The organism is Bacillus luti (assembly GCF_001884105.1).
Classification (GTDB): domain Bacteria; phylum Bacillota; class Bacilli; order Bacillales; family Bacillaceae_G; genus Bacillus_A; species Bacillus_A luti.
The window spans coordinates 1-42,161 of sequence record NZ_MACI01000070.1 but is presented as its reverse complement, the minus strand read 5'-3'; the positions used below and the strand labels follow the sequence as shown (position 1 = coordinate 42,161).

Genomic DNA, 42,161 nt, shown 5'->3' with positions numbered 1-42,161 from the left:
GTGGGAAAACAATCGTTCGTTGCCAGTACCAACCAAAAACATACTTGGGGTGTTACCATAAGGTGGCATGAACGCTAGAGCGTCAACTGTCTAGTGATAGACGAAAAGACCTAGCATTCAAACTCAAGCCCCCACTGAAACGTTTTATCTCAGTGGGGGTAGTTGACTTCAATACAATTGGCAAGTAAGAGACGATTGGTTTAAGTGGTGTGAGCAACTTTCAGAGGAAGAATTACTCCGTAAGCGTGTTGGTGGTGTTGGAAGTATTTTAGAAACATTATTTCATATTGTAGATGTTGAGTATAGCTGGATTTGTGATTTGAAAGGAAAGGAAGTAGATGAGCCGAAATTTAAGGATTATCAATCCATTCAAAAAGTAAAGGCGTTATCTGATTTGTATAACAAAGATTTAGAAGAATTTGTACAATCGTGGACAGAATCCTTAGAAAATCAAATATTAAACGTTTCATGGACGGATAAAGAGTATAGGTATGGTGAAGTGTTACGACACGTTATTGTACATGAAATTCATCATATAGGTCAGCTATCCATATGGGCAAGAGAGTTAAACCTTCAGCCCATTTCAGCGAATTTAATTGGAAGAGGATTATAGACTTAAAAACCGACTTGCACTGTAAACGCAAGTCGGTTTTTAAATACAAAAAGATTTTTCAGTTGAAATCCTCGGATTTTTTTTGACGTATATGTAAAAACATTAATATCGTAATGATGAAAAAAATCATCATCGTTTGTATGATTAAATTTTTAAACTGTAGCAATATTGACCAAGATGTAAGGGTATCTTTAAAAGCTTGGAGTGCAGAGTAGGAGGAAGGGTCAAAACCGTACTGCAGTAATTTTTTTGTTTCGATAAAAGTACTGTTTTCTTCATCGGCTTCTAATATTACTGAAATAAGCCTTGTATTACCTAGCTTAGCTGTACTGACAAAACTATAAATACCGTTAGTTGAAAAACTAGTCTGCAAGCCATCGACACCTTGGAGTTTAATGTCTTTATTAAGGGAATAAATCATCTTGTTCGTGTTAAAAACTTGGAAATCTTTGAAGGTAAACTGGTAAGAGGTTAATTTCGTAATATTCAGTACATCTGGAAAATCTTTTACTAATTGTGTTGCTAGTTTAGCTACGTCTATCGCTGTTGTGCTAGGTTGTTTATTTGTATCGTTATTAACACCAGTAGAGTTTAGAAATGGAGATGATTGTGATAACTGTAGTTGTTTTGCTTTTTCATTCATTAACGTTGTAAAGCTATCTTCATTTCCACCAATGTGTTCCGCTAGCGCAAGTGCGGAACGATTATTTCCTGTTAAAAGCAATGCATGAAGTAAATCACGAACCGTCGTTTTATCCTTGGATGTTACTTGAATAGGGCTTCTTTCCGCTTGGAACACTTCGTTGCTTATTTTTACGGATTCATCCAACTGTATTTTGCCGTCATTTAGTTGTTCTAACACGATATACTCTGTCATTAATTTAGATAAAGTAGCTGATTGTATTAGAGTTTCTTCATTTTTTTTATAAATAACTTCCCCTGAATTAGCATCTATTAAAATAGCTGATTTAGCTTGAATAACTGGACCATTTACATAAAGATAAAAATATAAAACGATAAGTGCAGTAATGAGAAAAGATAATAATAAAACTGTTATTTTTTTTAAGAATTGCATAAGCGATCCTCCTACTATGACATCAATATTATTATTGTAAGAAGGAATGCTTAATTAGGAAGAAAGAAAAGGTAAAGAATTTCTAAAGATTTATAAAGGATTATTAAATTTTGGGTATTAATGGAAAAAGGTTCAATTTCTTATCGTAGAAGAAATTGAACCTAAATTTATGTGAAATTAACCTTTATAAGGTAATAGTTTTACAGTGAAAGTTGTTTTGGTGTCATCACTATATACTTCAATTGTTCCTTTATGCAGTTCGACAATACTTTTGGCAATTGCTAATCCGAGGCCAGATCCACCAGTGTTTGTTGAGCGTGATTTCTCAACGCGATAAAATCGTTCAAAAATATGAGGTAAATCCGTACTAGGAATAGGTTGCCCGTAATTAGTAATATCAATTGTAATCATATTATTACTTTCATAAGCTGTAAGGTCAATATAGTGACCTTCGTTTCCATAAGCGATAGCGTTTATAATAAGATTTTCAAACACGCGTACTAATTTGTCACCATCAGCTAATACCATGAGTTTTTGAGATGGGAAGGAAGGTCTGCATTCTATGTTAGCTTCTTGAACCTGTATTCGGAATTGAACAGTTAATTGTCCAAGTAGTTCTACAATATCAATGGGAGCAGAATATAAACTTAACTCTTTATTTTGAACACGTGTATATTCAAACAAATCATTCATTAATGCATTAAGGCGTGTTACCTTATCATAAATGACTTGTATATAATGACGTAATTCCACTTCATCTCTATAATTATCATGATGGATTAAATTTACATAGCCCACTATTGATGTAAGAGGGGTTCGTAAGTCGTGTGATACATTTGTAATCAGTTCGCTTTTGGCTTGTTCCGCTTGCCTTTCTTCATCAATTGAGACTTTTAATTGTTCAACAATTTGATTGACCCCAGTTGCTAATTCTTCTAAATAATTATGATTTACAATGGAAATTTTATGATTGAAATTTCCACTTGCGATATAACGAATTTCTTCGATCATTTTTTTTATACGAGTTTCATAGTACATTTTTCTTTCGCGACGATAAAAAATGTATAAATATGATGAGAAAATAGAGAATAGAAACAAATAAGATACAATTATCATCCAAAGGGATTCCTTTAGCCCTTTATATTTTTCATAGCCGAAAATTCTAATGAATTCTTTACCGAGTTCACTTAAAGTAAGCGAACTCTCAATTACACTCGTTATGAGACGATATATAATTAATTCGGTAATCGGAGTTAGTGTAACAGCTAATAAGAGCCAAAAAATAATTTTCCATTTTGGAATATCTTTTAATATATCAAATGCTTCATTTCTCAATTTTATAGCCCACTCCCCAAACAGTATGAATAAATTTTTCTCCATTCATTACGGTTTCAAGTTTATCACGTAAATTACTAATATGGACCATAACAGTTTTGTTAGAACCATAACCATCTTCATTCCATACGCGTTCAAATATTTCTTCTGAACTAAATACTCTTCCTGTATTGCTTGCAAGTAAGTATAAAATATCAAATTCAATAGATGTAAGCTTAATATACTCATTATTTACTTTCACGGTATGATGATGCTTATGGATTTCAGCAGCTCGAATACGAATGATACCATCTTCTTTTTTTTGAGTAGCATTGTTTTGGAAAGACGATCTTCTTAACAAAGCTTTCACTCTAGCCACTAATTCCAGTGGATTGAATGGTTTAATCATATAATCATCTGCCCCTGTCATAAGTCCTAATATTTTATCCATATCTTCAGCTTTGGCACTAAGCATAAGAATAGGTACAGTATTATTTTCACGAACCTCTTGGCAAACTTCTAATCCGTTTCGTTTTGGCATCATAATATCCAGAATCATAAGATCTACTTCATATGTACATAACATTTGCAAAGCTTCATCACCATCATATGCTTTAAAAATGTTATAGCCTTCATTTCGCAAATAAACAGCGAGTAATTCTACAATATCTTTATCGTCATCAATAATTAATATGTTTTTATTCATTATTTAGTTAGTTCCTTTCCAAAATTATTAACATTACTATAATATCAAACATTTATGTACTTTGTAGCAATGATTCTACATAAAATTTCATGTAACGTATTAAAAAGGTATTAAAATATTCATAGCGAATACAAAATAAGAGGGATATTTACATTCTACATTATAATGAAAGTTAGTTATAAGGAGGATTTGCTATGTTATATAATGATATATATTCATTTGCTGCAACTGGAGAAATTGAAAATGATATAAAAGAATTTCTATTAAAATACAATAAAGAAATTACATATAAACATTCCATTCACGTAGCGAATGAGGCTAGGGAAATTGCAGGAATGTTTTATGAAGATAAAGAAAAAGCAGCAATTGCAGGATATTTACATGATAGTAGTGCAATCTTTCCAAATGATGTACGGATTGCAGTGGCTGAAAAACATGGAGTAGAAATAGTAGAGGAAGAGCGAGAATTCCCAATGATCATTCATCAAAAATTATCGAGAGTAATTGCAAATGAGATATTTAAAGTACATGATGAAGAGATTTTAAACGCAATCGGTTGCCACACTACGTTGCGTAAACAGGCTACAAAGATGGATTTAATATTATTTGTTGCTGACAAAATAGCATGGGATCAACAAGGCACACCACCGTATTTAGTAGAAGTAAAAAAAGGAATAGAAAAATCTTTAGAACATGCTGCATTTGCATATATTTCATATTTATGGGAAAGAAAAAATACACTGAAAGTTATACATCCGTGGCTAGAAGAAGCATATTGGCATTTAAAAGAAATTGTAGAGTAGAAAGGATATAAAAATGCAATTAAAAGAATATATGAATCAAACATTTCGAGGTGTTACATTAGTACCGTACATATGCTCTCAGTGGAAAAATCATTTGCATTTCGATTTTGGGAAAGGTAAATACCAATTCAAAGAGGGAACAGATGAATATAATATGGATTATTTTTATCAACTATATAAGTGCAATAAAGAAGTATTCCATGATATATTTTCGAAAAAAGATACAGTTTTTTTAGTAACAAATGTTTATCGATTTAAAAAGGAAAATATAAAAACTCCACAGAAAATAAATGTATACGATAGATATATTAAGAAAAAAGATTTAAAGTTTCGTATAAGACAAGAAGCGTTACCTTTTCTATTTGAAGATGAAAAAGCAGATTTATTTTGTACATTTCAATTCTCTTTAAAATGTCTTGCGGAAGATATTAAACATGAACCGCTTATTCAAGCTGCTAATCATGAAAACTTTCCAGATCTTTATCCTCGTTTTGGACGTAAGAAAGAAATTTCTTATCCAGATGTATTTCTCATAAATGCAACGAAAGGTATTATCATGTTTATTTACGATGATAGAGGATGTGAAGTAATTGCGAAGAATAAAGAAATAATACGAGATTTATATGAGAAATACAAAGAGTGGATTCCAGACTATGAACGAGAAAGTATAGATAACTTATTTAAATGACAGTAGGGGAAGTGAATCGTGTAATGAAACGTATTGCAATCGTATCCGCATGGGAACCAGAACTTACGTATTTGCATCAATATTATCCTAGTGAACGCGTTGAAAAAAGAGCAGCTTGGGAATTTCATTTTCATACTATTAATGAGCTGGAAATTATATCAGTTGTAACTGGTGTTGGTAAAGTAAGCTGCGCTAGTTGTGTACAGTTATTAATTAGCGAGTTTCAGCCAGATGAGTTATTTATGACAGGGATATGCGGAAGTCTATCAAATAAGGTGAAAAATGGTCATATTGTAGTGGCCCTTAATGCAATACAACACGACGTTACTGCTGCTGGTTCGGGAGAAGATGTTTTTAATTTATATAATGGTAGAACAGCACCTATTGAAACAACAAAATCACTTGTAAGAAGAATAAAAAAAATGCGGTCTTATGATCCGATTCATTTCGGCACATTCTTATCTGGGGATCAACGTATTCGCAGTTCAGAAATGAGATATTTACTCCATACTGTATACGGAGCTTTGGCAGTTGATCAAGAAGTGGCAGCTTTCGCTTATGTTTGTCATATAAATAAAAAACCATTTTTATGTTTAAAAGCTGCTTCGGATCAAGCAAATGATAAGACGAAAGAAGAACAAAAAATCTTTAAAATGTTAGCATGCGAAAGAGCATGTGAACATTTAATTGCTTTTTTACGTGTTTATGAGATTACGGTAGTAAATAATAGATAGCAGAACTTATGTAACAAACTATCCATGTATTTTAAGTTAAGGGGTGGAATAATATTGCATACGTATTATGGTGAACTTTGTACAAAAATATATGAAAGTGATAAATCAATAGCGGCCGGAAAAGAATTGGAATTTTATCTTTCTTTTATAAAAGACAAAAATATGAAAGTGTTAGAACCGATGTGCGGGAATGGTAGAATGTTAATTCCGTTTATGCAAAATGGTATTGATATAGAAGGGTTCGACCTTTCAGTAGAAATGCTTAAAGTGTGTAAAGAAAAGGCAGAAAAATTCAACTTGAAGCCAGTTATATCACAAGAAAGAATCGAAAACTTCCATGGTGATAAAAAATATGATCTTATCATGATACCAATTGGTTCATTTTCACTTTTACCAGATAATTTAGTAGATATTAGTCTTCAAAATATGAAAAATAACTTAAAAGAAAATGGGAAATTCCTTCTTACAGTTGTATTAGGGGGAAGCGAAACGGAAGAGATTCTAGATTGGATAGAAACAAATAGAAAAGAAATTAACAATGAATGCATTGTTGAAAATAGAAAAGTATCATATGATGACTCGCAAAGGCTTTTAAATATTAAACTAAAATATGAAGTCATCCAAAATGAGAAAATAGTAGAAACTGAGATTATGGATTTTCCTATAAGACTATATGATTTAAAAGAGTTTGAAAATATCCTTATTCAAAATGGGTTTAGTCAAGTGGTTATTCATGAAATAAAGGATGGATATGGTGAAGGGAATTCATTTCATGTGTTCGAATGTAGTATATAACAATCCAAAGCGGAGGATTATACTTATATGATTCAATACAAAAGATGTAGTGAAGTAAGTATCGATTTAGTGTATGAAGCTTTTAAAGATGGATTCTCAGATTACATCATTAAAATGGAAGTTTCAAAAGAAGATTTTATTAAAAGATTTTTAGGACCAGAAGGAAATACGTTAGAACACTCTTTTTTGGCTTTAGATAATGAAAAATCTGTTGGCGTAATACTTGGTGGTATAAAGGATTATGAAAGTATAAAAACAATGCGTTGTGGAACATTAGCGGTTCATCCAGAGTATCGAGGGATGGGTGTAAGTCAGCATTTATTTGAACTGCATAAAGAAGAGGCGGTTCAAAATGGATGCAAACAACTTTTTCTTGAGGTCATTGTAGGTAATGATAGAGCGATTAACTTCTATAATAAGCTAGGTTATAAAAAAGTATATGATCTTTCTTATTATAATTTAAATGATGTAACTAAACTAATAAATAAAGATAATAAAAATGTTGAAGTGAAAAAAATTGAATTTCAAACATTTAAACTTGAAATTCAAAAATGGCTTAACTTCCATATAAATTGGCAAAATGATATTGATTATATTGAGAAAACAAATAACACGTATTACGGTGCATATGTTGATAATGATTTAAAAGGTACGGTATGTATAAATAAACATGGGAAAATTAGCTTTATATTCGTAGACAAAGACTATAGAAATATTGGTGTTGCGACGCAATTATTACAAGTAGCAAATGAAAAATTGAAGTTAGCAACTGTATCTATTGGGTTTCCAAATAATAGTTTACTGGAAGGATTTTTAAAGAAAAATGGGTTTGAAAAGAACGCTTTAACACAATATGAAATGTACCATTTATTATAAAAGCAGAAGGAAGTATTCTTTCTGCTTTTTATTTTTGTCATAAAAATAAGTAGGGAATAATGCCCCGTCGAATCAACCTCATATCTTCAGTTTTCAAAGAACAACCTGTAGGGAATGATTATAGTAAATGGTTATAATGAAGCCATATGTTGTTAAAATACCGTAAAAGTATGTTAATTGAGATTTATTTTTTTAGTGAAATCAAGTAAAATAATAAAAGAGAACATATATTCTGTCAGAGGCAGAAGGAGGCGTATGAATAATGATTGCTATAATAGATAAACAAAGTAATGAATACGTAGTACAATTTGATAGGTATTTTCCATATTCGATAGAAAAAGTATGGTCTGTATTAACAGATAATAATAAATTGAAGAAGTGGATGTCTAACTTGCAAATAGAAAATCTTAAAACAGGTGGAATTATCAAATTTGACATGATGGATGGTTCGTTTCTAAATATCGATATTTTAGATTGTAAAATAAATTCAACATTAGAATTCACGTGGGATAAAGACCGCGTGCGATTTGAAATACATAAAGAGGAAAATGGATCTGTATTAATACTTAAAGAATTCATCCATGAACTAACAGACCATACACCGAAAGATATAGCCGGTTGGCATATTTGTCTAGATCTTTTTTCTTCTGTTTTACAAGGTGAAGAAAAAGAATTTTCAAAAGATGAATGGAAATATTGGTTTGATAAATATAAGGTTAAGACCGATGAATTGAATGGATAGATATTATATAATCTATATTTATTATGTAATTATTATCCTATAAAAATGTTTTTCAACAACTATAAGAATAGAGGTTAATATGAAAGTAAATCAATTAATTGCGAATAATATTAATAAATTGGATGCAGAAATATCGGTAAATAAATCGTTGGGAATTGCGGGTTTGTCTGGATCTGGTAAAACTACATTTTGCCAAACGATTGGTGAAGAATCAAAAAAACGTTTAGTTTCTTTATTACCAAAAGCTGAATATCAATATTTATTTCCTAATATTATGGAAACGAATTTTAGTGCTATTAAGATGGAAGAAATGCCATTAGTACTTTTTCTAGGAAAATCATCGATTTCATCTAATCCGCGTTCAACAATTGGTACTCATACTGGTGTTTTTACAGAGGTTCGTGAAAAACTTGCTGAAGAATTCAACCTTTCTCCTGAGGTCTTTTCATTTAATAATCAATTAGGTTGGTGTACTGGTTGTAAAGGACGTGGCACTACGAAAAATATTGAATGTAAAAAATGTAAGGGGAAACGTTATAGTGAAGAAATCGAACAACATACGATAGATTTATTTGCTAAACCACATACAATTTCAAATATTAATGAATTAAGTGTTGAATCTATTCTTTTATTAGCGGCAGAATTAAATATTAGTGAAGCAAAACAACATATACTGCAAAATATTATGAATATGAATATCGGTTATTTAACGTTAAATAGAATTATGGGTACGTTGTCAGGTGGAGAGTTAACAAGGCTTTACTTGGCTGAATTTATGGCGGTAAGTGAAAATGCTGTAATTATTATTGATGAGATTTCAGTTGGACTTGATCATGAAACATTACTACAAATATTAGAAGAAATTAAACACTTAGGGTGTAAAAATCAAATTTGGCTTATTGATCATTCAGATACAGTACTAGATACAACTGATGAGCAATTGTTCTTCGGACCTGGTAGCGGAAAATATGGCGGAAAAATTGTGAAAGAATCACCAAGACCAAAACCAATATTGTGGGAAAGAAATAAAGAAATGCCAACAGACTATTATATATTCCATGATTTGTATTGTCGTAATATCCAAATGGCTGAGTTTCAAATTCCTAAAAATAGACTTGTTACGGTTACTGGTGAATCAGGATGTGGAAAATCTACACTTGTCAATGAATGTGTAGCGCAAGACTTTTTGAAACGTTATCCAAAAGATAAACTAGTTATGGTTGGACAAGATCGAAACCAATCGATTACAAGTCGATCAACTGTTGCTACTTTCCTTGATATTAAAAAGAAACTGACAAAGTATAGTGAAGAAATCGATGATATTTTTGAGCGTTCGATTGAGGATATTATTGATGAAATTCCAAATGAAGATATTGCATATAAACGCTTGAGCCTACTAATCAAATTAGGGCTGGGTTATTTAACATTAGAACGAAAAACACAAACATTATCAACAGGTGAGTTTCAATGTGTTCATTTAGTTTCTGAGTTATTTGCAAAAACAAGAAATCCACATACATTATTTATTTTTGATGAGCCTTCAAAAGGTTTATCACAAAATATTTTAAATCAATTTATAGATAGTATTAGAGGGATTTTGCAAGATGAATCAGTTTCTATCATTATGATTGAGCATAACAGTTACATGTTAGAAAGCTCTGATTATATTGTTGATTTTGGGAAAAGGCAGAATGAATCTGTAGAGCATATGGATGTTGTCAGTCATGAGAATTACTATCGTCAAAAAAGTATTATGAATAGCACAGAGAAAATACATATTTCTTCCATGCTTAAGCAGAAACAAGGAGTTCACTATTTAGAAAAAAATCATATTAACTATTTTAAAAATGCCGAAAATATTTATAAGGGTGGTATTTTAAAAAGTTTATCATCAATGGCCCGTTTAATTTATGGTGAATATGAATCGGATACAATTGCACCGGTTGTTGCTATTGATCTTGAAAGGCATTTATATAGTCAATATAGTTTTTTATATGAGATCGGTGGATTAATTAATCATATTGTAGCTGCTCATCCAACTAATAAAGATACGAGAAGTTTTGATTTCTTTTCACAGGACAATCATTGTCCATCTTGTTCTGGACGTCTTCAAATTGAAGTTTTCGATAAAGATATTACAATCCAAAATAAAAACGTTCCATTTTGGGACGGTCTATTCGATCCAGAAATCATGAAAGTATTAAAATTTTATCAATATGAAAAAATAGAATTTCTATTTGAAGAAATTAAAAATGAGCTTGGTCACGATTTGTCAAAGAGCTATAATGATATGTCAGAAGAAGAAAAGCATACGTTTTGGTATGGTTATTTTGAAAAATCATTTTATGATAAAAAAGGAAAGACACGTAGAACATGGGTAGGATTTAATACGATTATTGGTGGATATATTGTTATTTCAAAAGCAGCCATTAAAGAAGAAATTAAAGAATCTAAAGAAATGATTGTATGTCCAATTTGTGAGGGGACAGTTTTAAATCATCATAAACCGCTTAAATTTGATAACTTTGATATTCGTGAAATTATCAATCAACCAGTTGATGAAGTGTTGAAAATAGTCGATGATTTACCTGCACTTCATAAATTAAAATCTATTGTTGGTGGCGATATGAGATTGACAGAAGATGTTTCTTTATTGCCAAGAAAAGAACAAGTTGCACTAAAAATGTTTGAATTAGAACAGGCAAGCTTTTCAAACTATGAAATGGTGTTGCAAAATGTCTTACCATTCTGGGATGAAATAAAAGGAAATATCGAATCCATTAGTGTTAATAATCAAGTAACTGTTTGTGATTTCCATAATGTTTATGAAACGAGAGAAACTATTATAGATAAGTACTTCACAAATGGTAAATATAAAAAACTTACGTATGTATACGAAGCGTTTGGATACAAAAAGTTAGTTACTCAAATTAATAAAATTAGAAAAAGTAATCCATGTCCATTTTGTAAAGGAAAGAAAGTTATAACAGAAGATAATCTACATGACGGCGTGTTTAAATTAACAATTCCATGTGTAACTTGTAATGCAAGTGGTATTAATGACGAAGGGCTAAAAGAAGTTGTTGAGGGCGTGGATGTACAAACTTGGTTAACTGGAAAAGTTACTGATGTTGTGGATGAAAGCTTATTAACAGAAGCTGTTTCGCAAATACCAATTTTCAGTCGCATTCGCGAATTGGATAAACGAGATATGATGGCGGTTTATGAATGTCTTGAAAGTAATCAGTAAATTTTATTAGTTTATGTATGTGTTATCAAAATAACTAACGTAATTAACACAGCTTATATAAAACTTAATTTCTTAATAAGATTTGTATTAACGAAGTATAATTATTCCAAAGTAATAAAAAAGATCCAACTTCTTAATGGGAAAGTTAGGAAGTTTGATCTATTTATTTTTATGTCCTGCACACAATATTTTTCACTAAGGAAAGAAGCATTAAGGTTAAGGAAGGTGAAATAAATACTAAAAGGGATAAACGATTAATATGTTGTGTAATTATTATATTATAAAATCGAAAATTAAGGGTGAAAACGGTTCGTAAGTGATATGTTTTGTTTATTAATCTTTCTGTTAAATTTATCCTATGGATAGAACAAGTTTAATTAAAGGTCATTTAGAAATGTGTGTATTATCTATTTTGTCGAAAAAGAAAAGTTATGGTTATGAGATTATGAAAGAACTTGAAATAAACAATTTAAAATTGAAAGGAGTAGGAAGTATTTACCCTATTTTAACTAAGTTGAAAAATCAAGAGTGGGTTAATACTTATCAAGAGGTAACAGACAGTGGTAAAGTGAGGATTTATTATGAAATTAATGAAAATGGGCAAATACGTCTTGAGAAGAAAATTAATGAGTGGTTAGAATTGCAATCGGACATTCAAACATTATTAAAAAGCGGTTTGAAAGGAGACCTTCTGAAATGAGGAATAGATTGATAGGTAAAGAAAAGCAATTTTTAAGAGACGTACTTAAGGAATTAAAGCAATACGATATTAGTTTAGAAGAAAGGGAAAATATTAAGCGACAAATATTAGAACATATTCAAGAGTGTCGTGAACATGGTGAAGACAGTATAGATGATTTAGGTACCCCTCAATTATTTGTTAAAGATTTTATAGAGATAAATGAAATTGATTTACAAGTTAAAATGAAACAACTTCAAAATGAAAAAGGAAAATTCAACACATTTATCTTACGTGGCATATTCATCGCATTTATTACTTACCTCATCTCGCAAACTACATTTTCAATATTTTTAACTGAATCATTTAATTCAACTAATAGCAAAAATACATTTAATTATAATATTTTATATCGCATATCAGAGAATCAATGGTGGAACGTTTTATTAATAATGATTAGTTTTATGCTCTCTGTAGTAGTGTTTATTAGCTTAGTAAGTTATAAAAAAAGAAAGCTATCTAAAGTATAATGAAGAAAAATATCTATAAACTATTTCAAATATGTATTCTTTGTAATGTAATAGTATTATGTATTAATCATCCAAAAGCATATGCTCAGCAAGAGATTAAAGCTACTTTAGATAAGTATATTGAAAAATTTATAAAGGAACAGAATATTCCAGGAGCTGCTGTTGCAATTGTACATAATAAAGATGTATTCTTCACTAAAACGTGGGGGATTACTGGGGAATCTGAAAAAAAAATAACTAGCAAAACACCATTTGCAATCGGCTCAATAAGTAAATCTTTAACAGCTTTAGCTATAGTGAAATTAATAGAAGACAAAAAGATAAAATTAGAGGATTCAGTTCAACAACATCTTCCTTGGTTTAAACTAAAAGATTCTCAAATATCCTCATCTATAACAATCCAACACCTACTAACTCATACAAGCGGAATAAACACATATGAAGGCTTATTAATATCAGATAAGCAATCCAAAAGTTCTACAGCATTAAAAGAAAATGTAATGAGACTTTCAAATGTAAAATTAATTGCTCTACCAGGAGAAAAATATCAATATAGTAATGCGAATTATATTGTTTTAGGTGCACTTATTGAGGAAGTTACAAAAGATACATATTCCTCATATATGGAAAAATATGTTTTTCAGCTATTAAATATGAATGGTGCGGCAGCAAGTAAAGAAACTGCATATGAAAAAGGCTATTTAACAGGTTATCAGTCGTGGTTTGGTATACCAAGAAAAAGTGTAGTGTCCTATGATAATGCCGGGGCACCGTATGGTTATATTACCGCGAATTTGGAAGATATGATTCAATTTATTATGTTTTTGAATCGCCAAAAAGATACTCAATTTTTAAAGAAAGAAAACATCGCTCTGTATCTATCACCACTTTATAACATAAATTCAGAAAAAAGCTATGGTTTTGGATTAAGAACAACAAGTATAAATGAGAGCGAAACGATGATTTGGCATTCAGGATCAACGCCCGATGCTCGTACAGAAATATTTACTTTAAATAAAAGTGGCTGGGGTGGTGTGATTTTAACGAATAAAAATCATGTATTAGAAGAACCAGCACTTTCAGTATTAAAAAAGGGGATCATTAGTATTTTGAATGAAGAAGAACCGGTTGATCCCCATAAAAGCATACCATTTACACAAATTGTTATGTCTACAGTTATACTCGCGCTTTTCATTTCATCAATTATGTTAATTAAAAAATATAAACATAAGAAAACTGTAAAAAAACTAACTTGGTTATTCGTAGGGAATCTATTCCTACTATTATCTATTATTTTCATCCCACTTCTTACTTATTGTACAAGCTCACCATGGCGTACGATAAAAATATTTGCGGCAGATGTAGGTTTACTTACAAGTATTATAGTAATTTTATTAGCTGTGAACGGATTATTATCAATCTTTATAGGCATAAGACGCCTCTAAAAACCAACCTGTTGGTAATAAAGAAATGCAACTATCTTTTTGGAAATTTCAGCAATGTTTAAATTAGCAACAAAAGCCACCGTAATAAGGGGCTTTTGTCTTAAATAATTTAATGATATGTGTATCCCCCATCTGGAAATAATACATTACCCGTAGTAAAACTATTTTGCATTAAATATAGAACAGTATGTGCAATTTCATTATTATGGCCAGGCCTTTTTACAAGAGAAAGAGATTTATAAGATTCATAAGCAGCTAGTCTATTTTCTTTTTGTTCATTCTCTCTTTGTATCGTTCCAGGAGAAACAACATTAACTCTTATAGGAGCTAATTCAACAGCTAAAGCTTTCCCTAAACTTTCAATAGCACCATTGCAAGCTCCATAAGCAGGCGCACCCTTAAGTGGTCTTTGACTAAAGGCACCGGACATTAACACGATAGATCCAGAGTTTGAAAGAAAAGGAATTGCATATTTTACGGCGTAATATTGTGGCCAGAATTTTCCGATAAAGCTACTTTCAGCAATATCATCAGTAGCAGTTATTGGTCCAAGTGTGTAAGAGGCCCCTGGTGTAAATAAATGATCAAAATTCCCGATTTTCTCGAAAAAATTTTGTAATTGCTCTTTATTTTGATTATCCAATACGTAAGTTTGGAGATGATTGCTATTTATTAATTTTTTAGCAACCTTTAATTTTTCTTCCGAACGCCCTGCAATAATAACATGTGTGCCTTGTTTAATTGCTTCTGTTGCTGTTGCTAATCCAATACCAGAACTCCCGCCAATGATAACAATTTGTTTATCTTTTAATGAAGTAAAAGACATGATTAAGCCTCTCCCTTAATATAAAATTAAAAATAAATCTGTGTTGCTTTTATTATTCTTTAAAATAAGAGTATTGAAAAGTACGCACTTTAAATGTACATAGTCGTAAATTTCGTACTAATCGCTATTTATGCAGATAAGTAATAGGAAAAATTGCTAAATATGGTTTATGATATCTTAGGAGAGGTGAGAAAAATGGATTTAAAAGAACCGAAGTTAAAAGGGGTAATAGCGACATTACAAATAATCGGCGGGAAATGGAAGCCGCTCATTTTGTTTATTTTGCTAACAGATGGAACGAAACGTTTTGGTGAATTAAAGCGATTAATACCAGATATATCTCAAGGGACCTTAGCAAAGCAATTACGTGAATTAGAGCAAGATCAACTAATAAAACGCGAAATTTATCAAGAAATACCACCTAAAGTAGAATATAGCTTAACTGAGCATGGAAAAACAGTCAGTACTGTTTTGGATAGTATGTGTAGTTGGGGAAGAGGACATTTAGAACATATAGATAAAAGGTAAACTATAAAATTGTTATGTAAACTTAATGTAGTACGAAGTGAAATGTTGTTTTAATAATTTTTATTTTATAATATATAATTAAACAGTGTTGCAGGTTATTATACATATTTAATTTATTTTTACAAAGGGGAAGTTATAAGGTGAATGAATTAGAATATAAAAACTTTTATGACAAAGTAGGACGATTAAACGGGTGGGATTTTAGTAAATTAAAATGTGAAATAGTTGGAGAAACTTGGGATTTTTATGGAGAAGTGAAAAAGAGATGCAAACCAACAGACATGTTACTTGATGTTGGTACTGGTGGTGGAGAAAATGTTCTTAACATAGCATCTTCAGCTAAGTTGTTAATTGGAATAGATAATTCTAAGGGCATGATTGAAACGGCACATTCCAACTTGAAAAAATCAGATGTACAAAATGTTGAGTTTCTTCAAATGGGTTCTGAAGCTTTAACATTTCCACATGCACATTTTGATATTGCTTCAAGTTGTCATGCCCCGTTTCTGGCATCTGAGTTAGCAAAAGTAATGAAAAAGGGTGCCTTTTTTTTAACACAACAAGTAAGTGAGAATGATAAATTAAACCTGAAAGAAGCATTTGGCAGAGGACAATGCTTAGGTGAACGAGATGGCACTTTAAAAGAAAAGTATATGAATGAACTTATAAGTGCAGGATTTGATCTCGTGCAAGTACGTGAATATGATGTTACTGATTATTACAGTACTCCTGAAGATCTCATTTTCTTATTAAAACATACGCCTATTATTCCTAGATTTGGAGAAGAGAAAAAGGATTTTACTATTTTACAAAAATTCATTGACGCGAATAGTTCTGAAAAAGGGATTCGTACGAATTCAAAAAGATTTATGATTATCGCTGTTAAATTATAATATATTTTAGTGTAAAAGCTGCTTTTCTTTAAAAGAAAAGCAGCTTTTTGTGTAAGAAAGAATGTAGGAAAAACTTAAAAATAATAGAAATAAGTAAAGTGATAAATCAAAAAAACGAAATATGGGGGATAATTGTTTTGAAACGCTACTATATTAACAACGAAAAAATAAATGTACATATTACTGAATGGGGGAATAATGACAAGCCCGTTATCTTTTGTTTACATGGATTAGGTAGTACGAGTTTAAGTTTTATAGAAATTGCTGAGGAATTAAAAGAAGAGTATAGATTTATCTCCGTTGATGCACCTGGACATGGTAAAACACCGCCCTTTGAAAGAACAGAAGATTATGAGATGCACAATTTAGCAAATTGGTTAAATGAAATAATAAATGAATTGAGAATCGAACACTTCTATTTTCTATCACATTCATGGGGAAGTTTTGTAGCGTTATTTTATTTGTTAAATCATCCAGAAAAAGTACAAGGAAGTATTCTTATTGATGGTGGATATCAAACAAAAAGGCTTAAAGAAGAAACGTTGAAAGAAGAAATTGCTTATTATGAAAAGGACTTTGATGAATACGTTTTTAATAATTGGGACGAATTTTTCAAAAGTGAAAAAGAAGCTTATACTAGGTGGTCTTCATTGTTAGAAGTTGCTGTAAAGGACCTAGGGGTCGAAATGGATAATAAAGTATGGTGGCATGCAAGGGGGAATACAGCTAGTAATATAATAAGAGGTATGCATAAAGATGAAACGATAGATATATATGAGAAGCTGCCGGCTAATATTGTATTACTTCGAGCTACAGTCCCACAAATTTGGACGGATTATCGAGATAAGACAGTAAATATTTTTAAAGAGAAAACAGACGGTGTAGTAAAGGTAATCCCTGATACTACCCACATGTTGCACTGGGATAAACCAGACGTTGTTGTAGCAGAAATAAAAAGTAATTGGAGCTAACGTATTCATACTAAAGTTGTAGTTTCTACATGAAAAATCAATCCTTCTGTTTGATTTTATCTATTTCTAATTGTAATACAATAAGAGTAAATAGTATGAAATAGGGGGATGTAAAATGATTACACATATTTCAGATATAAAACTACAAACGGTTTCAATAGAAGGAGTAAAACAAGTTTATAAGGATATATTATCTTTTCCAATAAAAAAAGAAACCGCATCCTTCATTCAATTTGAAGTAACACCTTATACAACAATTAGTTTTCAAGAAGTGTATGAACCGATTGCACCTGCACATTTCGCTTTTGAAATCCCATATTCAAAATTTCATGAAACAGCAAAGTGGCTTAAAAAATCTGGATTACTCATTATGAAATGGAAAGATGGAAATACAATCGGTGAGGAGAACGGTCTATTCAATTTATACTTTAAAGACGGTGATGGAAATCTTCTTGAAATTATCGCACATAGCTATGTTAAAGAAGATGTATTAGTTTCGCAGTCACCTTTAAACATTTTATATGTTAGGGAAATCGGCCTTCCCGTTAAAAGTGTACCTGTATTTACAGAATGGTTAAAATCAAATCTTCATATGAAAACGATGGAAGATGGGGATGTTTTTAATTTTGTTATAGGTGGCACTGCATACATTGTTGCAACTTGGTGGCAGCGACCTTGGATTCCAATTGGAATGAAAGCATTACCACCGAAAGTACACGTTTCTTTCGGAACACCGGACCCCGTATTTTTACAGCAAATCCAAAATAATTTCAAGAAAAATAGTATTCCGTTTGAATGTAAGCGTAATGAAGTATCGTTTATTCAACAAGGATATTCATTTACTATCTTGCATACACCGGAGTTTCATTCTAATGTTCCTAAACAGTTAAACTTACCACTTTTTATTTAAGGGTAGAAAGTGGTAAGTTTTTTGTAGATTCGTTAAGTAGGTTTTCGTTATGATTACAGTGAATGTAAAGTAAAGGATAAAGTGTTATTTGAATTTATTTAAAGGAGGGAAGCGAAGTGAATCTAGGTAATCCGATTGCAAAAGGGAATACAGCGGAAATTTATCTATATGATAATAAGATTGTGAAATTATTTAAAGACTATCTCCCAAATACAGAGGCTATAAACGAAGCAAAAAAACAAAAATATGCTTATTCATGTGGGCTACCAGTTCCGAACGTATTTGAAGTGACAAAAATACAAGATAGACAGGCAATTATTATGGAATATGTAAAAGGGGACAGTATTGGTGATCTCCTACTTAATAACCTAAATGAAGCAGAGCATTACATTGGCCTATGTGTTAATGAACAAAAAAAGATTCATGCTATATGTGTGAATCCAGATGAAACGGAGCCAATGAGAGAAAGGTTAGAGCTTCAAATTAAATCTGTACATAGATTGGATGAAAATAAAAAGAAAAATATATTACAAAAATTAGATTCAATTGTATTTGATTCTAGGCTATGTCATGGAGATTTTCATCCATTCAATCTGATTTTGAGTAACGGTAACGTGAAAATTATAGATTGGGTTGATGCAAGTTCAGGTGATGTTCGTGCAGATGTATTTCGTACATACTTATTGTACGCTCAGGCATCAATAGAATTAGCTGAAATGTATTTACATATTTATTGCAGTCATACTGGCTTATCAAGAGATGAAATTTTCCAATGGGCTTCTATTATTATTGCAGCTAGATTTTCTGAGAAAGTATCTACGCAAAACGCAGTATATTTAAATGGATTATTAGATCAGTATGTATAATTAGAACATAAATATAATCTAGTGAACAAGTAAGTATCCTTATAATAACAGGGGAGTTTAAAATGAATATTTCTAGAAAAGTAGAGGTTGAGCAGTTACGAAATGCGAAGAGTGAGCTGTTTGATAAAGATGTACTTCACATATTAAACGGTCAAATGATGTATGAAGAGTTTAAAAATGAAAAGCTAATGGGTGAATCTGATTATGCACCATTTAACGAAGCAATGTGTGTAAATCGCGTTACTACACAAGCTTTTGATGAAGAGTTTATTAAAACAAGAGCAACGGGGCATAATAGTGCAGTTGAGGATTATATACAAAAGGTTATAGCTCCATTAAATAATCTTTTTAAGAATAAATATGAATGTATTGTTTTATGGTTTGGTGAGGATATGTTTTGCCAAATGAATCTACTTACAATACTTGCATACCTTGAACAGTCAGGTTATGAGGGGAGAGTGGTTTTAAATAGCTTTAAAGAGGATGAATTCAAATTCAATCAAATTGAAATAAAGTTAGAAAACTATCACTCTGTATATACAGAAGTATTGGTGAATCATAGGAAACAATCTGTAGAGTTACTTCCAGTAATGTATCAGGCTGTAGACTTATATTTAGAAATGTTAAAAGATGGTAATGATGTAATAAAATTTATCTCCAAAAATAAAGATTTATCAACGCAAGAATTATTAATAAAGTTGTTTCATCTTTTTCCAACAATCGGATATGGAGATTTTCAGTACATAGAATTAATCAATAAAATAAAAAAGAAAGCTGCACCTAAAATATAGGTACAGCTTTTTTCTTATATTTGTTCCAATAATTCTAATTCTTTTTCTACAAATGACATGAGTTCTTTAATGGTTTCACCTGAAAAATCAAAACGAATGCCGGCTGTCTCATATACTTCTTTTATTGATTTTGAGCTTCCTAGCGATAGTGCCTTTTTATAATTTTCTAGAGCTTGGTCCGGATTGTCTTTATATTGTTTATACATTTGCAACGCACCAAGTTGAGCAATTGCATACTCAATATAATAAAATGGCACTTCAAAAATATGGAGTACAGGTAACCAACTCGTTGCTATCCAGTTTTCGTAGCCATCAATATGTATGACGTTAGACTGATAAGATTTTTGAAGTTGTAAGTATTTTTCATTTCTTTCTTCAGAAGTATGACTCGGATTTTCATAAATCCAGTGTTGAAATTGATCTACGATAAGAATAACAGGTAAATATGAAATAACATCTTTAAAGAAGTTAATTTTCGCTTGTTTTAAATCTTTTTTGTCTGTATAGAAAGTTTCCCAGTAGTCAATTGAGAATAATTCCATTGTCATACTAGCTAGTTCAGCTGTTTCAGCGGGAATTTCTATATATTGTCGTAAATCTAATGGTTTGATGAGTTCATTATGAATGCTATGACCCATTTCATGTATGAAAGTGATAATATCATCTTGCGTATAGTTTAAGTTCATAAAAATAAAGGATAATTGAGAAGCTGGTAAGTACTCACAAAATCCACCAGATGCTTTTCCTTTGCGGCTTATTAAATCGAGGCAATCATGTTCATGCATTCGGTTTAAAAGTGCTGAAAATTCAACATCTAGTTTATTGAAGATGTGAGTGCTTTTTTCAATTAAATCATTTTCATTTGCAATAGGTTTAAGTACTTTTTGATCAGGGGCTACAGCTGTTACATCCCATGGACGAAGTGTATCCACTTGCAGTTTTTCTGTTTTCTCTTGTAATATTTTATCTTTAAGTGGTATAACGTACTTACGTATTGATTCGGCTAGTTCATAGCAATCTTCGGCTGTATAGTCAAAGCGTTCATATTTGTTAAACATATAATCACGATAATTATTTAACTGAACATTTAAAGCCTTTTGATGTCGGATTTTTATTAAATCATTTAATATTTGTTGTAACTGTTTTTCAACAGATATATACTGTTCAGAAATGAGAGTTTTTGCCCGTTTACGAATATCGCGATTTGGATTTTGTAAATATGATTGTAATTCTGTAATTGTTTTTTCTTTGCCGTCCCAAATTCCACATAATCCTCCTGTAATTTCAAAGTACTTTGTTACTAATTTGTCTTCTTTAATTTCTAAATCGATGTTTTCCTCACAGAATAGCGTTTGCGCATTTTTTATTTTAGCATCTAATAAACCATATGATTTAGAATCTAATTCCATTCGAAAAGGTGACTGTAAGTATGTATTATGAAATAAGTTTTGATAACGTTTTAAAAGAGGTCTTACAAACTGTTGATCATGTTCAAAGGTATCTTTTATTTCTTTATTATCTGTATTACATTGAAAGGCAATATAATGTGATCTTAATTGTTCTTCGATTTCCCAAATTAATTTAGATTGTTCTTTTAACCAATTTTCAAGGTCTTGCTTTGAAGAGATCTCTTCATGTAATAAAGTCGAAAGAGCTTTTTCTAATTCAAGTACATTACTAATATCAATCGTATTTAAGCGTTGCATTATATATCCCTCACTTTTTATTTATTCATGGAGATATTCTATTTATTAATTGTAAATCCTTTGTGAAGTCAAAGAATTGTGAAATAATGTTAAAATTCATAATTTTAGAAGGGGTTTATAAGTCATAGTACAAAGTTGTATGTAATTGCATAAGAAATCTAAATGAAGAACTCAAAAAGTATGTTAATTAAGCTGTAGCGATACAAAATTAATGAAGAAGGTGTGAGATGTATAAGTATTTACATGTTTTAAATGACCTAGAAAATATGATTCAAAATGGAGAGATAAAAGAAGGGAAGAAACTACCGTCTATTCGGACGCTTGTTTCACAATATGAATGTAATAAGGCAACAGTTATACGTGCGCTTCATGAATTAGAAAAGCGTCATATTATATATTCTGTTCCTCAAAGTGGATACTACGTTGTTAAGAAATCTAGGAGTACCATAGAAAATAACGAAATAATTGATTTCGCTTCTTCAGCACCAGATCCAGATGTTTTCCCGTATTTAGATTTTCAACATTGCATTAATAAGGCGATTGATACTTATAAAAATGACTTGTTCGTATACGGAACGCCGAAAGGGTTACCATCTTTAATTCCAGTTATTCAAAAGCAATTGGCTAACTATCAAGTTTTCACAAAAGAAGAAAATATTTTTATAACGTCAGGTGTGCAGCAAGCGCTTGCTATATTAACTTCTATACCATTTCCGAATGGAAATAAAACTGTATTAATTGAACAGCCAACATATCATCTATATATTGATTATCTAGAAATAAATAAAGTTCCTGTAATCGGTATTAGACGTACGAATGAAGGTATTGATTTGAATGAATTGGAACAAATATTTCAAACTGGAAAAATAAAATTTTTTTATACGATACCGAGATATCATCATCCGCTTGGAACTTCTTATTCTAAAGATGAGAAAGAAAAAATCGTACTATTGGCTAAAAAGTATAATGTATTTATAGTGGAAGATGATTATTTAGCAGACTTAGAAACAGATTTAAAAGCAGATCCGTTATATAGTATAGATGATTGTAACCATGTAATATATTTGAAAAGTTACTCCAAGATTATTTTTCCCGGCTTACGAGTTGGTGTAGCAGTTATTCCACCGGTGATCGCAAATGATTTCTATAAATATAAAAAGATATTAGATATTGATAGTCCAATGATATCTCAAGCAGCTTTAGAAATTTATATAAAGAGTGGCATGTTTGAACGTCATAAAAATAAAATTATAGCTTCTTACTATAATAGATCAAAAAAATTAGCAGAAGCATTAGAAAAAGTGCAAAATGAAAACCCACATTTATTTATATATAAAAAGCAAAGCACATTGGGAATACATACTTGTTTAGAATTACAGAAACATATAGTTACGGAAACCCTTATTGGAAATTTAAGTGGAAATCAAATAAATATTGATTCTATTGATAAAAATTTTGTAAAGGATTTCCCTAAAGAAAAACTATTAAAGTTAAATGTATCAAATGTAAAAGAAGATAAAATTGAAGAAGGTATTTACAAAGTAATAAAAGAAATCAAATTATCAGGACATCTAGATTTTCAATTTAAAAAAGAAAACCAAAAATAAGGAGGTGGATTGTGAGACGCAAAATAATTCTCTTACTTGTATGTATCGCTATAGTAATTGGAGCGATGATTATTACTAAATATTATAAAGAAAATGATAAGTGTATAGCAATTGCTAAGTATTCAAAAGGTATTGTCATAGATCAAAATAACGAACCTATATTTAATGTGAAAATTTATGAAGATACTATTAAAGGCAAGGAACGCAGTATTTCAAATGCAGATGGTGAATTTGAAATACAACATGGTGTTTGTGGTAAGATTGTATTACAATTTGTTACACCAGATGGAAAAACCTATACGAAGAAATATGATAGCAACCATATACCAGAAGTGATAAAACTGAAGTATAAAAAGTAAGTGGGATTACACGTTACCATTACGAGGAAAATATGTTGAATTAACACTTTTTAGAGCACTCCATAGCTGAGTGCTCTTTTAGTTTATGTCATAAGTACAGTAACTGGAAATAAACTACCAATAAATGATATTCTTAAAATAAAGCTTTTATTTTGAATAGGAGGGTGATGGAATTTATGGCGGTACGTATAGTCAATGATTTACAGCAATTATCTTTGTTACTTATGTTTTTAAGTACATTCATATTTTACAGATATTTAAAGAAAGTGAAACGAGAGAGAAAATTGACTCGTTTTGAATGGACAATGTATTTTGTCACTCAATTTGCGACATTAATTTGGGCAATGACTTATTTTATTAAACACTTAGCTGAATCGTAATTTCTATTCAATTAATCTAGTTTACTGTTATCTATTTGGGATATAAATATAGTCTGTGTCTAAATCGATGACAACATCGCTCATGCCGGCTTCTTGTAGTGACTTTGGAATAATTTCATAATGATAGTGCATACAAAATAAACGTAGAAGATCCTCATTAGATAACTCTTCATTTTTTACATTTAAATACATTGCTTTTAACTTGTTAAGAGAACAGTTACTGCCAATAACAGACTCATTAATTCTATATCCATCAAATTCGATTATCATGTTATCACTGTTGGTTGCTAGCCAACGTTATAGCTTAAATTTTGGATGAAACATTCACATTAATTATTATTATAAATAGTCCAATAGGTACTGTGAATACATGTTTGTAAAAAAAGAGGATATTTATGGAACAATATAAAATTGTCACATTCCTCACATATATTTCGTTACATTTATGATTATTAAATGAGGGGGAATGTATATGAAAATATTTATAGCAGGTGCAACGGGTGTAATCGGACGTTCTTTATTGCCTATGTTAATAAAAGAGGGGCATACGGTATTTGCAATGATTCGTAATGAATCGCAAGTAGAGGAAATGAAGAAATTTGGTGCTATCCCAGTAATAGCTGATATATTTAATCGACAGGCTGTATTTTCTGCACTAAATGAAACAACTCCTGATGTAGTGATTCATCAATTAACGTCATTGTCTACGTGGAATTTTGAGGATAATGCCAAAATTAGAATCAAAGGTACTCGTAACCTTGTTGATGCAGCTAAAAATGTAGAGGTAAAGAGAATGATTGCTCAAAGTATTTCATGGGCGTATGAACCAGGAGAAACACTTGCGACAGAAATAGATTCATTAGACATTGCTGCCCCTATGCCTAGGCAGCTGACTATTGATGGCATATTAAAATTAGAACAAGCTGTTTCGGAGTTACAAGAAGCGGTTATACTTCGTTACGGTACGCTATATGGTCCAGGTACATGGTATGCGGAAAATGGATTAATCGCAAATCAAGTTCGTAATAATGAAATTATCGCATCAGACGGGATAAGCTCGTTTATACATGTCGAAGATGCTGCTAGGGCAGCTATGTTAGCTCTTCATTGGCCTGCAGGAACTGTAAATATTGTAGATGATTTTCCAGCAACAAGTAAAGAGTGGTTACCGATATATGCAGCTGCAATTGGGGCGCCGGTTCCAATAGTTCAAGCTGGGAAGATTAGTTGGGAAAGAGGAGCTTCAAATAATAAAGCACGTAAAGAGTATGGGTGGGAGCCTTTATTTTCATCATGGTCTGAAGGGTTTAAAAACTTGGTAAGTATGTAAAATACAACTTTAATGGGAATGATAGTAACATACACCATTAAAGGATTGGGCTATTATGAATGTTATTTTAGAAAGCATTGTATTAATTCTCACTGGAATAATTGTATTAAAAATGACAGGTAGTAAATCTGTTAGTCAAATGACAAGAGCTGAAATAATTATAGTAGTATCAATTGGACGTATTATTGTAGAGCCTGTATTAAGTAGGAAAGTAGTCCCATCTATATTTGCAGCTATTATATTTGCGAGCATACTTCTTATCATTCATATCTTTGAATTGAAATTAAAGAAGGTGGAACAATTCCTAAATGGCAGTAGCATTGTAATAGTAGAAAACGGAGAGATTGTAATAGAGAATTTGATGAAGGCAAAAATGTCGGAACAACAACTTTATATGCAATTAAGAGAAAAAGGAATTCATGATTTAAAGATTTTACAACAAGTTACAGCTGAACCGAATGGGCGTATTGGTTATCAATTAATAGAAAAAGCTCAACCAATAACTTTAGAAGTGTTAGAAAAAGTAATAGATCAGTACAATACAAAAAGATAATTTCTCTTGAGAAAAGCCAATATTCTAACAGAAGTATTGGCTTTTTTATTTTTTTACAAACGTAAGGATTAATAAAAAATGGGTGGATTTTAAACCAATCATTATAATAGATATAGGCTTATAATTATGCTATATTCAATGGACCTATATTGAATGTGGTAAAAAAATTAATTTGGCATAGGTAGCAGCAACGTTAAAATTTATAAGTTTGTAATGTGATACTAAAAATGAGATAAGAATAAGGAGAAAGAAATATAATGGAATTTTGGGAATCAAGTTTTATAGAAAAACAAACGATGTGGGGGTTTGAACCTACAGATTCTGCAATTTTGACAAAGGATTTTTTCCTTGAAAAAAACGTTAAGGATATTTTAATTCCGGGTATTGGATATGGTAGAAATGCAAAGGTTTTTATCGAAAATAGTATAAATGTCACGGGTATTGAAATTTCAAAAACAGCCATTGATTTAGCAAAGCAAAACGGACTAGAGGGTATTAGTATACATCATGGTTCGGTAAACAATATGCCTTTTGATAGCAAACTGTATGATGGGATATTCAGTCATGCACTTCTTCATTTGTTGAATAAGCATGAGCGAGAGAAATTTATTAAAGATTGTTATAATCAGCTAAAACCAGGTGGATATATGGTTTTTACAACGGTTTCTAAAAAAGCTCCAATGTACGGAAAAGGGAAACAGTTGGATCAAGATTATTTTGAGGTAATGGAAGGCGTGAAAATGTATTTCTATGACTCTGAATCCATAAAAAAGGATTTTGAAAAATATGGACTTGTACAGGTGTCTGGAATTGAAGAACCACATAAGAATGCAAAAAATAAACCTTCAATACATTTTTTATTCATAAAATGTAAAAAAGCATTATAAAGAAAAGATAGTAGATGTTAATTGCCACTGTTAAATATAGATTATGTATGCAAAAATCGCAACTGGAAAACATAGGTTGCGATTTTTCTTTTGAAGGAAGTAATTAAACTTCGTATGGAGATAATTTCAAAGCCTTATTTATCGCAATTAATCGAAAAGGAATACACTCAAGCCCATTTACTCGAATGTTCAAAATCCAGATATGACAAAGTTACTACTCATTAGTAAATAATGATGATGAAATGTTAGGCCAATCTTACATGTATAGAGTATACATTTTTTTTAGTAAAGACACTGGTACAAGAAACAGATTTTTTTTTACATTTAATATACTAAATGTAAAAAAAGGAGCTTGATTATTCATGACATCAAAAAGTAAAAAATGTTTCAATCCTCATGAATTTCCTTATTCACTTTTTCCTTGTGCATTTCCGTGCGAACTTCCAGAGCCTATAAAACCAATAGACCCTGCTAAATTTGATTATATCGTGATTGGTGCCGGAACTGCTGGAGGGGTAATTGCCAAAGAATTAACGGATGACAAAAGTACTTCTGTACTAGTGCTTGAAGCGGGAACAAATATGACGAAGGAGCTAAGTAACCCTAGCGTTATTGGCGCGATTAACACAACTCGTAGTAACAGATTTAGCTTCAATGTTACTTCTGAACTAGAGTCTACTATTGCACGTACGCTTATTGCAACGAATGGTCGCACTATGGGGGGAAGCTCGGAAATTTGTGACATGTATGCCGTACGTGGGAGTAAAGAGTTATATGACAAATGGGCAAGTCTTGTTGGTAACCAATGGAGTTACAATGAGATTAGCTCCTTATTTATAAAAAATGAAACCTATACAGGAGCGACACAAGACCCTAATGAAAGGGGAAAGAATGGGCCAATTTTTAATAGGCAACAGAATATTCCCCCTGATGGATTGATAGATACGTTAGTTCAAGCAACAAATACTGTATTGGGAACACCGATTACTGAGGACTATAATACCGGTATTAGAGATTGTACATTTCATAAAACGCAAATCATTCAAAAAGAGATTGGTCCCGGTCAATTTGTTCGATCTTCAACGGCAACAGGTTATTTAAATGAACATATTGTTAGTCAAGGAGATCAGCTTCATCCAGATGAATTTGGAGTTGATGGAAGGAAATTGGTTATTTTAGCTAAAACAACCGTTAACAAAATCTTATTTAAAAAGAAAAATGGACAGAACATTGCGGTTGGTGTTGAATTTGTCAAGGATGGTGTTTCACATAGAAGATTTGCAAGAAAAGGTATTATCGTCTCTGCAGGATTTTTTTCCTCAGTCATTCTACAACGTTCAGGAATCGGTAAATCTGATGATTTAGCTAAAGCAGGTATATCAACGTTGATAGAGAGTCCAAATGTAGGCCATAATTTGCAAATTCAGGGTTATGTTGGATTAGGAGTTGAGATAGATACATCTCAACTTCTTCCGGTATTTTTTGCTGATCCCAACTTTCCACTTATCCTAGGTGCTTTCCAAGCAGAAAATCCAATGAATATACTAGAAAGTCGTCGTCTTCAATTGATAGGGGCTCCTATTCCATTTTTTCTTCCGGCTTCAGATGTGATTAGCAATGGTTGGAGTTTTGATTTAACTTTTCAAACTACGCCAAGCATTATGAGTTTTGGTATTATAGACGTTAATACAAAAAGCAGGGGTACAGTACTAGTGGAACATAGCGATCCAGAGGCTTATCCATCCCTTGACTTCAATCCATTGGGAAATCCAGATGACCTAACATATATGGTCGATCAATATAAGAGGATTTATAATATAATTGTAGAAGCTAGAAATCCGCTCAAATACCCAAATAACGGAATTGGGAAAGTTGTATACCCTTCAGAGAGTATATTCCAACTACCTGATAACGACCCTAACAAACAAAAGCAGCTTGAGAATTATGTCAAAGCTTCTTATACGAACTTTTCTTTAGGAGGACAGTGTCGGATGGGACAGACGATTCAAGAAGGTGTTGTCGATGGATTCCTCAATGTGTTTGGTACTAAAAACCTTAAAGTGGCTGATCTTTCCATCTCTCCATTTTTACCAGATGGTCAGCCGTCCGCCGCTGCTCAGGTGATTGGATTAAATGCAGTACGTTTTATAAAAGAGGATACCTCTTCATATGTAATGACAGATGAGGAACTTGAAGATTATGAAAATGAATTGAAAAAAGGATATTAAATATTTGTGCATTTGTTCTATTTTTATTTTTGTTGGAAAGGCTTGAATTTGTAAGGAATTCAAGCTTTTTACTATATGTGATAGAAAGGAATAATAATGATAATCACATTGCAATTGACTAGTTTTTGTCTAGCCATTTATATATAAAGAAAAGACACCTTGACAGTATTACTAGTGAAACTATATGTTACTCATAATTGTTAATACGTAAGAGAACGATATAACACATAATAAAAAATGAATCTGTAAGAGTAGGATTACAGACTCATTTTTAAATATTAATATTTCTGTACGACAAACGTAATAGCATTAGTCTTTAATTGAATGTGTCTTTCATTACGAACTATATCATACGTTAATTCTTTTATTTCAATTTTTAATTCTTTCCATTCTTTATAGATGCTTTTTAATAGTTGTATCATATCTTCAGTAGGAAGGTTAATTTCAATTAAAGCATCTAATTCTTCATTCGTATGTAAGTCAATTTCTTGTATGTTCGAGTTAATAATTAAACAATTGATACCACCAGTCTTTGTACCTTTTTTCATAGAATGGAGTACATTTGTTAAATCTTCTTCTGATTTAACATGCTCTAAACTGGATACTGCAACGATATAATCATAAGTGTTAGAGGGAATATAGTAGTTTTCAATTGCTACTTGTTCTGTTTTTATAACCTCGAATACATCATGTTCTTTGCTATAAATTTGTAGCTTTGTTAAAGCGGAATCAAGCAAGTCAACACATGTAACAGTTCCGCTAGTATTTTTTATCTCTTGTGCAATTGGAATGCTATTTCTTCCGATGCCAGAGCCGAGGTCAAGTACCTGTAAGTTTTTTTGTCCTGCAAAGTGATCTATTAAGTCCATCACCGTTTTAACTGGTTTGTTAAGCCAAGATCCAGTTTCAAACAGTTTATATTGTTCATAGCAAAGATCGTGATATTTCTTTTCTTCTTGTCTTATGTATTCGATACGGTTCATATTGTTTCAGCTCCAATATTTTTATTGCAAAATTCATATGTAGGACAACCTTTAATATTTGTTTGAATTCGAAAGATACCACCTGCATGTGGATAGTCCTTTAATTCGTCATCCGTCATTCTTGTTCTGGCTGTTGTAACATATAAATCTGTTAAATTAGGCCCTCCAAATGTACACGACGTTACATATAACGCTGGAATTGGGATACTTAATATTTGTTCTCCAGTTAAAGGATTCCATCTAGTAATCTTTGAACCTCCCCAATGTGCAATCCATAAACAACCTTCTTCATCAATTGTCATACCGTCGGGTAGCCCATCATTTTCGTGGAAAATGATTACATCACTTGGATTGAGAATTTTTCCAGTATACTTATCATAATGATAGCGAACCACTTTTTTAGTAGGTGTATCAATATAGTAAAGGTATTTATGGTTAGGTGACCAAGCAATTCCATTTGATGTATTTACATGTGAAACTTTTTTCTCTACGCTCAAATTATTATTTAAACAATACAAAGAACCTGCAGTATTAATACCATATGTATCTGTAGTACCTGCCCAAAAGCGGCCAGCTGGATCACATTTTCCATCATTAAAACGGTTTTCTATTAAATGTGATTCAGGGTCAAAAATATGTGTCAATTTTTCTGTATATACATTAATAGAATAAAAGCCGTTTTCCATAGCTAAGAGTAGTACGTCCTCTAAATATGGAACAACACAACCAATTTGTTGATTGAGAGCGATTACTCGGTTCGTATTAGCGGTAGGATTATATATGCATAATTTTTTCTCCATAATATCAACCCAATATAAAAGCTGCTTTTTCTCATCCCAACATGGTCCTTCAGCTAAACTTGATTTAGCATCCAAAACTAATTCTATATTACTGAACAAGATGTTCACCTCGCTTTATAAGATATTTATATAATTCGATAAAAATAGAGGTAAACCTTTAGTAAGAAGATATTAAGATTTGTAAGGTAGACAATCAATCTTCTAAAATTATTAAAAAGTGTATAAACACGGAGAGGAAAATGCATATGATGTTTTATGAGATTGTTTGCTTTTCTTGTAAGAAGATATTTCGTGTTTACGAGGGTAGTGAAAAATATAAGAGATTTAAAGAGAAATCAAAAGGGGCATATTGTTGTGATGAGTGTAGCCACAAAATTCAATTAGAAGCGATAAAGCATTTTTTTAGATAGTTATATATTCTGTTTAGAAAAGTTTGACAATAAAAGTGTTATAAATTATCATATAAAAAAACTAATATTTAAAATGGCATGGAAGAGAAGAGTAGTTAAGAAAGAATACGTACAGAGAGCTCTGGTAGCTGAGAAAGAGCAGTATACATCTTAATGAAAAAAGACTTGGAGCTGCGCAAGGAACTAATTTGTTTAGGGATGGTGCGACGGGTTCTCCCGTTATAGAGATAGGGTATAAGCATATTTTGCCGTACCTGAAGAGGTTAATATGGTGACATATTAACAAACTGAGGTGGTACCGCGAAGCTAATAACTCTCGTCCTCAAGATGAATAATCTTGGGGGTGGGAGTTTTTTTATTGCAAAAAAATGAAAATGTGAGAACAAAAATATAATTGAGGTGAGTAGTATATGCATTGGGCGTATGAAGTAGCACATGAATTAATTAGAAAACATCCAAACAAAGAAACTTTTGTTTGCGCTTCAGGAATTAGTCCATCTGGTTCTGTTCATATCGGGAACTTCCGTGAAATTGTAACGACTTATTTCGTTGTAAGGGCGCTTAAAGATTTAGGGAAAAAGACTCGTTTCATTTTTTCATGGGATGATTATGACAGGTTTAGAAAAGTCCCTAAAAATATTGATCCATCTTTTGCTAAATATATTGGTATGCCATACTGTGATATTCCAGATCCATATGGATGTCATAACTCATATGCGGAGCATTTTGAAAAAGAGTTTGAAAAGTCGCTCCAAGTATTTGGGATTGAAGTGGAATTCATATATCAAAACGCTGAGTATAGAAGCGGAAGGTATAACGGGAATATATTAGAGTCTTTATATAAAAGAAAAGAAATATATGATATTTTAATGAGTTTTAAAACTGGGAAGTGTAGTGATGAAGAACGAGAGAGTTTTTATCCGGTTACATTATATTGTGAGAAATGCGGGAAAGATGCAACAACGATTACACATTTTGATGAAGTATTGAAAACAGTTCGGTATGAATGTGAATGCGGAAATCAAAATGAATTATCAATATTAAATACAAATAAAATGAAACTGAATTGGAAAATTGATTGGCCGATGAGATGGATGATTGAGGATGTTGTTTTTGAACCGGGCGGCAGAGATCATTCATCAGAAACAGGTAGTTATAATGTATCAAAGGAAATTGCGAGGGAAGTATTCAATCGTGAAGCTCCACATTACGTTGCTTATGATTTCATTGGAATTAAAGGGAATCATGAAAAAATGTCTAGTTCCTTAGGGAATAGTATTACACCTAGCGAGTTGCTAAAAGTGTATTTGCCCGAAGTGATTCTATTTATGTTTGCAAAATATAGGCCAGACGCAGCGTTTCATATCGGTCTTGATGAAGATGTGATTCGCAATTTTACAGAGTATGAACGATTAAAAGATAGTTATAAAAATAAAATGCTCAAAAATGAAGATTTATTTGATGCAATGAAGCTCTCTAGAGCCGATAGCCGAGTTAATGAATATCCGAAATTTAATCAAGTAGCAGGAACGTTACCATTATTACATTTTGATTCATCTATTTTACAAAGTATATTAGAAAAAACAGATAGAAGTTATGCATTACCTGAAATGATTGCAATAAGTAATCGGGTGGAATATTGGATTAGAAACTTTCAATCTGAAAAATTAATTACAGTAAATCAAGAGAGAAATATAGAGTTTTACAACACATTAGATGACAGGCAGAAAGGATGGTTAGTAGAAGTTTGCAAAATACTTCGTTCTAATAACGATTACTCTAACTTAATGGAACAATTGTATTCGATTTGTCATCATGAAAATAAAAAGATAATGAAAGAAAATCAAAAACAATTATTCACCATTATATATAAGCTCATTATGAATCAATCAAATGGTCCTCGTATACCATTATTGATACATGTGGTAGGCATAGAGAAATTCATCACATTATTAGATTTCTAAAACATAGTGAGAAGCAACGCAAGTACCCAAATTTCTAAGCACTTGCGTTGCAAATTTTACTATCGTGAATACATTTTCGGACATTCATCACCACGTGGTTCATAAAAGCAATGGCTTTTAAACTGTCCTACAAACGGCTGATTATACCATTCAGGTGGACAAGCTCCAGTTGGACGGAAATACCAAAGAGCCCATCTTGCTGGCCAGCGCCATTCACCTTGTAAAACTTTTCTTGCGATTTCTTTTTCTGATTCACGAGCGCGTTGGTAAAAATATCCGTATTGTACAGCTTCAAATCCACCTGGGCTTTGATATACTGCATCATGTACGGTACGGAGTTGTTTAAAGTCTAAACAATCACAAAACACACGATTTACTACAACACATCCAACAAGTTGTTCGCCTTGCCGACCTTCGCCTTCAGCTTCAGCGCGTATTAATCGAGCGAGTAAGTCAACATCGCTTTCGTTATATGGAATAAGGGGCATAATGATACCGCCTTTCTTTACCTGTTATAGTAAAGAGTGTATGTATGAAAATAAGCTAAGTGCTTTTCTATATGTAAATTCATTAATTATTAAAAGGAGCTTTTATGAAAAAAGCTAATTAGTAATTGTAGACCAATATAAAAGGGGAGAGATAATATGTATCGAATTCAAAAAGAACATATCATTTACGCAATGTCATCAGAAAATAAACCATGTATGGAAGTAGAAATTGGGAGTCGCCTTGTATTTGAAACATATGATTGCTTTGAAAATCAAATTGATTCTGAAGATGTGGTGTTTCAAGAGTTAGATTGGAATCGAATTAATCCAGCGACTGGTCCTGTATATATTAAAGGGGCCGAACCTGGTGATATATTAGTTGTAACGATTGAAAAGATTGAAATTGCAGAGCAGGGCGTTTTAACTACAGGTGCGAACCGTGGTGTAATGGGGGAAGAGTTACATGAAAATACAGTGAAAGTCGTCTCAATACATAATGAACATGTTGTGTTTTCAAGTGAACTACAAATCCCGATTAATCCAATGATTGGGGTAATTGGTACTGCGCCGAAAGAAGAGAGTATTTCATGTGGTACACCGCATGATCACGGCGGGAATATGGACTGTAAAGAGATAAAGGAAGGGACAACGTTATTATTACCTGTAAATGTTCCTGGTGCTCTTTTAGCATTAGGTGATTTACACGCAGCGATGGGTGATGGTGAAATTGGTGTTAGCGGGGTTGAAGTTGCTGGTGAGGTAACTGTAACTGTTCAAACTATAAAAGGAAAGCGATGGCCTCTACCAATGGCTATTCAAAAAGGAAAAATAATAACGATTGCTTCAGAGAAATTGTTAGATGATGCAGCTAATCGCGCCGTACGTAATATGGTGACATTTTTATATGAAGAGTTGGAAATGTCTAAAGCTGACGCAACTCTTTTATTATCAGCAGCAGGTAATTTAAAAGTATGCCAAGTTGTAGACCCGCTGAAAACGGCACGGATGGAAATAGGAATGGATTATGTGGAGAAGCTGGGATTTATTTTGAGTGAATTTTAAATAGATAAAGATTAAAAAAGGATACTTTTGTATAAAAGTGTCCTTTTTTAATTTACGGATTTTGTGAAAAGAGGTAGTATTTATTTTGTATAAGTATATTTGAGATTGTGGAGCGAAAAAGGAGTTAAATAATGGTCAAAATAATGATTGTAGAAGACGATATAAAAATTGCAGAACTATTATCAACACATGTTGCGAAATACGGTTATGAAGGTATTATTGTATCAGATTTTCAAAATGTATTAGACATTTTTTTAGAAGAACAACCAGAGTTAGTTTTATTAGATATTAATTTACCATGTTTTGATGGGTACTATTGGTGTCGTCAAATTCGCGGGGTTTCTACATGTCCAATTTTATTTATTTCTGCGCGTGAAGGTACGATGGATCAAGTTATGGCGTTAGAAAATGGTGGCGATGATTTTATTTCGAAGCCTTTTCATTATGAAGTTGTGGTGGCGAAAATTCGTAGTCATTTAAGACGTGCCTACGGAGATTATGCACCAAAACTAGAAGAACGAATGATTGAGCAACAAGGTCTTTGTTTATATCCTGAAAGACTTGTGTTAAAGCTTAAGAATCAAGAGATTGATATTACAAGAAATGAAGCTATTTTATTAGAGACGTTAATGAAAAATTATCCGCGTGTAGTGAGCAGAGAAGTGTTATTAAATAAATTATGGGATAGTGAGTCCTATGTGGATGATAATACATTAAGTGTAAATACGACACGTGTGCGAAAAAAGTTAAAAACGTTACATATAGAAGGAGCAATTGAAACGGTTCGTAGCGTTGGATATAGAATGCATATTACTTGGGATACTGGTATGGAAAAATGATGAAGCTGTTTATACGTGATCATATACCGCTTATTTGTTTTACAGTATTGCAACTTCTCTCCATATTCCTTGTATATTGGTTTGATGGGCATAACCATATTGCAACGGCATTATATGCAATGTTTTTAGGTGTCTTTTTTATGGTAGGTTATTTAGTATTTCGTTACTTTACTCATCGTACGTTCTATGAAAGATTAGCAAATCCGTTGCATTCTTTGGATGATTCTGTTCAAAAATCAGATTTTGCTGTTGTATCTACTGCGCTTCAAGACTTACTGGAGGTACAATATCGACATTATCAAAATCAGCTGCAAATACAAGAGAGAAAAAATAATGATCATTTAACCTTTATGAATCAGTGGATACATCAAATGAAAACACCCTTGTCTGTAATAGAATTAATTACACAGGATGAAGTGGATTCGCGTTTTGAAAGTATTAATGAAGAAACTGACCGGTTGAAAAAGGGATTAGAGATGGCTTTGTATGTCGCGCGTTTAGAAGCATTTACACAAGATTTTTATGTGGAAAAAGTACAGCTACATAAAATAGTGAATGATTCCGTGCATGAACATAAACGCTTCTTTATCCGGAATTTTGTTTATCCAGAGCTTAAAATTGAGAAGGACATTACAGTAGAAAGTGATGCGAAATGGTTACAATTTTTAATTGGACAAATACTATCGAACGCGATTAAATATTCATCTGGTAGTCGAGAGAAGATTAAAGTGAAAGCTTGTAAGGAAGGTAATAACGTTATACTTGAAATCGCCGATTATGGCGTAGGGATACCGAAGCAAGATTTACCAAGAGTGTTTAAACCTTTCTTCACAGGAGAAAATGGTAGAGATTTTAAAGAATCAACTGGAATGGGGCTATATCTTGTATATGAAATTACGAAACAATTAGGACATAGTGTGGAAATCCATTCAGAAATTGATAAAGGTACCGTTGTACGAATTAAATTTTATAATGTGTAAAAAATGATTCAGGCTAAAGAACTTTTGAGATAAGTTTTTTAGCCTTGTTTTGTAATACTGATACAATTTGATAATGAAAGATTATGTACCTAAGAGAAGGTAAAAAGAATTACTAGACATATTAATGCTGATTGGTAGTAAAAGAGATTTTTTGTTAGTTGTTAATGATAGGGGGGGATTGTAATGGATATTCGGAAAATGAAATATTTTATAACAGTGGCAGAGGAATTAAATTTTAGTCGTGCAGCAGAACGTCTTATGATGGCGCAACCTCCTTTAAGTCAAGAAATTCGTAAATTAGAAGAAGAATTGGGAGTTCAACTTTTCCATCGAACAAAACGAATGGTTGAACTTACCGATGCAGGGGAAATATTTTTAGAAGGTGCGCGGCAAACGATAATTCAAGTAGATAGAACTATTAAAGAAACACAGCTTGCGGGGGAAGGGAAGGTAGGACATTTAATAATTGGCTTTGTCGATTCAACAGGAATCGTTATAGATATATTAAAACAATTTCGAGAACGTTTCCCTAAAGTTCAACTTATATTACGAGAGATGACAACAGACCAGCAAATAAAAGCACTCTATGAAAAACAAATTCATATTGGATTTATTCGTTCCAAGCAAAATAATGAAGTGTTATCTTCTGAAGTTTGTTCTAACGAACGTTTAAAACTAGTTTTACATGAAGATCACCCTTTCGTTTCGTTACCTAATATTTCTATTAAAGAACTAGTGGATGAACCATTTATTTTATTTCCTCGTCATTTCGGTACAAACTTTTATGATTTAATTATTAGTTACTTTTGGGAACATGGAGTAAGTTTAAATATTGTTCAAGAAGCGATTCAAATGCAAACGATTGTAAATTTAGTTGCTGCAGGAATGGGGATGTCTGTCGTCCCTTCATCGGTGGAAAGCTATAAAAAATCGGGAGTCATTTATAAAGAAATCAAAGAAAAAACACCATTAATAAATTTATATGCCGGATGGAGACAAGATGAAAAGTCTGTCATTTTAGAGAACTTCTTAACAGTTGTTAGAGAGGTTTATACGACTTCACATTGTGAATTTAAAAGATAAAAGCCCATCTTTATAGGATGGGGGGTGGGCATTTTAAAAGGAATGCTTCTTTATAGGTAGAACTCACTCATGTTTCAACCTGTTTTGCTAGGATCATACTCAACGAAACCTTTTAGTATCCTATCAATCTGATCCATAATTTCAGGTTGCAATTTCACACTAGAAGCAATTACGTTTTCTCTAATTTGTTCCGGATTGGAAGCGCCAATAATTGCAGAGGAAACAGCTGGATTTTGTAATACCCAAGCAACTGCGAGTTGAGGTAGGGTGAGATTATTTTCTTTAGCAATGGGATTAAGTTTCTGTATAGCGATAAGTACATTATCACTCATCCAACGTTGTACGAGTTTGTTGAAAAATGGTTTTCCTGCATCTGAATTAGCACGTGATTGGGCGGGGAGTGGTTTACCTGGTTGGTATTTTCCAGTGAGAATACCTTGTGCGAGAGGAGACCAAACAACTTGACCAAGTCCTTCACGTTGACATGTAGGTATTACATCCGTTTCGATAACTCGCCACAACATCGAATATTGAGGTTGGCTAGCAATAAGAGGGATGTTCAATTCTCGTGCAAGTGCTGCACCACGGGTAATTTGTTCTGATGTCCACTCACTTACGCCTAAATAAAGGATTTTACCTTGTCTTACAAGGTCAGCAAAAGCTAACATCGTTTCCTCAAGGGGAGTTGTTTTATCAAATCTATGTGCATAATAGATATCAATATAGTCTGTATGTAGCCGTTGTAAAGATGCATTACAATTTTCTATAATATGTTTTCGCGATAAACCTCGATCATTTTTTCCAGGTCCGGTCGGATGGCATACTTTTGTACAAAGTTCTATACTCTCTCTGCGTATGCCCTTCAAAGATCGGCCAAGTACTTCTTCGGCTACCGTGTCTGAATAAACATCAGCAGTATCGAACGTTGTAATTCCAACATCTAATGCGGCTTTCACACATTCATTTGCAGTATCTTCATTCACTTTTCCACCATGGTTTATCCAATTCCCGTATGCAATCTTACTTACTGTTAACCCACTGTTTCCGAGTTTGCTAAATTCCATTGTAGAATCCCTCCTTAAAAATGATAATTTTATTATAAGAACTAAAATGTAGTATGTATAATATATAATTAATCATAAATTTATATAAAAATTATATAAGAGGGAGTGCTTAGAAGTTTATTACTAGGGAAATCTAAAGGAAGTATTACAATCAATGTAGTTTGCGCTTGTTCAATATGAAGTAAAAAAATGATAAATAGACTTAGAAGAAAGCAATCTTTATTACAGCACATATAATTGCATTTACTCATACAGTACTATCATGGTACAATATGGTTACTAATGACGGAAAGGAATGATGGGTGGACGATGATTAACTAATCTTATTTTTAAATGTTGAAATTAAATAAATTTCAATTTCTAAAAAATAGGATTAGTCTGCCCAATTTCCATACAACGGTATTGCTATTTAGGTTGCGCAATAGCTTATTTGGGTATAAATATTTTAACGACTAATCCTGCCAAAATTACTTTGGGAGGATTTTTTATTCTCCCTTAATGAAAGGGATCGGTATTTATGAAAGAACTTTTAAAATTAAATGATGTTTATGTTGAAATAAAGGAAAATACTTTGTTAGAAAAAATGAATGTGACAGTAAAACAAGGGGATGTTATCGGATTAATTGGTAAAAACGGTGCTGGGAAATCAACGTTACTTCAATTAATAAATGGGAAGATTGAACCTTCAAAAGGTACTGTTGAATGGATGCAAATGAATATAACAACAGCATATGTTGAACAAGAAAAAGAATCTTTCGTTAGTAAGGATATGATTGCAAAAGAAGCAGAACTTCTTGCGAAATGGGGCGTGCCAACGAATGATTTTCATACTTTAAGTGGTGGTGAAAAGCTAAAAGTTCGATTAGCAAAAGGATTTGCCGAAAATCCTAATGTCTTAATATTAGATGAACCGACAAATCATTTAGATGAGATGAGTACGGAACTTCTCATTAAGCAAATTAAAAATATGAAAGGTACAGTTATCGTCGTATCGCACGATCGATACTTTTTAGATGTTGTTGCGACTAGAATATGGTCAATTGAGGACAAGAAATTAATTGACCATAGCGGTAATTATACAAGTTATATGAAAGCACGTGAGCATAAAAGAATGACGCAGCAACGTGAATATGAAAAACAACAAAAAAAGATAGAACAAGTAGAAACTCATATAAAAGAATTAAGTTCATGGTCACAAAAGGCACATGCGCAGTCTACAAAACAAGAAGGTGTTAAAGAATTTTATCGTGTAAAAGCGAAGCGAATGGATGCGCAAGTGAAGTCAAAACGAAAGCGTCTTGAAAAAGAGCTGGAGAAAACGAAAGTAGAACGTGTGAAAGAAGAGTATTCAGTCGAGTTCTCTATTCAAGCAAATAAAAAAGTAGGAAAACGCTTTTTAGAAGTAAAACAATTGAGAAAAGAATTTAATGGACGAACATTATTTGAAAACGTTAATTTTACAATTCAACACGGTGAGAAGGTTGCGATTATTGGGCCGAATGGTAGCGGGAAAACAACTTTACTGAAGATGATTATGGGGGACGAAACTGCTGAAGGAGAAGTATGGATTTCACCATCAGCAAACATCGGTTATTTAACTCAAGAAGTATTTGATTTACCACTTGATAAAACACCAGAAGATTTATTTTATAAAGAGACATTTGAAGAAAGAGGAAAAGTCCAAAATTTAATGAAACATTTAGGGTTTGAATCTTCCCAATGGAAAGAGCCAATTCGATATATGAGTATGGGTGAACGAGTAAAATGTAAGTTAATGGCTTATATTTTAGATGAAAAAGATGTACTTATTTTAGATGAACCGACGAATCACCTAGATCTTCCTTCACGGGAACAGCTTGAAAATACGTTAGGAGAGTATAATGGTACACTCGTTATCGTTTCTCACGATCTATATTTCCTGGAGAAAACAACTAACACCAAACTCGTGTTTTCAAATCATACGATACAAAAGCAACTAAAAGAGCCTATTAAAACAAGAGATGATATTGAAGAGCTACGTTTAAAGTTAGAAACAGAAAGACAAGAAGTATTAGGTAAATTAAGCTTTTTAACTTCTAACGATAAAGAATATAAAGAACTTGATGAACGATTTATAGAACTTACGAAGCAGATTAAGGCGCTTTAGTGTAAATAAGGGGGATTAACATGGGAGAAGAGAGTTTGACTAAGTTATTTAGAATAGATTGTGGAAATGTATATTTGCAAGAGTTTATGGTCAAAGATGCAGAGAGTATTTATAAAATATCCAATCAACCGGAAATAGAAAAGTTTTTACCAGACTGGAAATCGACGAAGGAACAGAGGGTTCATTGGATTATCAATGATGAAATACCAGCAAATAAAGCATTTCTAGCTGCCGTGAAAAATACATCTAACATAGATGGACACTCCTTACATTTAGGGATATTTATGAAAGGTACAAATGAGCTTATTGGATGGTGCTGTACGGCTATTAAAGAAGAACTCCCTTCACCGAATAGAGAAATTATGTATGCTATTTCAAGTGCGTATCAAAATAATGGCTACGCTACGAAAGCGACTAAAGGAATGATTGAATATTTGTTTGAAAATACAAATGTAACTATTCTTAACGCAATTGCTTTAATTAGCAACATAGCTTCAAGTCAACTACCCCCACTGAGATAAAACGTTTCAGTGGGGGTATGAGTTTGAATGCTAGGTCTTTTCGTCTATCACTAGACTGTTTGACGCTCTAGCATTCATGCCACCTTATGGTAACACCCCAAGTATGTTTTTGGTTGGTACTGGCAACGAACGATTGTTTTCCCACTTGCACCACTCTTTCGAAAAAAAGCAGTTCTTCCTTGTGGAAGAAGCCACCACTCAGATGAATCCGGCGTGTGCTACGAGCCCCGACAAGTCGAGTACACATGGATGGTTGACGCACCCACTAAGCTATGCACGAAGCAACAGCCTTACGTTTTTGCACTTCTAATAGAATCGGCGTTTTCACTTTGAGATTTTCATCTAATTCTACAATTCTTGATTTTTGCAGTGTATTCAGCGCACCATTAATATCAGCATGGATACATGTTCCTACTTTACTTTGGTACAGACCACGAGTGATTCGTTTACCACTAAAGCGATACTGCGTCCTATCATCCTTAGACCAAACTGGAACCCTATCTTTGTCTAGGAAACTGGCTTTTGAAGTATAGCTTTCTTCTTGTTTTAAAAATCGGATGCCTTCTTTTATACATTTATTCTCAATTGCTGCTATCAGTTTATGAAACGGGATTTGAACAAATGTTTGATTATTCTTTTTTCCCATATCAGATTTTTGTTTCCAACTAGCGTTATACCCTACGACAACCGTATCTATGTTACATGCTTTCACTTTTTTGAACAACAGGCCTACCGT

General features: G+C 32.2%; 41 protein-coding genes, 2 pseudogenes and 1 other annotated feature. Of the genes and pseudogenes, 32 read left to right on the top strand and 11 right to left on the bottom strand.

The window, feature by feature from the left end; all coding sequences use genetic code 11:
* Positions 1–169 precede the first annotated feature (169 nt).
* Positions 170–613, top strand: a pseudogene (locus tag BAQ48_RS17845) (DinB family protein); the annotation flags it as partial.
* Positions 614–671: 58 nt separating this feature from the next.
* Here the strand turns inward: BAQ48_RS17845 and BAQ48_RS17840 are convergent.
* From BAQ48_RS17840 to BAQ48_RS17830, 3 genes are all read right to left on the bottom strand, one after another.
* Complete coding sequence (locus BAQ48_RS17840) at positions 672–1,688, bottom strand: D-alanyl-D-alanine carboxypeptidase family protein (RefSeq protein WP_071712189.1); 1,017 nt, start codon at positions 1,686–1,688, stop codon at positions 672–674.
* Between the two features lie 177 nt (positions 1,689–1,865).
* Entirely contained in the window at positions 1,866–3,023 is a 1,158-nt protein-coding gene (locus BAQ48_RS17835; RefSeq protein ID WP_071712188.1) for a sensor histidine kinase, read from the bottom strand.
* Entirely contained in the window at positions 3,013–3,708 is a 696-nt protein-coding gene (locus BAQ48_RS17830) for a response regulator transcription factor (RefSeq protein WP_071712187.1), read from the bottom strand. Before BAQ48_RS17830 ends, BAQ48_RS17835 begins: the two co-directional genes overlap by 11 nt.
* Before the next feature lie 194 nt (positions 3,709–3,902).
* On the opposite strand from BAQ48_RS17830, the gene yqeK reads away from it, so the two are divergent.
* From yqeK to BAQ48_RS17780, 10 genes are all read left to right on the top strand, one after another.
* Positions 3,903–4,511 (top strand): bis(5'-nucleosyl)-tetraphosphatase (symmetrical) YqeK, encoded by a 609-nt coding sequence (gene yqeK, locus BAQ48_RS17825; RefSeq protein ID WP_071712186.1) that lies wholly within the window; start codon positions 3,903–3,905, stop codon positions 4,509–4,511.
* Positions 4,512–4,524: 13 nt separating this feature from the next.
* Positions 4,525–5,199, top strand: a complete 675-nt coding sequence (locus BAQ48_RS17820) for a DUF3885 domain-containing protein (protein WP_071712185.1) — start codon at positions 4,525–4,527, stop codon at positions 5,197–5,199.
* Positions 5,196–5,933, top strand: coding sequence for a 5'-methylthioadenosine/S-adenosylhomocysteine nucleosidase (gene mtnN / locus BAQ48_RS17815; protein WP_071712184.1), 738 nt, complete (start codon positions 5,196–5,198; stop codon positions 5,931–5,933). Before BAQ48_RS17820 ends, mtnN begins: the two co-directional genes overlap by 4 nt.
* 54 nt (positions 5,934–5,987) lie before the next feature.
* A complete protein-coding gene (locus tag BAQ48_RS17810) occupies positions 5,988–6,728 on the top strand; it encodes a class I SAM-dependent methyltransferase (protein WP_084064806.1) in 741 nt (246 codons plus the stop codon).
* A 27-nt stretch (positions 6,729–6,755) separates the two neighbouring features.
* Positions 6,756–7,604, top strand: coding sequence for a GNAT family N-acetyltransferase (locus BAQ48_RS17805; protein WP_071712182.1), 849 nt, complete (start codon positions 6,756–6,758; stop codon positions 7,602–7,604).
* 262 nt (positions 7,605–7,866) lie between these two features.
* Positions 7,867–8,346, top strand: coding sequence for an SRPBCC family protein (locus BAQ48_RS17800; RefSeq protein WP_071712181.1), 480 nt, complete (start codon positions 7,867–7,869; stop codon positions 8,344–8,346).
* 79 nt (positions 8,347–8,425) lie between these two features.
* Entirely contained in the window at positions 8,426–11,596 is a 3,171-nt protein-coding gene (locus BAQ48_RS17795) for an ATP-binding cassette domain-containing protein (protein ID WP_071712180.1), read from the top strand.
* A gap of 358 nt (positions 11,597–11,954) precedes the next feature.
* A complete protein-coding gene (locus tag BAQ48_RS17790; RefSeq protein ID WP_071712179.1) occupies positions 11,955–12,296 on the top strand; it encodes a PadR family transcriptional regulator in 342 nt (113 codons plus the stop codon).
* On the top strand, positions 12,293–12,805 hold the full coding sequence (locus tag BAQ48_RS17785) for a DUF1700 domain-containing protein (protein ID WP_071712178.1): 513 nt from the start codon (positions 12,293–12,295) through the stop codon (positions 12,803–12,805). The genes BAQ48_RS17790 and BAQ48_RS17785 overlap by 4 nt, the downstream gene beginning before the upstream one ends.
* A complete protein-coding gene (locus tag BAQ48_RS17780; RefSeq protein ID WP_071712177.1) occupies positions 12,805–14,250 on the top strand; it encodes a serine hydrolase domain-containing protein in 1,446 nt (481 codons plus the stop codon). The genes BAQ48_RS17785 and BAQ48_RS17780 overlap by 1 nt, the downstream gene beginning before the upstream one ends.
* 109 nt (positions 14,251–14,359) lie before the next feature.
* On the opposite strand, the gene BAQ48_RS17775 is transcribed toward BAQ48_RS17780, so the two are convergent.
* Positions 14,360–15,076 (bottom strand): SDR family oxidoreductase, encoded by a 717-nt coding sequence (locus BAQ48_RS17775; RefSeq protein ID WP_071712176.1) that lies wholly within the window; start codon positions 15,074–15,076, stop codon positions 14,360–14,362.
* Positions 15,077–15,271: 195 nt separating this feature from the next.
* Here BAQ48_RS17775 and BAQ48_RS17770 point away from each other — a divergent pair, with 195 nt between their 5' ends.
* The 6 genes and pseudogenes from BAQ48_RS17770 to BAQ48_RS17745 all read left to right on the top strand — a co-directional run.
* On the top strand, positions 15,272–15,604 hold the full coding sequence (locus BAQ48_RS17770) for a winged helix-turn-helix transcriptional regulator (RefSeq protein WP_071712175.1): 333 nt from the start codon (positions 15,272–15,274) through the stop codon (positions 15,602–15,604).
* 140 nt (positions 15,605–15,744) lie between these two features.
* The gene (locus BAQ48_RS17765) at positions 15,745–16,497 is read left to right on the top strand and encodes a class I SAM-dependent methyltransferase (protein WP_071712174.1); all 753 of its coding nucleotides are present in this window, start codon (positions 15,745–15,747) and stop codon (positions 16,495–16,497) included.
* 137 nt (positions 16,498–16,634) lie between these two features.
* Positions 16,635–17,468: an alpha/beta fold hydrolase gene (locus tag BAQ48_RS17760; protein WP_071712173.1), complete on the top strand. Its 834-nt coding sequence runs from the start codon at positions 16,635–16,637 to the stop codon at positions 17,466–17,468.
* A 115-nt stretch (positions 17,469–17,583) separates the two neighbouring features.
* Positions 17,584–18,378 (top strand): VOC family protein, encoded by a 795-nt coding sequence (locus tag BAQ48_RS17755; RefSeq protein WP_071712172.1) that lies wholly within the window; start codon positions 17,584–17,586, stop codon positions 18,376–18,378.
* A 116-nt stretch (positions 18,379–18,494) separates the two neighbouring features.
* On the top strand, positions 18,495–19,244 hold the full coding sequence (locus tag BAQ48_RS17750) for an aminoglycoside phosphotransferase family protein (protein ID WP_071712171.1): 750 nt from the start codon (positions 18,495–18,497) through the stop codon (positions 19,242–19,244).
* Positions 19,245–19,297: 53 nt separating this feature from the next.
* Positions 19,298–20,035, top strand: a pseudogene (locus tag BAQ48_RS17745) (AraC family transcriptional regulator); the annotation flags it as partial.
* Between the two features lie 14 nt (positions 20,036–20,049).
* Here BAQ48_RS17745 and BAQ48_RS17740 read toward each other — a convergent pair.
* Entirely contained in the window at positions 20,050–21,741 is a 1,692-nt protein-coding gene (locus tag BAQ48_RS17740; protein ID WP_071712170.1) for a M3 family oligoendopeptidase, read from the bottom strand.
* Positions 21,742–21,968: 227 nt separating this feature from the next.
* On the opposite strand from BAQ48_RS17740, the gene BAQ48_RS17735 reads away from it, so the two are divergent.
* From BAQ48_RS17735 to BAQ48_RS17725, 3 genes are all read left to right on the top strand, one after another.
* Complete coding sequence (locus BAQ48_RS17735) at positions 21,969–23,348, top strand: aminotransferase-like domain-containing protein (RefSeq protein WP_071712169.1); 1,380 nt, start codon at positions 21,969–21,971, stop codon at positions 23,346–23,348.
* Between the two features lie 11 nt (positions 23,349–23,359).
* Entirely contained in the window at positions 23,360–23,707 is a 348-nt protein-coding gene (locus BAQ48_RS17730) for a serine/threonine protein kinase (protein WP_071712168.1), read from the top strand.
* 176 nt (positions 23,708–23,883) lie between these two features.
* A complete protein-coding gene (locus BAQ48_RS17725; protein WP_071712192.1) occupies positions 23,884–24,087 on the top strand; it encodes a hypothetical protein in 204 nt (67 codons plus the stop codon).
* A gap of 27 nt (positions 24,088–24,114) precedes the next feature.
* Here BAQ48_RS17725 and BAQ48_RS17720 read toward each other — a convergent pair whose 3' ends face one another.
* Positions 24,115–24,357, bottom strand: coding sequence for a hypothetical protein (locus tag BAQ48_RS17720; RefSeq protein ID WP_071712167.1), 243 nt, complete (start codon positions 24,355–24,357; stop codon positions 24,115–24,117).
* Between the two features lie 202 nt (positions 24,358–24,559).
* Between BAQ48_RS17720 and BAQ48_RS17715 the strand changes: the two genes are divergently transcribed.
* The 4 genes from BAQ48_RS17715 to BAQ48_RS17700 all read left to right on the top strand — a co-directional run bounded on the left by BAQ48_RS17715 (position 24,560) and on the right by BAQ48_RS17700 (position 29,085).
* Positions 24,560–25,417: an NAD-dependent epimerase/dehydratase family protein gene (locus BAQ48_RS17715; RefSeq protein WP_071712166.1), complete on the top strand. Its 858-nt coding sequence runs from the start codon at positions 24,560–24,562 to the stop codon at positions 25,415–25,417.
* Positions 25,418–25,472: 55 nt separating this feature from the next.
* Positions 25,473–25,970, top strand: coding sequence for a DUF421 domain-containing protein (locus BAQ48_RS17710; RefSeq protein ID WP_071712165.1), 498 nt, complete (start codon positions 25,473–25,475; stop codon positions 25,968–25,970).
* A 257-nt stretch (positions 25,971–26,227) separates the two neighbouring features.
* Positions 26,228–26,857 (top strand): class I SAM-dependent methyltransferase, encoded by a 630-nt coding sequence (locus BAQ48_RS17705; protein ID WP_071712164.1) that lies wholly within the window; start codon positions 26,228–26,230, stop codon positions 26,855–26,857.
* Between the two features lie 362 nt (positions 26,858–27,219).
* Positions 27,220–29,085: a GMC family oxidoreductase gene (locus BAQ48_RS17700; protein ID WP_084064801.1), complete on the top strand. Its 1,866-nt coding sequence runs from the start codon at positions 27,220–27,222 to the stop codon at positions 29,083–29,085.
* 278 nt (positions 29,086–29,363) lie between these two features.
* Here BAQ48_RS17700 and BAQ48_RS17695 read toward each other — a convergent pair whose 3' ends face one another.
* Entirely contained in the window at positions 29,364–30,068 is a 705-nt protein-coding gene (locus BAQ48_RS17695) for a class I SAM-dependent methyltransferase (protein ID WP_071712163.1), read from the bottom strand.
* Positions 30,065–30,967, bottom strand: a complete 903-nt coding sequence (locus BAQ48_RS17690) for an SMP-30/gluconolactonase/LRE family protein (RefSeq protein ID WP_071712162.1) — start codon at positions 30,965–30,967, stop codon at positions 30,065–30,067. The genes BAQ48_RS17695 and BAQ48_RS17690 overlap by 4 nt, the downstream gene beginning before the upstream one ends.
* 140 nt (positions 30,968–31,107) lie before the next feature.
* On the opposite strand from BAQ48_RS17690, the gene BAQ48_RS17685 reads away from it, so the two are divergent.
* The gene (locus BAQ48_RS17685) at positions 31,108–31,278 is read left to right on the top strand and encodes a DUF2197 domain-containing protein (RefSeq protein WP_071712161.1); all 171 of its coding nucleotides are present in this window, start codon (positions 31,108–31,110) and stop codon (positions 31,276–31,278) included.
* Positions 31,279–31,348: 70 nt separating this feature from the next.
* Positions 31,349–31,605: a binding site (T-box leader), on the top strand.
* Positions 31,606–31,688: 83 nt separating this feature from the next.
* Entirely contained in the window at positions 31,689–33,242 is a 1,554-nt protein-coding gene (lysS, locus tag BAQ48_RS17680; protein WP_071712160.1) for a lysine--tRNA ligase, read from the top strand.
* A gap of 59 nt (positions 33,243–33,301) precedes the next feature.
* On the opposite strand, the gene BAQ48_RS17675 is transcribed toward lysS, so the two are convergent.
* The gene (locus BAQ48_RS17675) at positions 33,302–33,730 is read right to left on the bottom strand and encodes a cell wall hydrolase (RefSeq protein ID WP_001128412.1); all 429 of its coding nucleotides are present in this window, start codon (positions 33,728–33,730) and stop codon (positions 33,302–33,304) included.
* Positions 33,731–33,886: 156 nt separating this feature from the next.
* Here BAQ48_RS17675 and BAQ48_RS17670 point away from each other — a divergent pair, with 156 nt between their 5' ends.
* The 4 genes from BAQ48_RS17670 to BAQ48_RS17655 all read left to right on the top strand — a co-directional run bounded on the left by BAQ48_RS17670 (position 33,887) and on the right by BAQ48_RS17655 (position 37,694).
* On the top strand, positions 33,887–34,792 hold the full coding sequence (locus BAQ48_RS17670; protein WP_071712159.1) for an acetamidase/formamidase family protein: 906 nt from the start codon (positions 33,887–33,889) through the stop codon (positions 34,790–34,792).
* A gap of 131 nt (positions 34,793–34,923) precedes the next feature.
* Positions 34,924–35,631 carry a response regulator transcription factor gene (locus BAQ48_RS17665; RefSeq protein WP_071712158.1) on the top strand — a complete coding sequence of 236 codons (708 nt, stop codon included), beginning with the start codon at positions 34,924–34,926 and terminating at the stop codon, positions 35,629–35,631.
* Positions 35,628–36,611 (top strand): sensor histidine kinase, encoded by a 984-nt coding sequence (locus tag BAQ48_RS17660; protein WP_071712190.1) that lies wholly within the window; start codon positions 35,628–35,630, stop codon positions 36,609–36,611. Before BAQ48_RS17665 ends, BAQ48_RS17660 begins: the two co-directional genes overlap by 4 nt.
* Positions 36,612–36,794: 183 nt before the next feature.
* Positions 36,795–37,694: a LysR family transcriptional regulator gene (locus tag BAQ48_RS17655; RefSeq protein ID WP_071712157.1), complete on the top strand. Its 900-nt coding sequence runs from the start codon at positions 36,795–36,797 to the stop codon at positions 37,692–37,694.
* Between the two features lie 74 nt (positions 37,695–37,768).
* On the opposite strand, the gene BAQ48_RS17650 is transcribed toward BAQ48_RS17655, so the two are convergent.
* Positions 37,769–38,758, bottom strand: coding sequence for an aldo/keto reductase family protein (locus tag BAQ48_RS17650; RefSeq protein ID WP_071712156.1), 990 nt, complete (start codon positions 38,756–38,758; stop codon positions 37,769–37,771).
* Positions 38,759–39,275: 517 nt separating this feature from the next.
* Between BAQ48_RS17650 and abc-f the strand changes: the two genes are divergently transcribed.
* Positions 39,276–40,904, top strand: a complete 1,629-nt coding sequence (abc-f, locus tag BAQ48_RS17645) for a ribosomal protection-like ABC-F family protein (protein ID WP_071712155.1) — start codon at positions 39,276–39,278, stop codon at positions 40,902–40,904.
* A gap of 20 nt (positions 40,905–40,924) precedes the next feature.
* Positions 40,925–41,425 (top strand): GNAT family N-acetyltransferase, encoded by a 501-nt coding sequence (locus BAQ48_RS17640; protein WP_071712154.1) that lies wholly within the window; start codon positions 40,925–40,927, stop codon positions 41,423–41,425.
* A 265-nt stretch (positions 41,426–41,690) separates the two neighbouring features.
* Here BAQ48_RS17640 and BAQ48_RS17630 read toward each other — a convergent pair.
* A partial coding sequence (locus BAQ48_RS17630) for an IS200/IS605 family accessory protein TnpB-related protein (protein ID WP_165613803.1) occupies positions 41,691–42,161 on the bottom strand: 471 nt, incomplete at its 5' end.

Bases quoted from the DNA above. Each gene is read 5' to 3' on its own strand.
- BAQ48_RS17840 (WP_071712189.1), bottom strand. From the start codon at position 1,688: ATGCAATTCTTAAAAAAAATAACAGTTTTATTATTATCTTTTCTCATT.
- BAQ48_RS17830 (WP_071712187.1), bottom strand. From the start codon at position 3,708: ATGAATAAAAACATATTAATTATTGATGACGATAAAGATATTGTAGAA.
- yqeK (WP_071712186.1), top strand. From the start codon at position 3,903: ATGTTATATAATGATATATATTCATTTGCTGCAACTGGAGAAATTGAA.
- BAQ48_RS17820 (WP_071712185.1), top strand. From the start codon at position 4,525: ATGCAATTAAAAGAATATATGAATCAAACATTTCGAGGTGTTACATTA.
- mtnN (WP_071712184.1), top strand. From the start codon at position 5,196: ATGACAGTAGGGGAAGTGAATCGTGTAATGAAACGTATTGCAATCGTA.
- BAQ48_RS17805 (WP_071712182.1), top strand. From the start codon at position 6,756: ATGATTCAATACAAAAGATGTAGTGAAGTAAGTATCGATTTAGTGTAT.
- BAQ48_RS17800 (WP_071712181.1), top strand. From the start codon at position 7,867: ATGATTGCTATAATAGATAAACAAAGTAATGAATACGTAGTACAATTT.
- BAQ48_RS17795 (WP_071712180.1), top strand. From the start codon at position 8,426: ATGAAAGTAAATCAATTAATTGCGAATAATATTAATAAATTGGATGCA.
- BAQ48_RS17790 (WP_071712179.1), top strand. From the start codon at position 11,955: ATGGATAGAACAAGTTTAATTAAAGGTCATTTAGAAATGTGTGTATTA.
- BAQ48_RS17785 (WP_071712178.1), top strand. From the start codon at position 12,293: ATGAGGAATAGATTGATAGGTAAAGAAAAGCAATTTTTAAGAGACGTA.
- BAQ48_RS17780 (WP_071712177.1), top strand. From the start codon at position 12,805: ATGAAGAAAAATATCTATAAACTATTTCAAATATGTATTCTTTGTAAT.
- BAQ48_RS17775 (WP_071712176.1), bottom strand. From the start codon at position 15,076: ATGTCTTTTACTTCATTAAAAGATAAACAAATTGTTATCATTGGCGGG.
- BAQ48_RS17770 (WP_071712175.1), top strand. From the start codon at position 15,272: ATGGATTTAAAAGAACCGAAGTTAAAAGGGGTAATAGCGACATTACAA.
- BAQ48_RS17755 (WP_071712172.1), top strand. From the start codon at position 17,584: ATGATTACACATATTTCAGATATAAAACTACAAACGGTTTCAATAGAA.
- BAQ48_RS17740 (WP_071712170.1), bottom strand. From the start codon at position 21,741: ATGCAACGCTTAAATACGATTGATATTAGTAATGTACTTGAATTAGAA.
- BAQ48_RS17735 (WP_071712169.1), top strand. From the start codon at position 21,969: ATGTATAAGTATTTACATGTTTTAAATGACCTAGAAAATATGATTCAA.
- BAQ48_RS17725 (WP_071712192.1), top strand. From the start codon at position 23,884: ATGGCGGTACGTATAGTCAATGATTTACAGCAATTATCTTTGTTACTT.
- BAQ48_RS17720 (WP_071712167.1), bottom strand. From the start codon at position 24,357: ATGATAATCGAATTTGATGGATATAGAATTAATGAGTCTGTTATTGGC.
- BAQ48_RS17715 (WP_071712166.1), top strand. From the start codon at position 24,560: ATGAAAATATTTATAGCAGGTGCAACGGGTGTAATCGGACGTTCTTTA.
- BAQ48_RS17710 (WP_071712165.1), top strand. From the start codon at position 25,473: ATGAATGTTATTTTAGAAAGCATTGTATTAATTCTCACTGGAATAATT.
- BAQ48_RS17705 (WP_071712164.1), top strand. From the start codon at position 26,228: ATGGAATTTTGGGAATCAAGTTTTATAGAAAAACAAACGATGTGGGGG.
- BAQ48_RS17700 (WP_084064801.1), top strand. From the start codon at position 27,220: ATGACATCAAAAAGTAAAAAATGTTTCAATCCTCATGAATTTCCTTAT.
- BAQ48_RS17695 (WP_071712163.1), bottom strand. From the start codon at position 30,068: ATGAACCGTATCGAATACATAAGACAAGAAGAAAAGAAATATCACGAT.
- BAQ48_RS17685 (WP_071712161.1), top strand. From the start codon at position 31,108: ATGCATATGATGTTTTATGAGATTGTTTGCTTTTCTTGTAAGAAGATA.
- lysS (WP_071712160.1), top strand. From the start codon at position 31,689: ATGCATTGGGCGTATGAAGTAGCACATGAATTAATTAGAAAACATCCA.
- BAQ48_RS17675 (WP_001128412.1), bottom strand. From the start codon at position 33,730: ATGCCCCTTATTCCATATAACGAAAGCGATGTTGACTTACTCGCTCGA.
- BAQ48_RS17670 (WP_071712159.1), top strand. From the start codon at position 33,887: ATGTATCGAATTCAAAAAGAACATATCATTTACGCAATGTCATCAGAA.
- BAQ48_RS17665 (WP_071712158.1), top strand. From the start codon at position 34,924: ATGGTCAAAATAATGATTGTAGAAGACGATATAAAAATTGCAGAACTA.
- BAQ48_RS17660 (WP_071712190.1), top strand. From the start codon at position 35,628: ATGATGAAGCTGTTTATACGTGATCATATACCGCTTATTTGTTTTACA.
- BAQ48_RS17655 (WP_071712157.1), top strand. From the start codon at position 36,795: ATGGATATTCGGAAAATGAAATATTTTATAACAGTGGCAGAGGAATTA.
- BAQ48_RS17650 (WP_071712156.1), bottom strand. From the start codon at position 38,758: ATGGAATTTAGCAAACTCGGAAACAGTGGGTTAACAGTAAGTAAGATT.
- abc-f (WP_071712155.1), top strand. From the start codon at position 39,276: ATGAAAGAACTTTTAAAATTAAATGATGTTTATGTTGAAATAAAGGAA.
- BAQ48_RS17640 (WP_071712154.1), top strand. From the start codon at position 40,925: ATGGGAGAAGAGAGTTTGACTAAGTTATTTAGAATAGATTGTGGAAAT.